The sequence below is a fragment of the Cupriavidus sp. C2SS-8b genome (genome assembly GCF_057073745.1).
This window is the reverse complement of sequence record NZ_CP172717.1, coordinates 2,148,417-2,206,087: the sequence shown is the minus strand read 5'-3', so window position 1 is coordinate 2,206,087 and position 57,671 is coordinate 2,148,417. Positions and strand designations below refer to the sequence as shown.

Genomic DNA, 57,671 nt, shown 5'->3' with positions numbered 1-57,671 from the left:
TCCGCGTCTTCGTCAGCATCTGGCCCCGCCCGTACCGGGAACGTGTGGCGACACTGGCCGATCATCTACTGGAGAGACGATGTGAAAGACTTTCAGACCTTGGACCTGGCACTCCGCGACGGCATAGGACTCATCACGCTGAACGACGTGTCGCGCCGCAACGCACTGTCGCGCCGCATGGTTAGCGAGATGATCGACGCCATTGACCTGAGCCGGACCCTTGGCGCCCGTGCGCTTGTCATCGCCGCGCATGGATCGACCTTCTGTGCCGGTGCCAACATCGACGATCTTCGTGATGGCTGGATGGAGCGTGCTGATCCGAAGAGCGATCCAGCCTTGCTGTTTCGGAAGCTCGTGCAGGATGACCGCATTGTCGTGGCGGCAGTGCAGGGGCCCGCGGTGGGCGGAGGTTTCGAGTTGACCCTCGCCAGCGATCTCGTGGTTGCGGAGGAGAACGCGTGGTTTGCGCTGCCAGAAGTCTCGCGGGGCGTCATTCCCAACACCGGCCTGGCGCTACTTCCCGCGATCGTCGGTACGCGGCAGGCGCTTCACCTCGTGCTGACTGGGAAGCGTTTGCCTGCCGCCGAAGCATTGCAGTGCGGGATCGTCAATGAACTGGCGGGCAGTGGCAGGGCAGCGGATCAGGCGGTCGAGCTTGCAAAACGCATCGTAGCCAATGCCCCGCCGGGAGCACTGCGCGCAGCGAAGCGCCACTTGCATGCGCATTCGGCCTATGACTGGGAGCGTGTCATCAGCTCCGTAACCGATGTGCCGCGGGCCGAATGGCAAGAAGGTTTGGATGCCTTTACGGAGAAGCGCCCGACGGAATTTGGTCGCCTATGGCAGCAAGCCCATCACGGAGATTGAGAATCATGCTGGAATACGTCAATGACTCGCGTGCGCCACTGCCTCGCGGCCACTACTCGCAGGCTGTGAAGGCGAACGGATTCGTGTTCGTCTCGGGCCAGCTACCGGTTCTGCCCGGCGACGACCTGAGGATTCCGCCAGGCCTGGATGCTCAGGTCATGCAGGTGTTCGAGAATCTGAAGAACGTGTTGCTGGCGTCGGGAAGCTCCTTGCAGCAACTGGTCAGCGTGCACATCTTCATTGCCGACATTGGCAACTGGCCGCGCGTAAATGAACTGTATGTCCATATCCTTGGCGACGGGCCAGCCCCGGCCAGAACCGTCGTGCCATGTCAGCAACTTCACTATGGGGCTGATCTGGAAGTGAACGCCGTTGCGCTGGCTAATCGCGTGTGAGCTGAAAATGGTGCTCCGTGACAGGAGCTTTGGCCGTTCTTCGACGGAGGATGGCCGTTTTTTGCGGTCGAACGGTCACGCCTTTGGTTTCTCTTCCAGGCAAGACCTAAGTTTGCCGATGTTCGGCCACTCAGGCCGGGAGGGGCGGATGGCAGTTACTGGCCGACTGCGACCCGACACTGGCCTTCATCGAAGGATTAAGGAGCAACACCCGCAGGCCCGTATGCGCGCCCAAAGATGTGGACGCAGGTCATACCCCCGCGTCGTACTGATGGATCTGCGCCGCCAGTCGTTGCAGCAACCGGTTCGCCGCAGGCGAAAGCTGGCGGCCCACGCGCGTGATCAGTTGGGCCTCCGGACTTTGCAGCAACCGGTTCTCGACCGGGATTGCCATCAGTTGGCCAGCTTCCAGTTCAGGGGCAACCGCGATCCGCGCCAGAAACGTGAAGCCGAGATTATTGGTGATAAACAGCTTGAGCAAGGTGACCGAACTCGTTGTCAACGCTGGCGTCAGCCGGACTCGATCGAGCAGCATCGCCGCCTCCACCAGCCGCCGCGTGCCGTGCTCCGGATGCGTCAATGCCAGCGGATAAGGAAGCAAGTCCTGTAGCGTGACCGATCCGGACTTGCCGGCGAGCGGGAAATCCGGCGCAACGATCGCGTGCATCGGTTGACGCGATTCGGAGCGGCTGACGACCTTGGGGTCGGGCGACGGGTTGAATGCCAGCCCGATGTCGGCCTCGTCCTCGGCCACGCGACGCACCACTTCGTTGGTGCTGCACAGGTCCACTGTGAGCGAAATTTCCGGGTGGCTTTCGCGGAACTGCCGTATCGGACCGCCGACCATCGTCGACGCGAAGCCTTCACCCATGACGACGGTGACCTTGCCGCGGCGCAGCCCGCGCAATTCCTGGATCTTGGAAACGAGGTCGGCCTGGTGGGCGCGCTGTTGTGAGAAGTACTCGAGCAACAGCGCGCCAGCGTCGGTTGGCTTGACTCCTCGCTTGTTGCGCTCGATGAGCGGCGTGGCGAGTTCCTCCTCGAGCAGTGCGATCTGCCGACTCACGGCAGAGGGCGCGATGTCGAGGAAGTCGGCCGCCGCGCGCACTGTGCCGCAGCGCACCGCTTCATACAGGTAAGCAATACGGCTTTCGGTGTAGGGGGCTGTCATGCGGTGGTTTTTCCTCTACCGCTCCGGTTGAAACATCAGCAGGTGCATGCCATCGTCTATCGGCAGCCAGCAGGGCACGACCTTCATGCCGATGCAAACCTCATGCAGCGAACAATGGACCAGGTTGGCAATCACATTGACGCCGACATCGAGGGTCACCGACGCGACCACATAGGGCTCGTGTCCACGAAAAGCCGCGGCGCCGCGCCGCACCACGGTCCATGAAAAAATTTCGCCGCGGCCGGAGACCTCGCGCCATTCGATGTCGGTCTTGCGGCCGGTGAAGATGCTGGTTGGGCGCGGGTAATGCTGATACTTGCCGGTCGCCTGGCAATACTGGATGACCAGCTTCTTCTCGCGTGTCGCCGCCCAGAAGGGTTGCGTGAAGCTGGATGGCTTGATCGCGCGCTTGACAGCAAACGTATCATTGAGAAGTTCGGGAATAGCTGTTTCCATGGTCCGCCTTGTGTAGGGCTCATGCGTTGGGAGCCAGGACCAGGGCGCTGCTCGTGCCCCAGTTGCGCGAGTAATTGATCCAGCCGATGCCACTCACCAGCGCATTGGCGGTATTCCTGACCTGACGCGCGCCGCCTTCGCCCATCAACTGCCTCACTGCCTCGATCAGGTTGTGCGAACAGCATGCCGCTTGCCCCGCCGAGATCTGGCCGCCGCCGGTATTCAAGGGTAGGTCCCCATCGAAGGCAAAGTTCATTTCGCGGATGAACTGCACGCCCTGGCCACGCCCACAAAAGCCGAACGCCTCGAGCTGCAGCATGATCGCGATGATGAAATCGTCGTAGGGATGAAACGATGCAACATCCTTGGGCGCGAGTCCGGCCTGGGCGAGGGCGCGTGTGCCGCAAACTTCGTGGCCACTGCGGGTAACATCGACGAAGCTCTCTCCGCCCTGGAAGTTGGTCCGCTCCCCGTAGCCGATCGGTATGACGAACTTGTCGATGCCCTTTTCCCTGGCGCGTCGCCTGCTGGTCATCAGCAGGCCGGAGGCGGCGTCGCAGCGCATGACGCAATCGAGCAGACGTATCGGGTCGGCAATCATGCGCGAGTTGAGATAGTCATCGATCGTGATCGGCTTGCGCAGCTTCTCGCAGGCGTTCTCGTTCAGCACGGCGTGATTACGCTGCGTGACCGCGAGCTTGCCCAGCATCTCGTAGTCAAGTCCATACTGATGCTCGTAGCGCCGCGTCAGCAAGCCGAAAGCGTCGGGGGGGCCGAAGACACCGTACGGATCGGCCCACTCGCGGCGGAAGCTTCGGTCACCGCGGTTGTTTTCCGCCACGCCCGTATCGGCGAACAGCAGCAAGGCCGTGGTGCACAGGCCGGCATCGATCGCCGCCGCGGCACGTGCGACGGCGCCGGTGGCTGAACAACCGCCGATATGCACCTGGTCGCAGTAGTCGAGCTCCAGGCCGAGCTGGTCGGCCGTGACCTGTGCCCAGAAGCTCTCACCGGCCGCTGTCAGCCCGAAGCCGGCCATGACCAGGCCGTCGATCTCCCCCTTCTCGAAGCCGCTGCGGTCGAGCAAAGCTTCGAGGACCTCGGCATCAAGCTCCCAGACGTCGCGATCGCTTTTTTCCATGACCTTGGTTTCGGCAAAAGCGACGATCGCCGAATCGCGCAGGCCGTTCACAGCGTCCCTCCGCCACCCGGCGCCTTGATGGGCACGGCCTTCTTGTTCAGGAACTCGCTCAGGCGGGCGGTCGTTTCGGGGCTGAGGGTGTATTCACTGACCAGCCGCTCGACGAAGATGCCATCGTCGTAAGACATATCCGCGATGCGCGGCAAGGCATTGGTGATGGCGAAATTGGTCAGCGGCGCGTTGGCGCAGATGCGCCGGGCCAATGCGACTGCCTTCTCCAGCGCCTGTCCCTTGGGCACCACATACTGCACCGCGTTGAAGCGCAGCGCTTCCTCGGCGTTCAGCACGCGTCCCGTCAACATCAAATCCGTCATGAGGGCGGTTCCGATCAGCCGGCTGATCCGCACCGAGCCGGCGCCGCCGACGAAGATGCCACGTTGGCCCTCGGGCAGGGCGAAGAACGCCGTTTCGTCGGCGACCCGAATATGGGTGCTGGCCGCGGCCTCGAAGCCACCACCGATGGTGGCGCCATGCAAGGCAGAGACGAACGGTATCCTGCCCCGGGCGATCAGCTCGGTGTCGTAATTGCGGGGATAGGGCAGTTTGTGATCCTTGCCGCTTTCCCACATCGCCGCGGCGTAGGCGAGATCCAGCCCGCCGCTGAAGCACTCCCCATGACCAAACAGAACGCCACACCTGGCTTCTTCACCCGCGCGCATCACGGCCGTGTGCAACTGCTTATGCAGTTCGTCGTTGAAGGCATTGCGCTTGGCCGGGCGGTTGAGACCGATCAGGGCAACGTCGCCATCGAGTTCATAACTTACTACTTCGTTACTCATCTCTTTCTCCTTCCTTGTTTCGTTGATTTAACGAGGGCAACAGCCCGGTCATGCCTGCGCCACTGCATCGAGGTGGGCAAGCAGATTTCGTTTGAGCAACTTGCCGGTGTCGGTCATCGGCAAGGCGGGCAACACGCGAAACAGTGCCGGTTGCTTGTAGGGGGCCAGTTGCTCGCGCAGGTAGCCGCGCAGGACTTGTTCATCAAAGCCCACGCCGTCGCGGAGCTCGAGGAAAGCGATCACCTTCTCGTTGCCATCAGGCTCTCGCTGCCCGACGACCGCCGAGCGCTGCACGCTGGGATGCTGATTGAGCACAGCTTCTACTTCTGCCGGATACACATTGAAGCCGGAGCGGATGATGAGCTCCTTCAGTCGGCCGGCGATGAACAGCGCGCCGTCCTCGCCTAGCCGCCCAAGGTCACCGGTGGCATACCAGCCGCCGGGACGGAACGCCTGCCGCGTCGCCTCGGGATCGCGAAAGTAACCAGGCGTCAGATACGGCCCGGCGAGCCAGATCTCCCCGGTCTCTCCCGCCGCGACATCGCGATGGTCGGGGTCCACGATGCGTAGGGACATGCCTTCCAGGAGATAGCCCGCGGCGGTGTCCTGGCGCCGAACGTTGCTTACGGTGGCGCAGCCGACGGGGGCTTCCGAACTCGCATAGCCGTGATGCAGCGGCAGGCCGAAACAAGCCTCCACGCGCTCCTTCAGCGCGACATCGAGCGGACTGCTCCCCGTGTAGAGGTAGCGCAGATGCGGCGCTGACGGTCGGGCAATGCCATGGCTCTCGAGGTGGGCAAGGAGGCGTGAATACAGCGCCGGCGGACCTTGCAGTTGGCTGACCCGATGATGGGCGAGTGCGTCGAGCACGTCGGCGGCCGAGAACGTCTGCCGCAAGACCAAGGTTGCGCCCGAATGGAGCGACGAGGCCAGCACGGCGGCGAGGCCGAAGATATGGGTCATCGGCACGAACAGGCACAAGCGATCGTCGCGCCCGAGGCCGCGGGATTGGCAGGAGACGCGCGCGGCATGAAGCACGGCTGCGTGCGTCACCATGACGCCCTTGGGCCTTCCGGTGGTGCCGGAGGTGGAGATGATTGCCGCGACGCGTTCGGCTTCGCTGCCTTGTTCGGCGACCGCCTCAAGGTTCACGTCGCTGTGCATGAGTCCGTCGAGTGTCGATGACCGGGCCTGGTGGCGCCGGGCATGGGTCATTGCCACCGCCGAGACCCCCGTGGTGAAGTAGACCAGCCGCGCATCGACCAATTGCGCAAAGGCGTCGACTTCGCCGGCGGCCATTCGTGCATTGACGCCGCAGGACCAGGCGCCGACGCGACTGCAGGCGAGCAGCAAGGCGATATGCTCGGTGCAGTTTTCCGTCACGATTACCACCCGATCGCCGGGGCGCACGCCCAGGTCGAGCAGTTCCGCCTCCAGGGCGCTGGCCATCGCGCCGACCTCGGCATAGGTCACAGTGCGATCGGGCAGATGGATGAATTCGCGGTCGGGCTCACTCGCGAGCCACGGCTCAAGGAGTTCGTGGATGCGGCTTGGATTCATAGGTTCTCCAGAAAGAAACAGATTCGGGCGCGATGCATTGCCTGGATCGGCAATGCGCCATGGCGGACCAGTGCCATCAGCCGAACACATTCAATGCATGCCGCGCAATGGCGATCTTGAGAACGTCGGTCGGTCCATCGGTGATCAACATGCTGCGCTGGTCACGCCAGAATTTCTCGATCGGCAATTCGGTCGAGAGTCCGATACCGCCGTGGAGTTGCATGCATCGATCGGCGGCTTCAAAGGACTTGCTGTCACCGAAGTTCTTCACCATGTAAGCCTCCGTACGAATGTCCTCGCCGCGATCGTGCTTCCAGGCTGCGTGCCTGACCATCAGTTCGAGCTGATGCCACTCCAGGTAGGAATCGGCAATCGACCATTGCACGCCTTGCCGTTCAGCAAGCGGCTTGCCGAAGGTCACCCGCTCGTTCGCGTAGCCCGCGGCCAGCTCGAGACAGCGCTCCATCACCCCGCAGGCCCTGGCGCCGTGACGCACGCGGAGTACGGTGAGCACTTTCTGTGCGTGCTTGAAGCCTTCGCCTTCGGCGCCGATGCGATTTTCGACCGGCACTCTGACATCGTCGAAGGCGATTTCCCAAGGCGTGTCGTCGACCAGCATCTTCTGTGCGCGCAGCAGTTTGACCCCGGGAGCTTTCATGTCGACGATGAAGGCGGAGATCCCCCCGTGCGAGCCCTTGGTGCGGTCGGTCGCGGCCATCAGCTGCGCATAATCCGCATCAGCCGCGCCGGTGATGAAGCGCTTGAAGCCGTTGATCACGTAATGATCACCGTCGCGCACGGCGGTGGTCTTCATGCCGCCGGGGTCAGAACCCGCATCGGGCTCGGTCTGGGCGAAGCACCATTTCAATTCGCCGCGCAGTGTCGGCAAGAGAAAGCGCTCCTTTTGCGCAGCGTCGAGTTCATAGAGCACGGGGTACACCGTCGCGCCGAACGGATTGATCGCCCGTACCGGCAAGGCCACCGTGCGGGCGAGTTCGGACCACACGACGGTTTTGGCGAGCAGGCCGAAGCCCAGTCCGCCGTATTCGACGGGCACGTCGAACTTGTCAAGCCCCAGCTCTTTCCCGAACGCCTCGACGCGGGCACGCAGTTCGGGAATCAGCTTGTCGTCCTTGCGCGCCGTGAGTTCGGCCGGAATAAGCTCCTGATCCACAAAGCGGCGCAGCGAATCCTTCAGCATGCGCAGTTCTTCCGGTAACGCAAAATTCATCATTTCGTCTCCGTTCATACCTATTTCCTTTTAGCGCCGCTGCGTGCGCGCATGCCGCACGGGCAGCGCTCAGCGCGATGCATTCGACTGGATGTACTGGTTGAAGAAGGTCTCCATCCCCGGCGGCGAGCTTTTCAGTTCCACAATGACGCGCTCTCCGTCGGCACCAAGGACGAAATGTGCCGGCGCCAGCGCCGCCTTTTCGTACTGCGCCATGAATTGCGGATCCTTCGCCATCCTTTCCACGGCGCTGCGCAGTTCAGCGACGGCAGCATCGGGGGCATTGGGCGGCATGAAGATCACCCGCGCCATGCGCGAGATCCTGTTCAGGAACTGCAGCGCTTCCCACTTCGTACCAGCAGGGTTTGCATTGGCGCCGTGGATTTCCCGATAGAGCTCCAGGAAGGTGGGCACATCGGGCAGGTTGGGACTGCGGTTGCCATCGCCGCGCTGGAACTGGAAGAGTGGAATCGCGAGACCCCTGCCCACCAAACTGTTCTTGGCAAAGGAGTTGTAGCCGGGCAAGGAATTACTGACCAACTGGATGTCGCCCTGGAGCATCGCGACTTCAGCCTCGCGCGTCCCCTTGTAGCCGGTGATGGTCCGGTATTTGGCGCCTAGCAGGTCAAGGGCCAGACTCTGGCGCAACGCCGACCAGTCCGAACCATTCGAAAGTACGGCGGCACGAAACGGATTGACGTGGGCAATGTCGGCAGGCTTGGCGATGCCCGGGGCGGTGTCACGCCGAATGTAAAGCAGGTTGGTCTGCTCCATGCCGGCAATGAACTTGAAGTCGTTGAATTGGACCCGCAAGTTCGGATGATGCAGGATCTGCTGCATCGGGTCCCAGGTAAAGAAGCCGATGTTGAGCTTGTTCGTCTCGGAGACCTCGCCGAGTTGGTTGACGCCGATCATGCCGCCGGCGCCCGATACATTGCGAACGACGACAGCGCTGGTGCCTTTCAGAAAGCGCGGCAGATGTTGCGCAAAGACGCGCCCCTCCAGGTCGGTGGGGCCGCCCACCGGGAAATTGACAATCACATTGACCACGCGGCCGGCAAATTCCTGCGCATGGGCGATACCCGTGCCGGAGAGCATCGCCAGGACGCAGGCAACGCTGCGAAGCTTAGACATCAGACGCATTTCTTGAACTCCTGATAGCCGACATGAAGTGAATCGCGACGCCGGTAGCTGCGCTGATCGAGTCTGCGGGCGTCGCGGGCACAACGAATCGCTTGGCGCGATTCGGCTCCTGTCCGTTTCGCGGTCAAGTCACGAACGGCCCACCCGTGTCGTCGGCGTGGCGGCGGTCTGGACCCACACGCTCTTGGTTTGCGTGTATTCGTAAAGCGCCTCGACGCCGCTCGTGCGCCCGTAGCCGCTGTTCTTGTAGCCGCCAAATGGGGAAGCAACATGCACCGAGCGGTACCCGTTGATCCAGAATGTGCCGGCGTCCACCTGGCCCGCCACACGGTGCGCGCGGGCAACGTCGGTGGTCCACACTGCACCGGCCAGGCCGAATTCGCTGTCATTGGCGATCGCGATTGCTTCCTCCTCCGTGTCGAACGGAATCGCGGCGATCACGGGTCCGAAGATCTCGGTGCGGGCGACTTGCATGGAGTTCGAGACGCCGGCGAACAGCGTCGGCTTGACGTAATAGCCGCCCGGCTCGAAATCCGTGGTGCCGGCCGCGAGCTGGGCGCCTTCTGCGACGCCCGCAACGATCATCCGCTTGATGTGCTCGTACTGGCCGCGGTTGCTGATCGGCCCGATCTCCGTCGACGATTCGAGCGGATGCCCGATGCGCAGTTGGCGCGCGCCGTGCGCCACCTTGTCGACCAGTTCGTCGTAGATTCGGCGCTGCACGAGCAAGCGCGATCCGGCGGTGCAACTCTGGCCCGTGCCCGAGTAGACGGCTGCCTGGGCGCCAATTGCGGCCATGTCGAGGTTTGCGTCGTCGAAGACGATATTTGCGGACTTGCCGCCGAGTTCAAGGAGGCACGGTATCAGGTGCCGCGCAGCGGATTCGGCGATCTTTGCGCCCGTTGCGGGCGAGCCGACGAAGACGACCTTGCGCACGATGCTGTTCGCAATGGCTGCCTGCGCCGTCGTGTGGCCGTAGCCGGCCAGCACATTGACCAAGCCGGCGGGCAGGCCGGCCTGTTCAGCCAGCGAGGCAACCGCCAGCGACGTGAACGGCGTCAGCTCCGACGGCTTGAGCAGCACTGCATTGCCTACGGCGATGGTCGGCGCGACTTGCCAGCCGAACGCCAGGATGGGGATATTCCACGGCGTGACATGGAGGATGGTCCCGTAAGGCTCGCGGCGCGTGTAGTTGAGGTGGGTGGTCGGCACGGCGATGACGTCGCCGTGGAACTTGTCAGCCCAGCCCGCGTAGAACTCGAACATCTCTGCCACCATCTCGGCCTCGCGTAGGCTGTCGCGGATCGGCTTGCCGGTCGAGATCGATTCAAGGCGGGCCAGGGCTTCGCCGTGCTCCCGAATTTTCGCGGCCACCGCGAACAGCGTGCGCCCACGTGCGGCGTGAGTCATGCCCCACCAGGTTTTCTGCGCCTCGCGCGCGGCAGCGCAGGCCAGCGCGGCCACGTCGGCACCTGCGTCGCGATAGCTGACGCTCTGCTCTCCGGTCGCGGGGTCGAACAACTGGATCTCGTCGCCGGTACCCGGGATCAGCCTCCCGCCCACATACGAACCGATGTCCGTGGCACCTGGAAAGAATTCGGCAAAGGCCGCCACAAGGAATCCTGCTTTCGATTGCTGCATCGTGAATGCTCCAGTCAGTGGTGTTCGTCCGGGGCAGTATGGTTGGAGGGTGTAGGCCGTTCAATGGCACAGGATCCGCATTTATGTTCTGAAAAAGAGAACACGCACTTGGCAATGAGCACGGTACAGAGCGAGCCGGAAAATCGCTTCCCTGCACATGGCGGCCGCTTTGCATTTCACGACAGGCCCGCGCGGAAGAACCCGTCCTCCTGCAATCAATGTGATGCATGACGGCCTGTCGGCCGACGCATGACCTGAATTTCCGGCCCCTACGCAATTCGCAGGAACTTGCTACATTGCTGACTGCTGGCGAAAACAGCCCCCCGCTGCCGCGCCGCTCACCGCAAACCGCAAACCGACAGGCCAAGGAGACATCGCATGCGCACCGCACTTCAACTTCGTTCGAAAATCAAGAGCAGCGGTGAACTCGAGTTGTCGCTGGACAGCATCGACATGCCGCGTCCCGGTCCGGATGAAGTACTCATCCGCATTGAAGCCTCTCCTCTCAACCCGTCGGACCTCGGCCTGTTGTTCGGCGCGGCGGACATGAGCACGGCCAGGGCCGGCGGCACGGCCGAGCGCCCCGTCATCACCGCGCGCGTTCCGGAAGGCGCGATGCGCAGCATGGCGGGCCGCCTCGATGCGTCCATGCCGGTTGGCAATGAAGGCGCGGGAGTGGTCGTCGAGGCCGGCTCGTCCCCTGGGGCGCAAGCTTTGCTGGGCAAGACCGTGGCTGCCATCGGCGGCGCGATGTACTCGCAGTACCGCTGCATTCCCGCGGATCAGTGCCTGGTCCTGCCTGAAGGCGCCACACCTGCCGACGGCGCGTCGTCATTCGTCAACCCGCTCACGGCACTGGGCATGGTCGAGACCATGCGGCACGAAGGACATAGCGCCCTGGTGCACACCGCAGCGGCCTCCAACCTCGGCCAGATGCTCAATCAGATCTGTATCAAGGATGGCATCAAGCTGGTGAACATCGTGCGCAAGCCAGAGCAGGCGGACCTGCTCAAGGCACAAGGTGCGGTCCACGTCTGCAACACCGCGTCGCCGACGTTCATGCAGGACCTTACCGAGGCATTGGTCGCCACTGGCGCAACGATCGCGTTCGACGCCACGGGCGGCGGCAAACTCGGCGGCCAGATCCTCACGTGCATGGAAGCGGCCCTGAACAAAACGGCCCGCGAATACAGCCGCTATGGCTCGACCACCCACAAGCAGGTCTACCTCTACGGCGGCCTGGACACCAGCCCGACCGAATTCAGCCGCAACTTCGGCATGGCGTGGGGCATGGGCGGCTGGCTGCTGTTTCCGTTCCTGCAGAAGATCGGGCGCGAGCGCGCCAACGCGCTGAAGCAACGCGTCGTGGCGGAACTGAAGACGACCTTTGCCAGCCACTACTCGAAAGAGATCTCGCTGGCCGAGGTACTGGACCTGGACGTGATCGCCGTCTACAACAAGCGTGCGACGGGTGAGAAGTACCTGATCAACCCGAACAAGGGCGTGGCTATCAAGTAAGCCAAGGGAGACTTGCAGCGCATTCAGCAGTCGGATCGCGCTGCCGGAACGGACCCTCGCGCTTCTCAAGTTTCGCGACAACGCTCTGTTGCTTATTATAAAGATGGCAGGCTATTGGACGTGATGGCTCGGCCATGCGAATGGGCGCTCTCAAACGTTCGCGCCTCAAGTATCGGGTAAGGCATGGCGGAGTTGCGTATTCCTTAGCGGCAAGGGGAGGTAAACTGCAATGAGCCACGCTGTCGCTGTTCACACGCCTGACAGCAATGTGCCGATCGTAGCGGTCGGCGCATCGGCGGGCGGCATCGGTGCGCTACAGACCCTGTTTGGCTCCCTTACGGGCACACCGCCTTATGCGCTGGTCGTGTTGCAGCACTTGCCGCCCGCTCATACCAATCGACTGGCGGATGTGCTGCGCAAATGGACACGCATTCCCGTGATCGAAGCGCGGGATGATGCGCGTCCCTTGCCTGGTTACATCTATATCCCGTCACCTGACAGCATCCTGACGCTGGAAGAGGGAGTTTTCCGCACACGGCCGGCACAAGGCGGCGCTCGCCGCCCGGGCATCGATATGATCGACGCATTCCTTGAAAGCGTCGCGGCGCCGGGCAGCCCGCGGGCGGTTGCGGTGATACTTTCTGGCATGGGCATGGATGGTACTGCGGGCGCGGTAAGTCTGCGGCAGGCCGGCGGCATCGTCATCGTCCAGGACCCCTTGACTGCGCAGCATGACGCCATGCCCATGGCAGTGATCCAGCGCGGCATTCACGATCATGTGTTGCCCGTCACTTCGATAGCGGGGCAGTTGCGTGCGTGCTTTGAGGAGGGATACACAAGACCGGCTGCCTCGGAACTCTGGGAATCCACGGTTGCCAGAACGCTCGATCGGATCCTGTCACTGATTCGCCGCGAAGTTGGTTTTGATCTCAGCGGCTATCGGCCGTCGCCATTGCTATGGCGTATCCAGCAACGAATGGACGTGCGGCTCGTCTATTCCTTTGAGGACTACGCCTGGCTCGTCGAGGACGACCCCATCGAGCTTGAGGCATTGGTCCGGGGCTTGCCCATTCATGTCACGGAGTTCTTTCGTGACGCTGAAGCCTGGAGCGCTTTGAAGCATGACATGCTCGAGCCGCTGGTGAAAGAGAACGACGGTACGCCGCTGAGACTCTGGACAACAGCTTGCTCGACTGGCGAAGAGGCTTACTCGTTGGCGATACTGCTGGACGAAATCGTGCAGGAAAGCGGACGCGCTGTCGATTACCAGATCTTCGCGACCGACGCGGCGCCGGAAGCGGTCGCCATGGCTAGCCACGGCCGCTTCAGGGCTGAGTCCTTCGCCAAAATGGACGCCGGTCGGGTCTCTCGCTACTTCTATGCTGCAGATGGTCGCTATCGCATCAAACGTTTCGTGCGCGAACGCATGGTGTTTGCCGTCCAGGATGTGATATCGGACCCGCCTATCGCCGGGGTCGATGTCGTGACCTGCCGCAACCTGTTGATTTATCTGGAACCTGCCACCAGCAAGGACGTGCTGCGCACACTCAACAGCGCTTTACGTATCGGAGGCGGCCTCTTCGTCGGGGCGAGCGAAGCGTATCCGCTGGATAGCGTTGGCTTCGTGCCGGTCTCGAGAAGGTGGAATATCCACAGGAAAGTGGACGACGTTGGAGAGACCAGACGCAGCGTGGCGCCAAGCAACGCCAGCATTGCACGGTCAACGGTTCGTACGGCGGCGGAGTCGTCCCATCTTCCGGCGGTACTGATTGACGAACAATGCAATCTTTTACGTCTGTATGGAGATACGGCGGGCATTTTAAAGTTTCCCGCCGGGGAGCCGACCCTGAATCTTCTGCGGCTTGTCAGCGGTGCCTGCGCAGCGGAGCTCAGAATCGCGGTCCAACGGGCGTTGGCATCCGCAAAACCGCAGGCGTTCCTGGGTATGTTCGAGATGGCAGGCAAGATTGCCTCCGTCAGGGTCAGCGCGACTCCCCTGGAACCCTCAACCGACGGAAAGCCGAACCGATTGCTGGTCTCGTTCAATACCGAAGATGCGGTCGGCAATGATGTGGATGCGCTCGCGGCCAGCAAGGAACCGTGCGATATCGATGGTCAAAGGATGGATTGGGAAGAGGACCTGCGCATTTCCCGCGAAGAGCTGGAGGCCTCGCGTGAAGAACTGCAAGCGCTTAACGAAGAGCTGAAGGCCGCAAACGCGGATCTGAACGCCAGCAACCAGGATCTCAACGACGCGAATTCCGATCTGAAGGAGAGAGTCGCCGAAATCAGGATGCAAAGCGATGTGCTGTCTTCAGGCGCTGTCATGACGGTTTTTCTGGATCGGGACCTGAAGGTGCGCTGGTTCACGCCGGCTATCTCCGAGGCCATACCGCTCATGCCGAACGATATTGGCCGAAGCGTTTCTGACCTGCGCCGGTCGTTTCGCGATGACCGCTTCATTTCCGATATTCGGACCGTTCTGGCAACAGGAATCCAAAGCGATGCCATCGTCGGACGAGGCCAGGATCGCTGGCTTCTGAGGCGCATCTATCCCCATCGCTCATCCGAGGGCGTCACACTCGGCGTAGCTATCACGTTCGCCGATGTAACGGACCGAACCCGCGCCGAACACGGCCTCCAACGCAGCAAGATCTGGCTCTCCGCACAAAAGGAAGCATTCCAGTCAGCCATGAACGGCGACTCGCTGGAATGCTCGCTTGGCATTCTCATCCAGAGTCTGCTGGACCAGGCGGAAGACCATCGACGGTGCGCGTTCTACATCGCCCGGGGTGATACGTTGCACCATGTAGCCGGTATGCCGGCTGACTACGCGAAATGCGTGGACGGATTCCTAATTTCGCCGGAATCGCTGGCATGCGGGCTCGCCGTTGCCACGGGTACCCCCGTCATTACGCGGGATGTCCTTGACGAACCCCGGTGGCAACCATGGACATGGTTGGCAGACCAGTTCCACTACCGCGGTTGCTGGTCCTTCCCCGTGGAGACTTCCGCAGGCAACCTGGTGGGTTCACTGGCGATGTACTTCGAACAGCCACGGGAACCGTCGGAGATCGACATCGAGCTGGCGGCGGCATTCACCCAAACCGCAGGCATTATTATTTCGCGGCATGCGTCAAGTTGAAAAATCATGCTTCCGACCGGATGTGGGATTCCGACCGGAATCGGCTTGAGTTACCACCCGCTCGAGGTACCGTGATCTCGAACTGGACCGGTCGTGGCCTCTTCCGTTGCATGATCATTGCGCGCGTTCCAACGTGGTTGTCTTGGCAGACGTCATGGGTCCTGCTCAGATGAGGAATGTCTCCGTCAGACGACACCAGAACGCCGCCCCCAACGCCAGGTTCCGGTCATCGAAGTCGTAGCGCGGATTATGCAAACCGCGTCCGCCGTCGGATGGGCCGTTGCCGATACGCACCAGCGCGCCCGGGCATTCCTGCAGCATGTAGGCGAAATCTTCACTACCCATCATCTTCGGATAGTCGCGGTCCACATTCTCCTGGCCGGCCAGTTCCACCGCAACGTCCGCCGCCAAGGCAACCGCATCGGCGGCATTGTCGACGACCGGATAGCCCTCCACATAGCGGATCTCCGCCTTCGCGCCATACGACTCGGCGGTCAGGCGGACCAGCGTGGTGATGCGGTCCTTCAGCAGTGCGCGCACCTCCGGACTGAACGAACGCACACTGATGCCGATTTCGGCATCCGCCGGAATGACGTTCAGTGCGTCCCCGGCTCGCAGCCGGCCAACCGTGAGCACTGCCGACTCGCCGGGAGGAACATTGCGCGAGACGACAGTCTGCAGCGCCATCACGATGGCAGCCGCCGCAACAAGCGGATCGACCGCCAGATGGGGGCGCGCGGCATGGCCGCCCAGGCCGACGACCTTGATAAACACCCGGTCGCCTGCGGCGAGAAATGGCCCCTGCCGCATCAGGAACCGGCCTTGGGGTACACCGGGATGGTTGTGCATGGCAAATACCATGTCGCAAGGAAAGCGCTCGAACAAGCCATCCGCCACCATGGCCTTGGCGCCGCTGTCGAACCCACGCTCCTCCGCTGGCTGGAAAATCAGGTTCAGCGTGCCGGAGAAGTTCCGCGTGGCCGCAAGGTGCTTTGCCGCGCCAAGCAGCATGGCCGTGTGGCCGTCGTGCCCGCAGGCATGCATGAGGCCGGGCCGGCTGCTGGCATAGGGAAGCCCGGTGTCTTCCTGGATGGGAAGTGCATCCATGTCGGCACGCAGGCCAAGACGCTTGTCACCGTTTCCGACGCGCAACTGGGCAACCAGACCCGTCTTTCCGATGCCAGGGGTCACCTGGTATCCCCATTCCCGCAGCTTTGCGGCGACCAGTTCGGCAGTGTCGTGCTCCTCAAAAGCCAGTTCCGGATGCCGGTGGATGTGCCGCCGCAGCGCAGTCAGTTCGTCGTGTAGCGGAAGCAGGTCGGAAAGCCCTGTACCAGCCTTGGGTTTGATGGCCATCGTCAGTCCAGCGTAATGCGATTGTCTTTGGCGATGCGCTGGTAGAACTTGATGCGCTGCTCCGTTTCCCTGGTATAGGCTTCCGGCGTAATGTCTTCCGGCACGATCATGCCCTTCGCGATCCAGGTCGGGCGAGTTGAAGGATCCGCGAGAATCTTGCGAACCGCCAGGTAGAGTTGCTGGACAATCGCATGCGGTGTGCCGGCCGGGGCGGCAAGGCCGTTCCATGACGTCTCGTTCAGGTCAGGCAGCTTGAGTTCGGCAAAGGTCGGCACATCCGGCAGTTGCGGCACGCGCGCGGGCGCCGCCACGGCCAACGCACGCAGCTTGCCCTGGAGGATGTGGTCGAGGTTCGAGGACAGGTTATTCCAGGTCAACTGCACCTGTCCGCCCAGCAGGTCCGTCAGCGCCGCGCCGGCGCCGCGATAGGGCACATGCGTCATGGGAATGCCAGCCTGGTTCTTGAGAAGTTCCATGCTGACGTGCGACACCGACCCCGCCCCGGCACTGGCATAGTTCAGCGCGGTGGGATGGGCCCGTGCGTACTTGACCAGGTCGGCAAAGTTGCGGATCGGCAGCGATGCATTGCACAGCAGCACGTTTGACAGCCGGCTGATCAGCGTGATATTCGAGAAGCCCTTCACTGCGTCATAAGGCAGTCTGGGGTTCATCGCGGGATTCACGACATGCGTGCTCTGCGAGGTGACAATGAGCGTGTAGCCGTCCGGCTGTGCTTTCGATACATAGGTCGAGCCGATGGCGCCGCCGGCGCCGGGCCGGTTGTCGACCACGACAGGTTGGCCAAGTGCCTTGCCCAACCTCTCGGCGATCAGGCGACCGGACACGTCGACCGAACCTCCGGGCGTGAATGGCACAACCAGGGAGATCGGGCGGCTAGGATACTTGTCACCAGCGAAGGCGGGCAGCTCCAGGCCGGCCAGGCTACCGAGGGCGGTTGCTTTGAGAAAGGTGCGACGATTGATGGTCATTGCCGGCGTGCGAGTTAGGGTGTGTCACGAAGGTTAAGCAGTCGCCAGCCGGCAGGCAAACGACAAAACGGTCGATAACGATAACAAAATGTAATCAAGGGTATGAAGATTCGCTCTCCCTCGCTGGTGGAACTGCATGCCTTTCTGGCGGTGAGCCGCCTGCGCAGCTTCCGGCTGGCGGCCGAGGAACTGTGCGTGACCCAGGCTGCCGTCAGCAGAGCCGTACAACGCCTGGAGCAGCACCTGGGCGATTGCCAGTTGTTCGAACGGTCGTCGCAGGGCGTGGCACTGACCGAACAAGGCCGCCAGTTGCGCAAATTGACCGAGCGCCATGTCCTGGCACTGGAAGTGGCAGCGACTCGGCTGCAGGGGCCGCGCGCTGACGGGAAACTACGGCTCAGCGTGATTCCTACGCTAGGTACACAATGGCTTCTTCCGCGCCTCGCGCGCTTCAGGGCGGCGCATCCGGACGTGGATGTCGAGATGCGCCAGTTTCGTCATGACGAGGACTTCAGCCGCGACGACGTCGACATCTGGATTGAAGTGAAGCGACCCAAGCGGCGTTGGCCGGCCAGGATGCAAGTGCAATACCTGCTCGGCCGCGAGATCGTTCCCGTGTGCGCGCCATCGCTACTGCCGCGCTTGAAACGACCGGGTGATTTGCTGAAGGAGGTGCTGCTGCACCATACGAACTTTCCGGAGAACTGGGCGTTGTGGGCCAAGGCGGCGGGACTCAGGGCCACGCCCAAGCTGGGCCCTGGCTACGACCTGAGCATCAACCTGATCTTTGCGGCCAAGGCGGGATTGGGAATCGCGCTGACGCAGCCTTGCCTGGTCGAGCGCGAACTGCAAGCCGGCGAGCTGGTGAAGCCTTTCGAGTTGCCCGTGGATACCGGGCGCGGCTATTTCACCTGCGTGGACGCGCAGCGGCCCCGTAGCGCCGCGCAGGACGCGTTTCTGGATTGGGTCCAGGCCGAGGCGCATTGAATCGAGTTGGCTGAGCCGTACCGGCTCAACGGCCCGCGAGCGAATGCGTCGCCATGCACGCATGGCCAGTAAAAGCATTCTGCGATTGACCTCCCGCATCAATCTTTCACAATCGCGAACTTGAGTGTGAACGGCAGGGTTCCCTAGACTGGTCGGGCTCCTGATACATCAGGGGCCGGGTGTGAGAACCCGGTTCACATTACGGCGACTGATGGCGCAAGCGGTCAGTCATCCTCCCGATGCACGCAACTGCTTTACGGCGGGCCGGGCGGGGCCAGCTTCGTGCTGGGCCGGTTTCCGTAATGTCCGGTTTTCTCACCCCCGCCGTCAGGCCTGCCACCTCATATGACAAAGAGTGGTGGTCCTTTGCTCATACCTTACTGAGGTCAGCAATGCCCGATTCCATCCACGACCGGATCGACAGTGCGTATCAATCTGCCATCGATTCCGATTCCTTCATCCCCCCGCCGCTCGACGACCCAATCTCGTACTTCAGTCCCGAAACCCTGCGCGCAGCTCGGACGGATTCATTGTCCATTCCCCGACAACTGTTATTGCTCACCCTGCTGGATCAGGCCCACTCAGTCGCATGTGGCGCAGTGAGTGTCCTGGCTCTGCTTACTCAGAGCGACTGCAATGCCCAGGATGACGGGATCGTGGCGCTGCGTCCAACCACGGCCGATGCACTGAGAGGCCTGTGCCAGGCCGCGCTGGCTCGTAAGCGTCTCGCCGTCCCACCTTGCCGGTTGGGAGCGGTTGTGAGAGAGCAGACGCGCTCAGCGTGCGGGACGCCAGTTGTGGGGAAGCAGCTCGTCGATGCGGCTGTTCAGATGGGTGGGCAGGCGGGTCAGCACATCGGTGATGTAGGCCCATGGATCGTGCCCTTGCAGCCTGGCTGATTGCACCAGGCTCATCACGACCGCGGCGCGCTGACCGGCCAGTTCGCTGCCAGCGAACAACCACGAGCGCCTTCCTAGGGCCCAGGGGCGGATCAGATTTTCTAGGCTGTTGTTGTCCACACTGACCTCTCCATCGAGGAGGTGGTGCGTCAGCGTCGGCCAGTTCTTGAGGCTGTAGTCGAGCGCCTTGGCTGTGATGCTGCCGTCAGGCACACGTGACCGCTCCAGTTGCAGCCAGGCATGCAGTTGCTCCCACAGCGGCTTGGCGTCGCTGTGCCTCCTGGCCTGACGTTGCTCGCTGCTCAGCGTGGCGAGCTCGCGCTCAAGACGGTAGATCTGCGCGATGCGACGCAGCGCCTCTGGGGCGACCGTGCTGTTGCCCTGGTTCCGCAGCAGTTCGTCGTACCGACGTCGGGCATGAGCAAGACATCCCGCCGCTACGCGACCGGGGCTGGCTTGCAACACGCTGTCATAGGCAGCGTATTCGTCGCGCACCAAGGTACCTTGCCAACATCGCTCGTTGCGGTCTTCGCTGGCACCTCCCAGGAAGGCAATCGGGTACTGCGCGCCTCGGCCAATACAGAAGTCGTAGATCACGCCAGGCAGTGGATCGAAGGCGCCGCGCGAGTAGGCCCAGACGTACGCTCGCTTGGTCTTGCCGGCTCCCGGGTCAAGCAATGCCACCGGCGTCTCGTCGGCGTGCAGCACCCTTGCTGCAAGTACGAAGCGCTTGTGCGCTTCATAGAGCGGTTCGAGCGCCGCACCAGCACGTCCGGACCAGGCAGCCAGTGTTGAGCGCGGCGTGTGTACGCCCGAACGGGCGTTGATCGTCTCCTGCCGGTAGTAAGGCAGATGGTCGACGAAGCGGCTGATCAGCGTGTGCGCCACCAGCCCGGCTGCAGGCAGCCCACCGTCGATGATCTGGGGTTCGACGGGTTCCTGTACCAGGCGTTGGCAGCAGCGGCAGGCCCACTTGCCATAGATGTGGCGGTGCACGAAGAACTCCGCCGGCACGATATCCAGCTTCTCGCTGACGTCCTCACCCACGCGTACCATGGTCCGTCCACAGCCCGGTGTTGGGCAGTGAGTATCCTCGGGTTCGTGGTGATGCTCGACTCGGCGCAGGTGGGCCGGCAGTGGCTGGCGACGGGGCTTGCGCGTGGACCTGGTGTTGTCTTCAACAGAGGGCTCGCCCTTGGCCTGCTGTAACTGCGCTTGCAGACTGGCCTCGTCCTCGGCCAAGGACTCCTCGAACAGCCGGCGCTGCTCAGCGCTCATCGCCTCGGTCTTGGCCCCGAACTTCCAGGCCTTGAGTCGCGCCAGCTCGAAGGTGATCTTCTCGATCTTGACGTCCTTGAGCTTGATCTCGCGTTCCTGCTGCTGAATGTGTGCGAGCATCTGCTGCGCCAATGCCAGCACGTCCTCGGGCGCGAGGTCCTGAAGGCCTTGGTCTTGTAGTTGGCGCAGGTTCAGCATGGAACCATCGTGCCAGCCACCGGGCACTACCACCATCCGGATTTATGCTGTCAACGCGCCGTGATCATCCTCATATCCGCGTAATGGCGCGCAGGTCCTCCAGGCGCTGCCAAGGTAGGCCGAGGACCAGGGCGTCGAACTGCGCCTGCGTCAGTTGTGCGCCGGTGGCGCCGGCCTGTACCGCAGGCCAGACAAATCGTCCCTGGTTGAGGCGGCGAGCGGCGCACCACACGCCAAAGCCGTCATGTATCAATAGCTTGACGCGGGTGTGGCGGGCGTTCGCAAACAGGTAGGCGTGATGAGACTGGGCTGCGCCGAAGACCTGTACCACGCGCGCCAGCAGCCGCTCGGTGCCGGCACGCATGTCGATGGGCTCGACGGCCAACCACAGCGCGTCGATGCGGATCATCGCAGCCAGTCCCGAAGCAGTTGGGCACATTGCTGTGCCGCTGACAGAGGCCAGTGCACAACCAGCGTGCCGCCTGGGCGCTGGATCTCGATGCGGATGGCGTCGGGAGCTGCCGGAGCTGGCGTCTCGCATGGGACCGCCTCGGCCGGCTGCATGGTTGGTGTCAAAGGCTGAACATGCAGTGGAATAAACGCACGGCTCTCGCGCTGCGTTGCCCGCATCTGGCGTTCACGTTCCTCTCTGACCCATCTGTGCACCATGTTCGGGTGCAGCCCATGGCTGAGCGCCACGCCGGCCACCGATGCCCCAGGCTGGCGAGCTTGCTCCAGTACCGTCGCCTTGAACTCGGCGCCGTACTCTCTGCGGCGCGGCCGCTCGATAGTTGTCGACACTCGATCCATCGTCCCCACGATCCTCCATCGTGGGGACGATGCAGGATCCCGTGGATCGATTCAAGGCGGAAGAACTGGACGCTTACGCTGGCTCTGCTGGCAGACCGAGTCAGTGAAGTTGGCGATGCGATCGAAGCCGCAGCGGCGGCATAGTCGGATGTGGGGCAGGGGATACTTTATCCCTGCTCCATCAGGAATTTCTTTAACCCCAGATAAATCGCCCGTCGCTCCTCGGGTTCCAACGGACAAATCACATCCGCGGCGAAGGTTTGCCACCGTCTCTGATTGACCCATCTCGGCCGTACGATCAAAGAAAGCCTATGGCTCATTCGGTCGCTAAAGCGGACATCGATTGGAGCGACGGAGCTTTATCGCAGCGCCAATCGCGGTCGAGATCCAGTCTGGCTATCTAACCTCGTTTGTCCCTAAGTAACATCTGCCAGGAGACCCGAAACTATGCGGCCGACGTCACGATGGCTGGCAACCCGCCAATCCATCGCTGTCACTAGCTATCGGATTTTTCGCGCACCGCGTTGCGCAGGTGCAAGCGCATGAAATCCGCCGCCGCTTCCTGTTGGCCGGCCAGCAGCATGTCGATCAGCGTCAGATGCTCGCGACAGCGGCGTTCGGCCTGGTCGCGGTCCACGGCCTTGCGATACTCCATCAGTCGGCGCAAACGGTCCAGCCTGCGCAAGCCTTCGAGAATGAAGGCATTGCCTGAGCAGGCTGCGATCGTCTCATGCAGGCGGCTGTTGGCGTCGAACAATGCTGCTGCCGTTGCTGTGTGGACTCCGCCGTTGGCCAGCGCTTCCTGTTCGGCACGGCAGCGCAATAGCGCGTCCCGGTCGAGCACGAAGGAGGGCTCCAGAATGCCGGCGGCTTCGATGAGCAAGCGGTACCGGTAGCCCTGCTTGTACGTTTCCGCCGAAGTCAGCACCGGCAAAAACATCCATCCGTGGCCGGGCAATCGTTCGACCCAACCCTCCTGCGTCATGCGGCGCAGGATCGCGCCCAACTGAGCGCGGGTGATGCCATACCTGCGCATGAATTCGTTCTCGGTGAAACGGGCGGGCAGTTCGCCATTGAGCCGTTCCTCCGCAATCCTGAAATAAATCGCCTCGCTATCGTCGCCTTGTGCGGCATCAGGCTCATTGCCGTTGGCTGCAACGGCGGGGCCCCCTTCGGCTACGGCATACCCGCCCTCTGGGTGGGCGACGACCACAGACTGTGTCGCGAGACGGCGCAACGCCTCGCGTACCGGCGACCGCGATACCCGGAACTGCTCTGCCAGCGTGCGCTCCGGCAGGCGGGTGCCTGGCGCCATGCCGGCGGCGGAAATGTACTGGTGAATATTTGCCGCGAGGACGGCGGCGAGTTGGCGGGCCATGGGAAACGTTCCAAACCGGTTGGCAAATGCTATCACATCATTGGTAGGTCGTTTGGCGTCCCAAAGTGCCAATGCGCAGCCTTGATCAGGCAACGTCTTTGACACCTCACACTACACGGGCTTCTAAAGCCAGCGTCGGGTAAACCATAATGAAATCCTGCAAAGCCTTGTGCCGCAATGGTTGCCGGGCGCATGGATGCCGTTTGGTTCTTTGTTTGTTCAAAAAACCCTTTACATGGTTCTTTGAAATTATAAAATGCCATCCATTGCGTCACCGAGCGGCGGCGCGGCCGAAAACAACAGGAGACAACAGTGCATCGCAGACAAGTGCTTCAGGCTGGCCTTGCGGCCATTGGCGGACTTACCCTCTTTGAAGCCAAGGCAGCCGATACAACTGGTGTGATCAAACAAGGAATCCCCGTGAACCCGGATCTCGTTCGCCACGTCAGCGTCCCGGCTTTCAAGCCGCCCGCTGGAGGCTGTGATTGCCATGTCCACGTTTTCGATGGCGCGCGCTTTCCGTTCGCCGCCAAGCGTTCGTACACGCCCGGCCCGGCACGCGTGGAGGATTTGATCGCGTTCGAGCAGCACATCGGCATCGATCGCATCGTGCTGGTGCAGCCGAGCGTCTACGGTTTTGACAATGCTGCATTGCTCGATGCACTGGGTCGGCTCGGCGAGCGGGCGCGCGGTGTAGCCGTGATCGATCTGGAGGCGACCACACCCGCAGCGCTGCAGGCCATGCATGCCCGGGGAGTGCGTGGTATCCGCCTGAACCTGGAAGTCAGCGGCCAACGCAACCACGACTTTGCCCTGACTCAACTGAAGCGCGCGGAGCAGTTGGTTGGCCCTTTGGGTTGGGCGGTGCAGGTCTATGCGGATGTCGACGTGATTGCCGAACTGGCGGCGGATATCGCCGCGCTCAAGGTGCCGGTGGTGCTCGACCACTTTGCTGGCATCAAGACCCACAAGAAGGACGAGCAGAAGGCAGCGTTCGCAAATGTGGTCGAACTGGTGAAGCACGGCAATGCCTACGTCAAGCTGTCGGCCCCGTATCGTGCATCGCGTAGCGCGCCAGACTTCGACGATGTCACCGAATTTGCACGGGCCTTGATCGAGGCGCGTTCGGACCGGCTGGTGTGGGCGTCGGACTGGCCGCATACCGGAAGTTCGGGCAACCGTACCGGCAACCTCGACCAGATCGAGCCTTTCCGCAAGGAGGATGCCGGGCGCGCACTGAACCAGCTTGCTGGCTGGGCAAACACACCCGTGCTGCTGCAAAGCATTCTCGTCGACAACCCGGCCCGGCTTTATGGCTTTGGCCATGCAGCGGCCTGACCCCGCATCCACGATTCAGCAATCCTCCCCCGGAGTTTCATCATGACGATCAAGACACCATCGGGCGCCGTGCTGCTCAAGCCCGACCAACTGCCCAACTATGACCGTGGCGGTGGCGCCAGCACGACCCCGTTGGTCGGCAAGTCCATTGGCTCGGACAGCTTCATTACCGGCTACACGTCGTTTGCCGCCGGCGTCGAGATCCCGTTCCACAGCCATAACTGCCAGGAAAGCGTGGTGCTGGTGGAAGGCGAGGCGATGCTCGATATCGACGGGCTCGAATACCGGCTCAAGCCGCTGGACACGACGTTCATTCCACCCAACGTGCCGCACCGCTTCCGCAACTTGTCGAAGACGGCGCCGATGAAGATTTTGTGGATCTACGCCACGATCGACGCCACACGCACATTGGTCGACAGCGGCGAAACGCGCCCCGTATCGGCGGAGCACCAGACCCCCAAGGCTTAACTGAGAGTTTCCATCATGCGTATTCTTGTTCTCCCGGGCGACGGCATTGGCCCCGAAATCGTTGCTGCCTCGATCGACGTCCTGAAGCAGGCCGATCAGGCCTTTGATCTGGGCTTGCAGTTCGACTATGAAGATGTGGGCTTCACCAGCCTCGAAAAGTACGGCACCACACTGCGCCAGGAGGTGCTCGACAAAGCTATCTCGTACGACGGCGTCATCTTGGGCACCCAATCCCACGCGGACTATCCGACACCGGACAAGGGCGGCCGCAACATCTCGGCGGCATTCCGCTGCGACCTGGACCTGTACGCCAACGTGCGTCCGTCGCGTTCGCGCGATTTCCTGGGCAAGGGCGCGAAAGACATGGACCTCGTCATCATGCGTGAGGCGACCGAGGGCTTTTATCCCGACCGCAATATGTATGAAGGCTGGGGCGAGATGATGCCGTCGAAGGACATGGCGATCTCGGTCCGCAAGATCACGGCCCATTGCTCGGAGCGCATCGCACGCCGTTCGTTCGAACTGGCGATGAAGCGCAAGAAGCATGTGACGGCGATCCACAAGGCCAACAGCTTCCACATGACCGACGGCCTCTTTCTGCGGGAAGTCCGCAAGGTGGCCGCGGAATTCCCCGAGGTGAAGTTCGACGACCTGCTGGTCGACGCATCGACGGCCTACCTGGTACGTGACCCGTCGCGCTTCGACGTGATCGTGGCCACGAATTTCTATGGCGATATCCTCTCGGACCTGGCCAGCGAACTGTCGGGCAGCCTTGGCCTCGGCGGCTCCGTCATGGCGGGCGATTCGCTGTGCTGTGCGCAGGCCCAGCATGGTTCTGCGCCGGATATCCAAGGCCAGGACAAGGCCAATCCGACGTCGATGATCCTGTCGGTGGCCATGCTCGTGCAGTGGCTCGGCGAACACCGTGACAAGCCGAATTTCGTGGCCGCTGCGCAAGCGATCGATGCCGCGGTGGACAAGGTGCTGGCGAATCCCGCCACGCGCACGGCGGACCTGGGTGGCACGATGGGCTGCGCCGCGTTCGGCAAGGCCGTTGCCGAAAGCATCGCCAAGGGCTGATTCCAGCCTGGAGAGAGGCGCGGTGCCGCAAGACCGCCGCCGCGCCTGCCTACACCAAGAAGAACATCCGGAGACAGCATGCAAGCATTCAAGTCTTTGCTGGCGGTGACGCTCGCCAGTGTGTCGTTCCTCGGCAGTGCCAGCGCCAACAGCAACTACCCGACGAAGCCGGTCAGCATCATCGTGCCGTTCGCACCGGGGGGCGGCAGCGACAACGTATCGCGCTATATCGCCGCGCGCCTGTCCGAAAAGACGAAGGCGCAGTTCATCATCGACAACCGTCCCGGTGCCGGCACCAATATTGGCAATGAGGCGGCAGCCCGCGCGACGCCGGATGGCCAGACATTGCTCTTCGGCCAGGTGGCGCTGTCGATCAATCCCTTCGTCTACAAGAAGCTGCGCTACGACGCGGAAAAGGACTTCGTGCCAGTGGTGCAAATCGCAACGTCTCCGACGGTGCTGGTCGTGACCAGGGATTTTCCGGAGAAGGACCTCAAGGGTGTGATCCGATACATCAAGGCCAATCCCGGCAAGGTTAATTTTGCATCGGGTGGCAAGGGCACGTCCGTGCATCTGGCCGGTGAGCTGTTCCGCAGCATGATCAACGCCGAGATGATCCACGTGCCCTACAAAGGCAGCGGCCCGGCCGTTACTGACCTGATCGGCGGACAGGTACAGATGATGTTCGATACCGCGGCATCCGCGCTGCCCCAGCTCAAAGGCGGCAAGCTGCGTGCCATTGCCGTCACGGGCGCGCATCGCTTGCCCGAGCTGCCCGAGGTGCCAACTTTTGCCGAGGCCGGCCTGAATGGCTTCGACGCGCCGGCCTGGTACGGCTTGCTTGCGCCGGCCGGTACGCCGAAGCAGGCGATCCAGTTCCTTAATACGCAGGTCAATGAAATCCTCAGGGAGTCCGCGACAAAGCAGCGTCTGGCGCAGCTTGGCGCGGAACCCGCGGGTGGTTCTCCCGATGATCTTGCCCGCTTCATGCGCGCCGAATCGGCCAGATGGTCGGCCGTCGTGAAAACTGCGAACGTCACGGCCGACTAGCCGATTCCTCAACCCTCTGCCGCGCCGGAGCGATTGCCCCGAGGCGCTGCACCATGGCGGACATGCAGGCCGCCAGGGGCAGGTCTTTGTCTTGAACAGAAGGATCGTTATGTATTCCCACCCAATGCCGATCGATGTCGGCGCGTCGCCCGAAGCCGCAAAGCAGGAAGTGCGGCGCAGAGCGATGAACAAGAACGCGTGGCGTTTGCTGCCGCTGCTGACGCTGGCTTTCATCTTCAACTACATCGACCGCACGAGCGTGGGATTTGCGGCGTTGACGATGAACCAGGACATCGGTCTCACGCCGGCGCAGTTCGGGTGGGGCGCCGGCATCTTGTTCGCAAGCTATTGCTTGTGCGAGATTCCTAGCAATCTTGCACTCTACAAGTACGGTGCACGCCGCTGGCTGGCGCGCATCATGATCACGTGGGGCATCGCGGCCACCGCCACGGCGCTGGTGCAGGGCCCCACGAGCTTCTATGTCCTGCGCCTGCTACTGGGCGTGGCGGAAGCGGGATTCTTTCCCGGCGTGACGTTCTTCCTGGCTTGCTGGTTCCCTGCGCAGTACCGCGTACGGGTGCTGGCGTTCTTCATGCTGGGCGTGCCGCTGTCGTCGGTGATTGGCGGTCCCATGTCGGGCCTTCTTCTGCAGCTTGAAGGTCTGCTCGGCATGCACGGCTGGCAGTGGATGTTCATTGTGCAGGGGCTGCCTGCAGTGTTCATCGGCATCGCCGTGCTGATGGTGCTACGTGACCATCCGAAGGATGCACATTGGCTGACCGAGGAAGAGCGCAGCGAACTGCTGCAGATGCTCGATGAAGAGCCGCGTCAGAAGCCCAAGAAGGCGCTGTTCGGCGCCTTGAAGGATGGCCGCGTCCTGCTGCTGGCGGCCATCCAGTTCGGCTTCGTGCTGGGTTCGTATGGCATCGGCATCTGGCTGCCGTTGATCCTGAAAGGCCGTGGCTACAGCACGATGGCCGTGGGATTGCTCTCGACCATCCCGTACATCGCGGCGGTGGTTGGCATGCTGATCTGGGCGCGCATCGTGGACCGCAGCGGCAAGACGATCCTGAATCTGGCCCTGGCTTGCGTGCTCGGCGCCATCGGGCTGGCTTTGTCCACGGTCGTTGAGTCCTTTGCGTGGGAACTGGCCGGGCTCAGCATCGCAGTCGTGGCCGTCAGCTCGGCTCGGGCGATCTTCTGGACGATTCCGACCCGCTTCCTGACCGGCGTGGCAGCGGCCGGCGGCCTGGCGTTCATTAACTCGATCGGCACGCTGGGCGGATTCGCCGGCCCCTATCTGATGGGATACCTGAAGGAGTCGACCGGCCAGTTCTCCCCGGGCATCTGGGCGATGGCGGCCATCCTGATGGTTTCGGCGTCGCTGACCGCATCGCTCACCTTGCTCGTGCGCAAGGACTAGACACCTACCCAATATCGTTCATTGACTGGTCTTCCGAAGGATAGCCATGACCCAAACCATTACGACCTACAACCCCAGCACGGGTGCCGTGCTGAAGACCTACGAAGGCTGGACCGCAGAGCAGATTGAAGCTTCTGTTAGCGCCGGCCATGCCGCCGCGAAGGCATGGGGCAAGCAACCGTTGGCGGATCGTGTTGCGGCGGTGTGCCGCTTGGCGGAAGAACTGCGTCGCCAGGCCAAACCGTTTGCGGAATTGATCGCAGCGGAGATGGGCAAGGTGCTACCCGAGGCGGCCGGCGAAATGGAGAAATCCGCAGTTACCGCCCTCTACTATGCGGACAACGCGGCGCGCATCCTCGCCGATGAGAAGGCCGGCATCGACGGGGTGGACGCGTGGGTCAGCTACGAGCCGATCGGCCTGGTGCTGGCCGTGATGCCGTGGAACTTCCCAGTGTGGCAGGTCATGCGTTTCGCTATTCCGGCGATCACGGCCGGAAACGGGGTACTGCTCAAGCATTCGCCCAACGTCACGGGTTGTGCGTTGGCGCTGGAGAAGCTCTTCCTTGACGCCGGGCTACCGAAGCATCTCGTTACCACGCTGGTCGTCGCCGAACCGAAGGTTCCGCAGGTGATCGATGGCCTGATCCAGGACGACCGCATCGCGGCCGTGACACTGACGGGGTCCAACCGCGCTGGTGCCGCCGTCGGCGCGGCCGCGGGCCGGGCGTCGAAGAAGTCGGTGCTGGAACTGGGCGGTTCCGATGCATTCATCGTGCTGGACGACGCCGACCTCGACAAGGCCGTGGCCGCAGCCGTCAAGGCGCGTTTCCACAACGCCGGACAGAGCTGTGTCTGCGCCAAGCGCTTTATCGTCTCGGAGGGTATTGCCAAGACATTCACCGAGCGATTTGTACAGGCCACGCAGGCACTCGTCGTCGGCGATCCGAACGAGGCCGCTACGCAGATGGGGCCGCTGGCTCGCCCCGATCTGCGCGACGCGCTGGACCAGCAGGTGCGCCGGTCGGTCGAAGCCGGAGCAGTGCTGCTGGCGGGTGGCCAGGCTGTGGCCGGGCCAGGCAACTTCTACGCGCCTACGGTACTTGGCAACGCCCAGCCCGGCATGGCTGCCTTCGACGAAGAGACGTTCGGCCCGTTGGCTGCCATCGCCGTGGCCAGGGACGACGCTGATGCTGTCCGCTTGGCCAATGCCACCTCGTTCGGCCTGTCGGTGAGCGTGTGGGCCGGATCGACCCAGCGCGCGCTGGCCGTCGCCAAGGGCGTCACCAGCGGCGCGGCATTCATCAATGCGATCACGGCTTCCGATGCGCGCGTGCCATTTGGCGGCACGAAGAAGTCGGGCTACGGCCGCGAGCTTGCCGCCGCGGGCATCCGCGAATTCACCAACGCCCGCACTTATTGGGCCGTGGCGTCTGCCTGAGCGTCCCTGACGTGTGCCCTGGCTGGTCCGGGGCTGCGGCCGATCGATTCGAAGCTGGCTCTACAGGGCCACACACATATATGCCAGCGGATCGGTAGGGAGAGCGTTCGTCCGCAGGATTCTCGCGGCGCGCTTCTATATGGCTTGGCTGGATTCGCCGCGCCAGTGCATTTCGAGCCTATAAAAAAACGGAGGAGAAGGTCGAATGAAGGGAAAGGTCTTTCTGGGCATCGCGCTGATGGCATCGGCCACACAGTCCCAGGCGCAGACGGCTTCAAACGTGACGTTGTACGGGGTCATCGACACGACGATTCGCTATTCCAACAATAATGCCGGGGACAAGAATCTGGCTGAGCTGACCGACGGTTACTTCAACGGATCGCGATGGGGCATGCGGGGAGCGGAGGACTTGGGCGGCGGCCTGCAGGCCATCTTTAACCTGGAGAGCGGCTTCGACCCCAGCACTGGTGTCTCGGCCCAGGCAACCGGCACGGCGAACTACGGACAACAGAGTACGAACAACCAGGGCCGTCTGTTTGGCCGTCAAGCCTGGGTTGGACTGAACCACGCCACCATCGGCCGCTTTACCTTCGGGCGCCAGTTCACGACCGGCTACGATGCATCCGGTCGGTTCCAGCCGAATGGCCATCCGAACCTCGACGCTGTCACCATCATCAACAGCTACACGGGGCCGCGTCAGGACAACATGGCCAAGTACTTCGGCCAATGGGGCGCGTTCACTGCAGGCGCCCACTATACCTTCGGTGAGGTCGCGGGGCAGGCCAAGCGCAGTTCAAGCTATGGCCTTTCCCTGGGCTATACGAGGGGACCGATGGATGTCGGGGCGTTCTGGCAACAGGCAAACGCACTCACTATGCCGGAAGCACGGAAGGTGTGGGGACTGGGCGGCGGCTACCAGCTTGGCATTGTCAAGTTGACCTTCGGGTACCTCAACAACCGGTTCGATGTGAGCGCACAGCGCAACGATGTATTTACCGGCGGCTTTGCGGTCCAGGCCTCCTCGGCGCTGACTCTGTCGGTCGCTTCGCACTACGATCATCAGAAGGATCCGGGCGGCAGCCGCATCATGGTCACGGGCGTTGCGGACTACAGCTTGTCCAAGCGGACCGACGTCTATGCCGAAGTGGACTTCAATCGGATTAAAGGCAACTATGCATTGCCGGGTTTCATGGGGGTAAAGGGAAGCAAGGTGGGAGGTGGCGTCGGTCTACGACATCGCTTCTGAGCGGGGCACGCTCGGCAACGACCGCAGACAATGCCAGAGCGGACACTGAATCTTATGAGGTCAGTGTCCGTTACTGGCCGAACCCGGCCTTCCGCAAAATTGCCGTGAACTCGTTTGGGTCGATGCGGCCAGCCTGCCCTGCCAGATCATCCTGACCTGCAATCTTCCCCCCTCTCTCAATGTCCACTTCTCAGTGGCCTCGTTTGATGCCTGATGCGTCGGCGCTCGCCCATCCTTCCGCTATCTGTTTTCAAGATATCAGGTGTTGGATTTCTTGATTTTACGATGGCGTGGGCGCTTTCTACACTGCTCCGAACAAAAGAAGCATACGGAGACAGACAGCGTGAATCCCTCACTTTCGCCACGTTGCGCGAAGCCCTGGCCGTGGCCAGCCTCTACCTTCCCCGCACGCTCGACAACGTCCGCGTCGTCGTGAGCGGCCCTCTGGTGCTGCGACCGCCTTTGCTGCAATAGGCGGCGCCACCGGGTAATTCCAACAAATACCGGGGCCGGCGCGCGACCAGCGTGCCGGCAAGCCGTGCCGCCTACCCGGCAGCACGCTGCCCCGATGCCATCGCGCCCGCATGACCCGCCGCCAACTCCGGCGCGGGCCCGTGCGATCGCCACGGCAGCACATAGAGGAGACACCTGTATGAGCTTGTTTCGAACCAAGAACATTGACGCCATGCTGGCGGACAGCCACGTTGGCGGCCTGAAGAAGGTACTCGGGCCGATCGATCTCGTGATGATGGGCATCGGCGCCATCATCGGCACCGGGATCTTCGTGCTGACCGGCACCGGCGCGCTGACCGCCGGCCCGGCGCTGACGGTGTCTTTCGTCATCGCGGCCATGGCCTGCGGCTTCGCCGCGCTTTGCTATGCCGAGTTTGCTTCCGCCATCCCGGTGTCGGGATCGATCTATACCTACAGCTATGCCACGCTCGGCGAGATCATCGCCTGGATGATCGGCTGGGACCTTCTGCTCGAATACGGCCTGGCCACCTCTGCGGTATCGGTGGGCTGGTCTGGCTATTTTCAGTCGCTCGTCGCCGGCTTCGGCCTGAAGCTGCCGGTGGCACTCACGGCGGCGCCAGGCGCGGTGCCCGGTGTCGAGACCATGGTCAACCTGCCGGCGATGCTGATCATGCTGGCGATCACCTGGGTGGTGTCGTACGGCGTGAAGGAATCGACGCGGCTGAATAACGTGATGGTGGCGATCAAGATCAGCGTGGTGCTGCTGTTCATCGCCGTGGGCGTGTGGCACGTGAAGCCGGTGAACTGGCAGCCATTTGCGCCGTTCGGCATGAGCGGCGTGTTCAATGCGGCAGCGCTGGTGTTCTTTGCCTTCATCGGCTTCGACGCCGTGACCTCGGCCGCCGAGGAAGTCCGCAACCCGCGCCGCGACCTGCCCATCGGCATCATCGGCTCGCTGGCGGTCTGCACCGTGCTGTACGTGGTGGTGGCGGCGATCATGACTGGCATCGTGCCCTTCGCCAAATTCGCGGGCGTGGACCATCCCGTGTCGCTGGCACTGCAATTCGCCGGACAGAACTGGGTGGCCGGCTTTGTCGACCTGGGCGCCATTCTCGGCATGACCACGGTGATCCTGGTCATGACCTTTGGCCAGACTCGCGTCATCTTCGCCATGTCGCGCGACGGCCTGCTGCCCGCGCGGCTGTCGTCGGTGCATCGCGTACATGCCACGCCGTTCTTTGCCACCTGGACCGTCGGCATCGTGTTCGCGTTGATCGCCGCATTCGTGCCGCTCAATGTGCTGGCCGAGCTGATCAATATCGGCACGCTCTCCGCCTTCACGCTGATTTCGATCGCGGTGCTGGTGCTGCGCCGCACGCGTCCCGAACTGCCGCGCGCCTTCCGCTGCCCCGGCGTGCCGGTGGTGCCGCTGCTATCGGTTGGCTTCTGCCTGTTCCTGATGGCCCACCTGCAGGCGCTGACCTGGATCGCCTTCCTCACCTGGCTCGGGATTGGTCTTGCGGTCTATTTCCTGTACGCGCGCCGCAATGCGGTGCTGCACGGCGCCACCCGCTAGCAAGGGCTGCCCGCAAGAAGCGACGCGGACACCACCATTCGCGATGGGGCTACCCGCCCCATCCAAAGCCGCACCGCACTGCAATCCAGGCGGTGTACCAAGGAAGGCAGGGCTACAGCCTTGCATTCCCTACGTCATGGAGAAGAGATTGAACGACCGTACCCACGCGGCCGCCGCCGTGCGCCTGTTCGGCACCGGCGAAGGCCTGTCCCACGAGCGCGTGACGCTCGCGACCGATCCGGAATCCGGCCTGCAGGCCATCATCGCCATCCACAGCACCAGACTGGGCCCCGCCTTCGGCGGCTGCCGGTACTGGACCTATCCCACCGAGGCCGAGGCGCTGTCCGATGCGCTGCGCTTGTCGCAAGGCATGGCCTACAAGAACGCGCTTGCCGGGCTGCCGTTCGGCGGCGGCAAGGCCGTGATCCTACGCTCGCCGGCGCAGACGGATCGCCAGCAGCTTTTCCGCGCTTTCGGGCGCATGGTGGAATCGCTGCGAGGCAGCTATATCTCGGCCGAGGATGTGGGCACGACGGTGGACGACATGCGCGCGGTCCAGGCCGAGACGCGCTACGTCAGCGGCCTGCCGCGCGACGGCGGATTCGGTGGCAACCCCTCGCCGTGGACGGCATACGGCGTGTTTGTGGGCATTCAGGCGGCGGCGCAGTACCGCCTGGACCGCAAGTCGCTCGCCGGATTGTCGGTGGCCGTGCAGGGTCTGGGGTCGGTAGGCTGGGATCTCTGCCGGCGTCTCCATGAAGCGGGCGCGACCCTGACCGTGGCCGATATCGATGCGGGGCGGACCACGCAGGCGCAACAGCAATTCGGCGCACGCGTCGTAGCGCCGGAGGCCATTACGGGCGCGGACGTCGATGTTTTCGCGCCTTGTGCGCTTGGTGCCGTCATCACCCCGGCCGTGGCCGAAAGCTGCCGCTTCCAGGTCATCGCCGGCGGCGCAAACAACCAGCTCGCCTCACTGGCCGAAGGGGATACCCTCCATCAGCGCGGCATTTTCTATGCGCCCGATTTCCTCATCAATGCCGGCGGCATCGTCAGCTGTGCGCGGGAGTACCTCGGCGGTGTCGATGATTCCGTCCTGCGCGACGAAGTGGCCGGCATCCGGGACCGGGTGCTCAAGCTGGCGCAACGCGTCGAGTCGACCGGCCAGGCGCCGGCACGTGAAGCGGTGACGTGGGCCCACGAGGTGTTGTCGCAAGATATCGTGTCGAACTGAACTGCCACCCTGGTCCGGGCGATACCCGGGCCGGTGCGGTAGCTACCGCAGGCGGCGCTCGCGACAGCGTCGCCTGCCCGGCATGCCAGTCAGCGCGCCATCTCCCGGGCATCGCCGACCAGTCGCCGCACTTCCTTCGAGACGATCGTATAAGCCTCGCCGGAAAGCGATTCCAGCCCGTTCCGGTCGATCACGATGATGCGGCCGCGCGTGTGCTCGATCAGCCGCAGATTCTGCAGCTTGCCCATGGCTTCCGTGACGCCTTCGCGGCGCACGCCGAGCATCTCGGCGATGCGCTGCTGCGTGATGCGCAGCTCGTTGCTCTGGAGCCGGTCCAGCGTCTGCAGGATCCAGCGGCACAGCTGTTCCATCAGCGTCCGGTGGCAGATGCATGCCGCGGTCTGGCCGACTTGCGTCAGCAGCAGCTGCATGTACCGCATGACCAGCCGTTGCATCTGCGGGAGCCGCGGATACAGCTCGCGCAGGTCGCCGGCGGCAATGCGCCAGCTTGTGCCCGGGTGGCTGACTTCGCAGCGCTGCGGCATGGATTCCGCGCCGGTCAGCGCGGGCAGGCCGATCAGGCCTTCGTTGCCGACCGCGGCCAGTTCCACGCTGGAGCCGTCCGCATGGAGCGACAGCAGCGAGACCACGCCCTCTTTCGGGAAGTAGACGTGCCGCACGCGCTGTCCGGCATCGCACAGCAATTGCCCGCCACGCAGCGCCACGGCTTCGAGATAAGGCTTGAGTGCCGCCCATTCCGATTCCGGAAGCTGACGCAACAGTAGGTTGTTGCCACCTGTCCTGTTCGAAGTGTCCATCCCGCGCTCCCCGTTTCCATGTTGCAAAGTTCCGATGGGTCCCTGCCGGTCTGGTGCCGGCCCGTGGGCACATTAGGCGCGTTCTGTACGACGACGAACATTGGCTGAAGGGCTTAGACCCCGTTTCACATGGCGTAAAGGTGTCTCCATTCGCCCGATGAAACGGGTCTCGGAGCCCCGCGTGCGGGTTGCGTCGAAAGGTTGAGCCCCAGCCAAAGGGAGGAGGCGGCACGCCGCCGGCCGCTCAGCTGCCGCACGCGTGGATCAGGAACTCCCGCAGCGCATCGGCGGGCTTTTCGAGCTTGCGGCCGGGCTGCCACAGCATGCCGACCTCCATGTCCGGCACCGCGTCGGCGATGGGCCGCGCGGCGATCTGCCGGCCTTCCAGCGACCATGGGCGATACACCATGTCGGACAGCACCGTGACGCCAAAGCCATGCGCGACCAGCCCGCGCAGCCCCTCCATCGAACTGGTGCGGAACGCGATATTGGGCGCCAGCTTGCGGCCGCGCCAGTACCGCAGCGTGGAGGCCTCGGCCTCGTCCACAGTGATGAGGATGTAAGGGTAGGCCGCGATATCGCGCAAGGACGGGCGCTCGATGGCCAGTAGCGGGTGCGTGGCCGACGTCCAGAGCTGGCGCCGCGAACGGATCAGCGTGTGACGGGCAAAGCGCTGCGGCCGCTCCAGGTTGGACAGCAGTCCGATGCCAAGCTCGATATCCCCCGACAGCACGGCCCGCTCGATCTCGGGCCGGTCCATGTCCTGCAGGTCCAGGTCGATGTCGGGGTAGTTCGTGCGAAAGCGCGCCAGCAGGCCCGGCAGGAAGTAGCCCAGCACCGTATAGGACGCCGCCAGCCGCACGCTGCCCTTGAGCCCATACACCTGAAAACGGGGCTCGCGCAGGGCATCCTCGACTGAATCGAGGATCTGCCGCGCATGCTGGTGGAACAGGTGGCCCTCGGCGGTCAGCGCCACGCCGTGCGGCAGGCGGTCGAACAGACGCACCGCCAGCCGCTGCTCCAGCGTCAGCACGGCGTTGGTAATCGCCGATTGCGACACATGCTCGGCGGTCGCGGCCATCGAAAACTGGCCTGTTTCGGCCGCCGCGACAAAGTAGCGGAACTGCCGCAAGGTGATTTCCTTGGCCAGCCGTTCCGGCGTCTCGCGTGCCTTTGCCATGGTCATTGCTCCGGTATTCGTTTGTCGGATATCAGCTCTCGGATTTCATGATTTTACGATAGCGATGGCGCTTCCTACACTGCCACGAATAACTTCGACATCCCCGGAGAGAGACACCCATGAATGCCCCGCTGCCACAAGCCCTGCGTGAGGCCCTGGCCAACGCCAGCCTGGACGACAAATACACCCTGGAAAAAGGCCGCGTCTACCTGAGCGGCACCCAGGCGCTGGTGCGCCTGCCCATGCTGCAGAAGGCGCGCGACCGCGCCGCCGGCCTCAATACGGCGGGCTTCATCTCGGGCTACCGCGGTTCGCCGCTGGGCGCCGTCGACCAGGCGCTGTGGAAGGCCAAGGCGCACCTGGCCGCCAGCGACGTGGTGTTCCAGCCCGGCGTCAACGAAGACCTCGCCGCCACGGCCGTGTGGGGCAGCCAGCAGGTCAACCTGTTCCCCGGCGCCACGCGCGACGGCGTGTTCTCGATGTGGTACGGCAAGGGACCGGGCGTCGACCGTTCCATGGATGTGCTCAAGCACGCCAACTCGGCCGGCTCGTCGCGCCACGGCGGCGTGCTGCTGCTGGCCGGCGACGACCATGCGGCCAAGTCTTCCACGGTGGCCCACCAGTCGGAGCACGTGCTGCTGTCCGCGGGCATTCCGGTGCTGTATCCGTCCAACGTGCAGGAATACCTGGACTACGGGCTGCATGGCTGGGCCATGAGCCGCTACTCGGGCCTGTGGGTGTCGATGAAGTGCGTGACCGACGTGGTGGAAAGCACGGCCTCGGTCGATATCGATCCGGACCGCGTGCAGGTCGTCCTGCCCGATGATGTCACGATGCCGGAGGGCGGCCTCAATATCCGCTGGCCGGATACGCCGTTGCAGCAGGAAGCCCGCCTGCTCGACCACAAGTGGTATGCCGCGCTGGCCTATGTGCGCGCCAACAAGCTTAACCGCGTCGTGCTCGATTCGCCCAACGCGCGCTTCGGCATCATGACCGCGGGCAAGGCTTACCTGGACGTGCGCCAGGCGCTGGTCGACCTTGGGCTGGACGACGACACCTGCCAGCGCATCGGCATCCGCGTCTACAAGGTCGGCTGCGTGTGGCCGCTGGAGGCGCACGGCGCGCGCGAGTTCGCGACCGGGCTGGACGAGATCCTGGTGGTCGAAGAGAAGCGCCAGATCATGGAGTACGCGCTCAAGGAGGAGCTGTACAACTGGCGCGATGACGTGCGGCCCAAGGTCTATGGCAAGTTCGACCAGCGCGGCAATGACGGCGGCGAGTGGTCGGTGCCGCGCGGCAACTGGCTGCTGCCCGCGCACTATGAACTGTCGCCGGCGCTGATCGCCAAGGCCATCGCCCGGCGCCTGGAGCGCTTCGATTTGCCCGAAGAGGTGCGCGCGCGCATTGCGGCGCGCGTGGCGCTGATCGAGGCCAAGGAGCGCGAGGCCGCGCAGCCGCGGCTCGCCGTCGAGCGCAAGCCGTGGTTCTGCTCGGGCTGCCCGCATAACACCTCCACGCGCGTGCCCGAAGGCTCGCGCGCGCTGGCCGGCATCGGCTGCCACTACATGACGCTGTGGATGGACCGCAACACCGACACCTTCAGCCAGATGGGCGGGGAAGGCGTGGCGTGGACGGGACAGATGCACTTCACGAACGACAAGCACGTGTTCGCCAACCTTGGCGACGGCACGTACTTCCACTCGGGCCTGCTTGCCATTCGCGCGTCGATTGCCGCGAGCGCCAATATCACCTACAAGATCCTGTTCAACGACGCGGTGGCGATGACCGGCGGGCAACCGATCGACGGCGTGCTGACGGTGCCGCAGATCGCCCACCAGGTCCTGGCTGAAGGCGCGAAGAAGCTCGTGGTCGTCACCGACGAACCCGAGAAATACGGCAATGGCGGCATGCTGCCGGCCGGCGTGACGGTATTCCACCGCGACCAGCTCGACCAGGTCCAGCTGGACCTGCGCGCTACCGAGGGCGTCACCATCCTGATCTACGACCAGACCTGCGCCACGGAAAAGCGCCGCCGCCGCAAGCGCGGCACCTATCCGGACCCGGCTCGCCGCGCGTTCATCAACGACGCGGTCTGCGAAGGCTGCGGCGATTGCTCGGTCAAGTCGAACTGCCTGTCGGTGGAACCGCTGGAAACCGAGCTGGGCACCAAGCGCAAGATCAACCAGTCGTCCTGCAACAAGGACTTCTCGTGCGTCAACGGCTTCTGCCCGAGCTTTGTCACTGCCGAGGGCGCGCAGGTGCGCAAGCCGGCTGCCGCGGGCGGCAAGGGCACGGGCGCGGATTTCGACGCGCTGCCGCTGCCCGTGCTGCCGGCGCTGGAGCGGCCCTATGGCGTGCTGGTGACCGGCGTGGGCGGCACTGGCGTGGTTACCATCGGCGGGCTGCTCGGCATGGCCGCGCATCTCGAACGCAAGGGCGTGACCGTGCTCGACATGGCGGGCCTGGCGCAGAAGGGCGGCGCGGTGATCAGCCACGTGCAGATCGCCCCGAGCCCGGCCGCGCTGCATGCGACGCGCATTGCCACCGGCGACGCGAGGCTCGTGATCGGCGGCGATGCTATCGTCTCCGCATCGGCGGACGTGCTGTCCAAGGTCCGCCACGGCGTGACTGCGGCCGTCGTCAACAGCGCCAACACGCCGACCGCCGATTTCATCAAGAACCCGAAGTGGAAGTTCCCGGGCGCCAACGCGGAGCAGGACCTGCGCGCCAGCGCCGGCGATGCGTGCGCGTTTGTCGATGCCAGCGCCTGGGCGGTCACGCTGCTGGCGGATGCCATCTACTCCAACCCGCTGCTGCTGGGCTTTGCGTGGCAGAAAGGCTGGGTGCCGCTGCTGCGCGACAGCCTGCTGCGTGCGATCGAACTCAACGGCGTGTCGGTGGAAAAGAACCGCCTCGCGTTCGAATGGGGCCGCTATCTCGCGCATCACGGCGAGGCAGCGGTGCGTGCCATGCTGCCGACCGCGCCGCGCGAGCAGGTGGTTGCCATGCCGCAGACGCTCGACAACCTGATCCGCAAGCGCGAAGCGATGCTGACCGACTACCAGAACGCCGCCTATGCGGGCCGTTACCGCGATGCGGTCGAGCGCATCCGCGCGGCCGAGCAGAAGCTGGGCGCCGGCCGCAAGCTGGCGCTGACCGAGGCCGTGGCGCGCAATCTTGCCAAGCTGATGGCCTACAAGGACGAGTACGAAGTCGCGCGTCTCTACACCGATCCCGCCTTCCTCGACAAGCTGCGCGCGCAGTTCGAAGGCGAGCCCGGCCGCGACTACCAGCTCAACTTCTGGCTCGCGCCGCCCCTGACGTCGAAGACCGACGAAAAGGGCCGCCTGCTCAAGCGTCGCTTTGGCCCGCGCACCATGTCGGTGTTCCGCTTGCTGGCCCGCCTGAAGGGTTTGCGCGGCACCGCGCTCGATGTGTTCGGCAAGACCGCCGAGCGCCGCGCGGAGCGGCAACTGGTTGCCGACTACATGGCGATGGTCGGCGAGTTCGCGCAGTCGTTGAGCCATGACCGGCTCGATACCGCGATTGCCCTGGCAACGTTGCCCGACGACATCCGTGGCTTCGGCCACGTGAAGGAAGGCAATATGCATGCAGCGGCCGCAAAGCGCGAGGCACTGCTTGCGCAGTATCGCGCGGGCGCACGCCTGGCGGCGTGATGCAAAGCGTCCGCCGCCTGTGCGGCGGGCGCTTTGCGCGGTGGCCACGCGGTACTGAGCCGCGCGCAGCGCAGCCGAAGGCGATGATGCGAAATCGCTCGCAGTGTCGGGCCACGGACAGGTTCGGGGCTGGTTCAATCATTGTTGGAGAGCCTGTATACGGACGCGCACCACGCGGCAGGCAGCCGGGCAGACTCTGAAGCGAGTACCCGTACAACACCCTCAGCACACTACGATCAATATTCGCCCGTGAGGGCAAGTAAACGCGTTTTTTGGTTACTTTTTGTCGCTCGGACAAAAAGTGACTCGACGGCTACGCCGGCGAAACAGCGGCGCCTGCCACGCCCAAGAACGTCATCAAATCCCAATCCCCCAATCCCCCGTGAACTAGAATCCAATCCAGTCCCTATTGGCCCACGCCCCCGCCGCCCAAATGGAAGACGACCCGATCCCTTCACTGAGCGCGCTACCGCAGGCAGCCAATATCGACGTCCCCCCCGCCCCTGACGCGTGGCAAAACGGCAACGCCCTGTACGTCAACCGCGAGCTGAGTCAGCTCGAATTCAACCGGCGCGTGCTGATGCAGGCCGCCGACCCCGACACGCCGCTGCTCGAACGCCTGCGCTTCCTGTGCATCTTCAGCAGCAACCTGGACGAGTTCTACGAGATCCGCGTGGCGGGCCTGAAGGAACAATGCCTGGTCCAGTCGCCGGTCAGCGGCCCTGATGGCCTGTCCCCGCAGACGGTCTACGACCTGGTGAACGCCCGGGTGCGCGAACTGGTCGCGCTGCAGTACCAGATGCTCAATGATGTCCTGATTCCCGCGCTCGCGGCGGAGCAGGTCTGCTTCCTGCGGCGGCCGACCTGGAACGCGGCGCAGGCGGAATGGATTCGCGCGTATTTCTTCAATGAACTGATGCCCGTGCTGACGCCGATCGGGCTGGACCCCGCGCATCCGTTTCCGCGCGTGCTGAACAAGAGCCTGAATTTCGCGGTGGAACTCGACGGCAAGGACGCGTTCGGCCGCCGCTCGGGCAACGCCATCGTGCAGGCGCCGCGTGCATTGCCGCGGGTTATAGCGCTGCCGCCTGAAGTGGCCGGATGCCGGCATGGCTTTGTGTTCCTGTCCTCGATCCTGCACGCGCATGTCGGGGAGTTGTTCAGCGGCATGACGGTGCGCGGCTGCTACCAGTTCCGCGTGACGCGCAACAGCGAGCTGTTCGTGGACGAGGAGGAAATCAAGAACCTGCGCGAAGCGCTGCAGGGGGAGCTGCCGCAGCGCCATTTCGGCGATGCCTTGCGGCTGGAAGTCGCGGACAACTGCTCGCCGCCGGTGATCTTGTTCCTGCAGCAGCAGTTCGGCCTGTCGGCCAAGGAGGTGTTCTCGGTCAATGGGCCGGTCAACCTGGTGCGGATGCTGCAGGTGCCCGAAGCGGTCGACCGTCCCGATCTCAAGTACCCCCCTTTTCGTCCGGGCTTGCCAAAGGGACTGCAGCCGCAAGCCGACATGTTCCGCGCCATCCGCGAAGGCGACATCCTGTTGCATCACCCGTTCCAGTCGTTTGCGCCGGTGGTGGATTTTGTCCGGCAGGCCGCGCAGGACCCGGATGTCGTGGCGATCCGCCAGACCGTCTATCGCGCGGGCCAGGATTCGGTGCTGTTGTCCGCGCTGACCGATGCGGCGCGCAAGGGCAAGGAAGTCACCGCAGTCGTGGAGCTGCTGGCGCGCTTTGACGAAGAGGCCAATATCGGCTGGGCCGCGCAGCTCGAAGAAGCAGGCGCGCATGTGGTCTACGGCGTGGTGGGCTACAAGGCGCATGCCAAGATGGTGCTGGTGGTCAGGCGCGAAAGCGGGCGCTTGCGGCACTATGCGCATCTCGGGACGGGCAACTACCACAGCCAGACCACGCGCTTCTACACCGATTTCGGCTTGATGACCTGCCATCCGGAGATTACGCAGGACGTGGCCAATGTCTTTGGCCAGCTGACCGGGCTCGGGCAGATCAGCAAGCCCGCCCATGTCTGGCAGTCGCCGTTCACCCTGCACAAGTCCCTGCTGCAGGCCATCCGGCGCGAGGCCGAACATGCGCGCGCCGGGCGCAAGGGCTGGATCATCGCGAAGATGAATGCGCTGCTGGAGCCGGGGCTGATCCAGGCGCTCTACGATGCCTCGCGCGATGGTGTGCACGTCGACCTGATCGTGCGCGGCGCCTGTGCGTTGCGGCCGGGCGTGCCGGGTCTCTCGGAAAACATCAGCGTGCGCTCCGTGATCGGCCGCTTCCTCGAACACTCCCGGATCTTCTACTTCCACAACGACAAGGCCGAAGACGTCATGCTCTCCAGTGCCGACTGGATGGACAGCAACCTGTTCCGGCGCATCGAAGTCTGCTTTCCGGTGCTGGACGCGCGCCTCAGGAAGCGGGTGATCGCCGAAGGCCTGAAGCCCTATCTGCGCGACAAGCGCGAGGCCTGGGAAATGGAAGCGGACGGGACCTACCGGCGCCGCCGTTCGCGCGAGGGCGAGTCCGCACAGGGATTTCTGCTGGCAAGCCTCACCTGAACGGGTGAGGCGCCGGCTTCCCTTCCGCAATACCTTTCAATCCCCTCCCAACCCCGCACAGATTACTGACACACCGCAAGGCATCCCCAAGCCGCAGTCCTAGAATGGCTGCCGGCTTTTCCCCACTTTACGTCGACGATCCATCACCGGACTGATTCGACGCTCGCTTCCCATTTCTTCGCCGGCATGGTTCGACTGCAACGACAACCTATCGCGAGGCGATCCTGTTTCCATGTCATCGCATCGATGTCGTTGGGCCGCGCAGGTTTTTTCCCCTTTCGCGCGACTGGTAGTCCATGGCGCAGGCCGCACCGATACGCGTCCGGACTGCATCAGAAATGTCTGAAGAATCGAATTCCTTCTATATCCGGTGGCGATGTGCCAAGCCTAGACTTTTCCACGCAATTGCCAGGATCCGCGACAACAGCGATGTCCCATCTCGCACCGGGTAGAAGACGCGCGCGGCGCGCGCGGAATTCGCATCAGCACAAGCCAGCGCGCAAGCCCGCCACGTCCTGATGCCACGCCGCCGGCCGGGACGGGATTGCCCGGCCAAATCGTGACGCTGCCATGCGCGCGGTACGCGCGTACCGCGCCGGCTTGCGTCGCCCGCGAATTCTTGCCACCCGTAAGGAAGTCATGGAAACAGAGGGAAACCGCCTGGGGCTGCATCTCGGTCAAGCGTTGTCGGCCGGCGCGTTGTGCATGTTCCTGCTGGCCGAAGCGGCACAGGTCGTCGACGTGGGAGGCGGCATGGCAGGCCGCGACCTCGCCGCGGAGCGTGCCACATGGCGCCTGCTCCGTGACGCATGGCCGCTGCTGTTGCCCGCGCTTGGGCTCAGCCTGGTCCTGGCGATCGGCTATGTGCGCACGCGCCGGCTGGTCGCGCAGCGCGTGAAGGCGGAAGCCAAGCTCGGCCATGAACTCGCGCTCAAAGAAGCCTTGCTGGCGAGCCTGCCCGAGCCCGTGGCGGCCAAAGGGCCGGACCTGCGCTACATGGAACTCAATCCGGCATTCGAGCGCTTCTTCGGCGTGGTGAAAGCCGATGCCGTGGGCAGGCATGCGCTGGAGGTCGGGCATTTGCGCGACCGGATGAGCGGCGAGCTCCTGGCCCTGCAGGATGAGGCCATGCGGACCATGGCGTCACGCCAGATGCATCTGCACATGCAGAACGCGGCCGGCCAGTTGCGGCGCGTGAACTTCTGGGCCTTGCCGTTCCGCAACCCGGATGGCACGCCGGGCGGCATCGTGACCGTGCATTTCGACGTGACGGACATCGATGAATCGCGCGAGCGCGCGCAAGCGTTCGAGCGCCGCCTGCAGGACGTGGTCGACAGCCTGCCCGTGACCGTGTTCCAGAGCCGCTTGCGAACCGGCGACCTGGACAGCGACTGGGACGTCACGTATGCCGCCGGCGATGGCGCGGGGCTGGGCATCGATACCGCCCGCGCGCTCGGCGCCGGCTCCCCGGCGCAATCGGGGGTCTGCCCGGAGGACCATCCGCGCCTGCGTGCCGCGATCCTGGAAAGTGCCCGCACCGGCCAGCCTCTGGATATTGCGGGACGCCTGAAGCGGGGCACGGAACTGCTGTGGATCCAGGCCCGCGCCACGCCCCGGCGCGAGGGGACCTTCACGGTGTGGAATGGCGTAATCCTCGACGTCACCGAACAGCATCGCCAGGCCGACGCGCTGCATGAGGCCAAGGACGCGGCCGAGTCCGCCCTGCGCGCCAAGGAAGGATTCCTCGCCATGATGAGCCACGAGATCCGCACGCCGATGAACGGCATCCTGGGGCTGGTGGAGTTGCTGCAGAACTCGGGGCTCGCGCCCGAGCAGCAACGCCTGCTCGCCCTGGCACAGGAATCCGGCCAGGCCCTCGCGCAGATCCTCGACGATATCCTGGACTACGCCAAGATCGAAGCCGGCCGCCTGGCGATCGTGCCGGCGCCGCTGGACTTGCGTGACCTTGTGGACAGCGTCGCATCGCTGCTGATGCCGCAGGCGCAGAAGAAGGGCCTGCAGATGCGCCTCTACGTCGGTCCGGAAGTCCCGGCCACGGTACGCGCCGACGGCATCCGGCTGCGCCAGATCCTGTTCAATCTGCTGGGCAACGCCATCAAGTTCACCGATCGCGGCAGCGTCGCGCTGCGCGTCGTGGTCGAGACCTGCGTGGATGACGTCGCTGCTGTGCTGGTCGAGGTGCGCGATACCGGCATCGGCATGGCAAAAGCCGACATGCAGCGGCTTTTCACGCCGTTCGTGCAGGCCGAGCGCAGCTCTACGCGCCGCTTTGGCGGCACCGGGCTCGGGCTGGCCATCTCGCGCAACCTGGCGGCCATGATGGGCGGCAGCCTGGCGCTGGAAAGCGAGGAGGGCGCCGGCACCACGGCGGTACTGCGCGTGCCGTGCACGATCCTGTGCCAGCGCTACGACCTACCATGTCTGCGGGAGCGCAAGGTGGCCGTCCGTGTGCGCGACCCTGACATCGCCCAGGCGCTGTTGGCCCATGTCCGGACCGCGGGCATGGTCCCTCTGGCGGGGCACGTCGACGCAGGGCAGGCCGCGATCGTGCTGGCCGATGCCGACCGCGGCCCGGTGCTGGCGGACAGCGCCGATCCGCGCCTGGTGCTGGTGACGACGAAGTGGAAGCCGCTCGGCTTCCGCGCCGATGAGCAGGACAGTGTGCGGCTGAGCGTGAATCCGCTGCGTTGGGCCGCGTTCCTCGGCGCGGTGGAGCGCGCGCTGGAACGCCAGGCGGCCGCGCCGGCTGTCGCTGGCGATGCCGGCCCCACGCATGGGACAGCCGTATCCGGTACCCGAAAGCGCTGGCGGATCCTCGTGGCCGAGGACCATTGCATCAACCAGGAAGTCATCCGGCAGCAACTCGAGCTGCTCGGCCACCTGCCGACCGTGGTGGATAACGGCGAGGCCGCGCTGCGGGCATTGGAGGCCGGCGCGTTCGACCTGGTGCTGACGGACCTGCACCTGCCGGTGATGGACGGCTTTGCGCTGACGCGGGCCATCCGTAGCAGCCAGGATGCCGCGCTGCGCGGGCTGCCCGTGGTGGGCATTACCGCGACCACGGTGCCGGAGGAGCACCAGCGCGGATTCGACGCGGGCATGAATGCGTGCGTGCTGAAGCCGGTCACGCTGGCCTCGCTGCAGGAAGGCCTGTCGGGCGCGATGAACGCGCGCGGCGGTGCGCGCGCGCCGATCGGCGCCGCTCGGCAGGATGCCGGCGACACGGGCAGCCTGCGCTTCGATGCCACGCTGGTGCGGCGCGAAGACCTGCTGGAGGTGCTGCATCCGGGCGGCGGCGATGCCGGGTTGCAGGCTTGCGTCGCGGCGCTCACGAGCGATCGTGAGACGCTGGCCGATTGCCTGGCCCGGGGAGCGATCAAGGCGTTAAGGCCGTGGTGCCATCGCATGCGGGGCGCGCTGGCGGTGTTCGGCCAGCCGCACCTCGACGAGATCATGGACCGCTTTCGGCGTGCCGTGCAGGCCGGTGACGTCGGCCAGGTGCGGGCCGCCAGCGTGCCGGTGCTGGCGGCCATCGCCCACCTGATCGAAGCGCTGGGCATGGACGACGGCGCCATCGGGCCCGCGCGCGGGCCGGTGCATTGCCGCGATTGCGAGGGTGCGCGCGCTGCCTGTCCCGGCGGCGGCAACCGGGGGGGCGGCGTTGTATCTGGAGATGGGGAATAGCGATGGCGATCAGGGTAATACTGGCGGACGATCATCCGCTGATCATCTTCGGCGTACGGCAGACGCTGGCCGCGGCCACGGGTATCCGGGTCGTGGCGGATGCCTCGAACCCGAGGGCGCTGTTCGATCTGTTGCGTACCGTACCGTGCGATGTGCTGGTGACCGACTTCTCCATGCCTTGCGGAGACTCGCCTGATGGCCTGGCGATGCTGACTACGCTGCGTACGCGCTTTCCGCACGTCCGGGTCGTGGTCCTGACCATGCTGGAGAACCCGGGGCTGATGGTCAGCATGCAGGATGTCGGCGTGCTGGGCATCGTCAACAAGCGAGATGACTTGTCGGAACTACCGGCCGTGATCGTGGCGGCATACAAGCGCCGCAGGCTGCTGAGCACGTCCGTGCGTGAGGATATGGTGTGCTGGGAGAACGAGATGCTGCAGAGACAGTCCAGCCGCTGCCTGAGCCCGCGTGAAATGGAAGTGGTGCGGATGTACGTCAAAGGCATGACGACGACCCAGGTGGCGCGGTACCTTCATCGTAGTGTCAATACGGTTAGTACGCAAAAAACCAATGCTATGCGGAAGTTGGGGCTGCCTAATGATGCGGAGTTGTTTGATTATGCGCAGGAGCATGGGTTGAAGGCTTAGGGTTTGGGGGATGAACGCGTCGGCGTTCTTGACATGCGCTGCTGTTTCGCCGGCGTCGCCGGCACGGGCTCTCTGGCAATGACTGAGTTGTCGTTCTTGGCAGACGCGGCTGTTTCGCAGGCGTAGCCTGCGAGTCACTTTTTGTCCAAGCGACAAGAAGTAACCAAAAAACGCGTTTACTTGCCCTAACGGGCGAATATTGATCGTAGCGTGCTGAGGGTGTTGTACGGGTATGAGCTTCAGAGCGTGCCCGGCTGCCTGCCGCATGGTGCGCGTCCGCATGCAGGCTCTCGGGCAATGATTGAACCAGCCCTGAACCTGTCCGTGGCCCCTGCTTCCACCCTCATCGCATCATCGCCTTCGGCTGCTACGCAACTCACTAGTCGGTTAGTCAGGGGCATCAGCGGCGCTGGCGACGGTGCTTCCGTTACCCGCTTTTTTTGGTTTTTACTGAGCCGCGCAGCAGCCGTAGGCGATGATGCGATATCGCGGGCAGTGTCGGGCCACGGACAGGTTCAGGGCTGGTTCAATCATTGTGGGAGAGCCTACATACGGACGCGCACCATGCGGCAGGCAGCGGGGCAGACTCTGAAGCGAATACCCGTACGAAATTCTTCGCACACTACGATCAATATTCGCCCGTTAGGGCAAGTAAACGCGCTTCTTGCCTACTTCTTGTCGCTTGGACAAGAAGTAGGTCGCCGGCTACGCCGGCGAAACAGCAGTGCTTGCCAAGAGCGACGACCCAGTCATAACCAGCGAACCTTGCCGCCTTCCCTTCAGGAGAAGCACTTCACTAAAAATCGCTTACCAGTGGAATCCCGCTCCAACCGTCGCCCCCACATTCCTCCGCGAGTTGGTCGTCACCCCACCCTTGAATACCCACTTCCCGGAATCCGTCAGCTTAGACACCCCGAGCGCGAGCGCTGACTGGCCGCTGTAGGTGCTGCCCGCCAGGGCAACCATGCCCTTGCCCGGCAACACCGCCTGCGGCAGTCCCGCCAGCGCCATGGCAGACGCGGTGCCGGCGTTGGCATCACGCTGCACGCCATCAACCCGGTTGTTCAGGTTAGTGATGGACTGCGTATTCCCACCAACCTGCTGGTTCAGGTTGGCAATGTCCTGCGTGTTCTCATCCACCTTATGGTTGGTCGCATACAACTGCGAACCGTTGACCGCGTCGGTACTCTCGGCGCTGAGGCGCCCGGCCGCGACATTGCTCACGGTGCGCTCGTTGCCAGCCGATCCCACGCTGACCGTGCTCGTCGCGCTGCCTCCGGCGAACTGGTAAGTGGTGCCACCCACCACGCCGCTGGCCGTAGCCACTGCCGCCGCCGTGACCGATCCCGCGCCGAGTGCCACGCTATTGGCATCCGACGCCACGGCATTGCGCCCAAGCGCGAGCGCGCTGTCGCCGGTTGCCTTCGCGTCATAGCCCACCGCAGTCGACCCCTGTCCCTGGGCATACGCGTCGGCCTGCGTCAGGCCCGTGTCGTTGGTGCGGACGTACCGAATGCCGCGCCCGTTCTGCTCGGTGTACTCGCTCGACTGGTCGCCGGCGAAGTTGTTGATGACCGCATTGGTTTCGTTGAGCTGCGACATGTTCACGACGTCGCTGTCGTTGACGCCGCGCGCCACGTTGGTGATCCTTGTGCCCCCAGTCTTTGTCACCGAGTTGTACGTGTCGCCCCCCATCGTCACGCTGTTGTAGTTCACGGTGCCATCGGCATTGGTGTCGTACTTGACCGCGCCCTGGTCGAGGTTCGAGATGTTCGAAGAGATCTGGTCGATGGCCGCGTTGGTCGCGGCCAGTTGGGAGCCGTTGACGGCATCGGTACTGTCCGCACTGATGCGCCCGGCCGCCACGTTGGTGATGGTGCGTTCCGCGCCGACGTCGCCGACGCTGACCGTGCTCGTCGGCGCGGTGCCCGCGAAGGCGTAGTCCTTGCCGGCGATCGTCACGCCCGTGGTGGCTACCGCGGCAGTGGTGACGGAGCCCGCTCCGAGTGCCACATCGCCCGCATTGGCGGCGACGCTATTGTGGCCGATCGCCACCGCATCCGCCGCGGCCGCATTGCTGTCGCGGCCCATGGCCACGGCGCTGTCGCCGTTCGCCTGCGCGTTGTAGCCAACGGCGGTCGAGGCCTGTCCCCGGGCGTGGGCGTCGGCTTGCGGCAGGCCCGTGTCGTTGGTGCGGACGTAGCGAATGCCGCGGCCATTCTCTTCCGTGTACGTGGTCGACTGGTCGCCGGCGAAGTTCTCGACCGTGTTGGTGATGCTGGTCACGTCAGCCTTGACTTCATTCAGCTGGGACACGTTCACCGCATCGCTGTCCGCCACGCCACGCGCCACGTTGGTGATCTTCGTGCCACCAGTCCTGGTGACCGAGTTGTACGTGCTGCCGCCCATCGTCACGCTGTTGTAGTTCACGGTGCCATCCGCAAACCGGTCGTACTTCACCGCGCCCTGGTCCAGGTCCTCGATGGCCTGGTTGGTGGCGTAGAGCTGCGAGCCGTTGATGGCATCGGTGCTGGTGGCGCTGATGCGGCCGGCGGCCACATTGGTGACGGTGCGCTCGGCGTTGATGTCGCCAACGCTGACGGTGCTGGTCGGGGCAATGCCCGCGAAGGTGTAGTCCTTGCCGGCAATGGTCGTACCTGTCGTCGCAACCGCCGCCTGCGTGACGGCGCCCGCGCCGAGCGCGACGTCGTTGTCGCTGGTCGCCACGGCATTGCGGCCAAGCGCCAGCGCATTGCCGCCCAGCGCCACGGCGTTGTAGCCCAGCGCCGACGAGCCGATGCCCAGGGCATGCGCATCGTCCAGCGGCAGGCCGCTGTCGTTGGTGCGCACATAGCGGATGCCGCGTCCGTTGTGGTCGATGTACGTATCGGACTGGTCGCCGGCAAAGTTGTTGATGATGGCGTTGGTCTCGTTGAGCTGCGACATGTTCACGGCGTCGCTGTCATCCACGCCGCGCGCGACGTTGACGATCTTCGTGCCGCCGGTCTTGGTCACCGAGTTGTAGGTGTCGCCGGCCAGCGTGATGCTGTTGTGCGTGCTGTCGTCATACATGACGGCATCGGCCGTGGCAGCCTGGAGCTGGCTGACATTGACGGCATCGGTGGCTGCCGTGCCGGCGGTGACGCCGGTGATCTTGCCGCTGCCCCCATCGTTGATGGTGACATTGCCGAACTTCGGCGCGTCGGCCATCTGCAGGCTGATCGAGCCCGCCGGGTCGGTGACGGTTTTCAGGTTAGCGCCCGAGTAGCTTCCGGTCGTCGTGGCGGTACCGGTGATAGCCAGCCTATCGCCGAGGTGCCGGTCGACGCTGGCGCCGCTGTTGCCGCTGAAGCTGATGGGCTTGTCCAGTTCCTGTGTCACGGCATACAGTTGGGAGCCGTTGACGGCGTCGGTGCTTGCGGTGCTGACCTGGCCGGCCGCGACGTTCTGGATCTGCCGCGGTGCCGCAGCGGAGCCTACGCTCAGCACATCGCCCGCCGCCGGTGCCGCGCCGGCAAAGGTGTGCGCAACCCCATTCACGGTCATGCCCGCCGTGGGGGTGGCGGCGGACACCGTCGAGTTGTTGCCCAGCACGACGGCGCCGTTCAGGCCGGCCGGTACCGACACGTTGTTGCCGACGACGAAGGCGTTGTCGGCATCGATGGTGTTGTCATTGCCCAGCGCATAGCTGCCGGCGCCGCTGATATTGTTGGGGTCGCCGATCGCGCCGGAGCTGTTGCCGGTCACGACGTTGCCGGTGCCGATGCTGATGGACTGGTTGCCGAGCGCCTGGGCCTGCTTGCCCAGCGCGATGGCGCTTTCCGCGCCCGTACGCGCGCCATTGCCAAGCGCGACCGAAGCGTCGCCGCTTGCGTTGCTGTAGGCGCCCAGCGCAATGCTGCTGGTGCCCGATGCGGTAGCCAAGCCTCCTGCGAATGCGTAATCGCCGGACGCGTTCGCAAATACCCCGACGGCATTCGAGTATGTGCCCGAGGCCGTTGACAAGCCTCCCAGTGCCATCGATGTGTAGCCCGAGGCATATGCGCGGCCGCCGAAGGCGAGGCTCCAGCTGCCCGTTGCCATCGAATCATTGCCGACAGCCGTCGCGACGGTGCCGGCCACTGCATTGGGGCCGAGTGCCACCGCGCCGTTGCCGGTCGCGTGGGCATGGTCGCCAAACAGGGTCACGCCGGAGTGCTCGTTCGCATTGGCGTAGTTGCCGACGATCGTCGCGCCAACGCTGGGGATCGGGTTTCCCGCAGGGTCCGAATCCGGAACGATCCAGAAGTAGGTGGGTTTGGTGATGCCCTTTGCATTGTCGCCAATCACCAGGTCCGAGCTGGCGGCCGATGCGTTGTCGCCGATAGGGGTAAAGGCGTAGGCGCCAGGCATTGCGGCGGTCGCCGTCACGCAGAGCGCCGCGCACGCCAGCACGCGGCGGGTTGACTTCATGCGCCCCTTGGCGGTCTCGGGCGCGGCGACCCATGTACCCGTTGATGCGTTGAAAACGCTGCGATATGTCTTGTTCATGATGAGATTCCTGATTCCTTGAGAAGGCGCGGCATGCATTCGATGCCAGCCGCCTTGTCCGGGACGACTCACGGAACACGGGCGTGAGCGCGCCCCTGCCGCCTGCGCGGCATGTTCGAAAATGGCTTCGTGAAAGGAAGGGTTCAGCCGGTGGTGGTCACGCCGGCCTGCCGTGCTACTTCACGCCGGCGGAGCGGATCTCTACGCGGCGGTCCGGTGCCAGGCATGCAATCAGCTTGCTGCGCGGCATGGCGCCGCAATGGCTGACCGGGTCCGCCTTGCCACGGCCCTGTGCCGTGACCACGCGGCTGTCCACGCCCTGCGCGACCAGCAGGTTTTTCACGGTCTCCGCGCGCCGTTGCGACAGGCGCTGGTTATAGGCGGCCGTGCCGAGGCGATCGGTGTAGGCATACACGTCGACATGGCGGAGCGATTTCATTGTGGCCAGTTCGCGGCCCAGCGCATTGACCAGGCGACGGCCTTCCGGCAGCAGGTCGGCCGGACCCGCGCCGTTGAAGGCGAACAGGGCGTCGGCGCCCAGCGTGGTGGTCCGCCCGGTGACGGCAGGCATCACAACGGTGGTTGCCGGTGCGGGCGCGTCCGGATACTTCAGGAACGCCGCGCACGATTCGGGCGCCCAGTAGTAAGAGCGGGACAGCATGTCCTTGTCGAACAGCACCTTCATCTGGCATTGCGCGACATCGTCCGGTGCCGGCTTGCCGGTGCGGAAATTGAAGAGGTAATCCCACTCCCGCACATCGAGCATGCCCTCGTTGAAGTGCGGACGGCCGATCAGCGCGTAGTGCTGGTCCTTGGTCATGCCGGGCCGCAGCTGGCGCAGGTTGTCGAGGTTCGCGAAGGTGCCTTGCGCGGGCCAGGCGCTGGCCTTGTCGGGGAATACGACCTGGCTCGATGTGCCCTGGTCAGTGGGGTGGCTGGAGGTCGTGGAGCATCCGGCCAGGATGGCGGCGGCCATGGCTGCCGCAGCCAGCGAAGAGGTAGTCAATCTCATAGTGTTGCCTCGGTTTGATCGAAGAACTCCGATCCGCGGCAAGCACCGGCTCTCGGCCAGGCGAACTGTCCGGGAGATTGGCTTCAGTCGGGAAGGTGGCAGGCGGCGATGCCGCCACGCCGGGTCTAATATCGCGCCGCGCCGATGGGATCGGCGCGGCGTCGATGGAGACCGGTTGCTGAATGCTGCGGATCTTCGGGTCGTAGACTAGGTTCCCGAAGCAAAGGAAACTATAGAAGGACTTCGATTCCGCGTGGTTTTCTTGCGGCGGGATGGTGGGATTGACCGTCCGCCTGCTGACCCGCTGCCCATGCAAGCCGGCGCGCGCGACAGCGTAGCGGGCGGCAGCAGCGCCTGCACCGGCCCGGCTGGCGTGGCAACCTTGTATCTGCTGCGCAAGCGGTCGTCGGCGCAGTGTTGATCTCCCGGGGGTGCCAGAAACACCGGGTTTCGGCGCATGGCAGACTTGTACAATCGGCTGAACAAACCAGGCGGAAGAAGCCCATGCGCACCGTTCATTTCTCTGATGCTCAAAATGACCTGAAGGCGGTCATAGAACAAGCCATCGAAAGCGATGACTCTGTGCTGATCCAGTGCAGCGACGCGCGCAACGCCGTCATCATGTCGCAGGCTCAGTACGACAGCTGTATGGAAACGATGCACTTGCTCAGTTCGCCCGCCAATGCTGTGCGCCTTCTGCGCTCGATTGAGCAACACCGCGAATGGGCAAATCGCGCCGACACAGTGCCAGACCCGAATCGCGGGTAGCGGTAGCGCGCTATGCCCTCGGCGCCCCCGTCGACCCCCGCACGATCAGCTCCGGCGTCAGCTCGACCGTGACCGCCTTGGCATCAGGCTGGCTGAGCTTGCCGAGCAGCAGCCTTGCCGCTTGCTCGCCCATTTCATGGACGGCAATGCGCACCGTGGTTAGCGGCGGCGTTAGCGCGTCGACGAACGGCATGTCGTTGTGGCCGATCACCGAGAGGTCGTCGGGGCAGCGCAAGCCGCGGGCGCGCAGGCAGTCGTAGCAGCCCATGGCGATCAGGTCATTGCCGGCGGCAATGGCCGTCATGCCCGGGAATTCGTCCAGCAGCCGTTCGCAGGCTTCGCGGCCCGCTTCGCGCGAGTAGCTCGCGGCTTCGATGACCTGCCATTGGCCGGTTCCCAGGCGGTGGCGGCGCACGGCGCGGACAAAGCCCTCGCGGCGCAGGAAGCCGGTCGACAGCGTCGACGGTCCCGCGATGTGGCCGATGCGGCGGTGCCCGAGCCCGACCAGGTGATCCACCGTCAGGCGCATGGCCAGCAGGCTGTCGCTGACCACGCATGACGCACGGCCGGTGTCCTCGCCGCGGTTCACCATGACTACGGGAATGCGCTGCGCCACGCAGTATTCCAGCACGGGGTCGTCGCGCTCGGCCGTGGCCAGCACCAGCCCTTCGACCTGGCGCCCGAGCAGCTGGTCGATGACGAAGCGCTGGCGCGCCTTGTCGGTGCCGGCGTTGACCACGATCGGCACATAGCCTTGCTGGCACAACACCGCTTCAATGCCCGCCAGGATCGGCGGAAACACCGGGTTGGCGATATCGGGCAGCACCACGCCGACCAGTCCCGAACGCTGCGTGCGCAACCCGGCCGCGATGCGGTTCGGACGGAAGCCGCGCTCGTCGGCCAGCGCCAGCACGCGTGCCGCCACGTCTTCCGCCACGAGATGCCGCGTGGCCGGGTTCATCACGCGCGATACCGTCGAGTAATGCACGTTGATCTCGGCGGCGAGGTCTTTGAGGGTCAGGCGTTTGCGCTCGGACATGTCGGCGGAAAGCGGTGCGGCGGCTTGGGCGCCTGGCGGGTGGGAAGTACGCCATTCTAAGGCACCCGCCCGGGCCGGCGGACACCGCCGCCCGCACTTCTCACTTACTGGCCGCCCTTCACGCCCGACTGCTTCACGACGGGCGCGAGCCTGGCAATTTCCGTCTGGATATACGCGGAGAACTCCTGCGGCGTGGAGGGCCTGGGCTCGGCGCCCTGCACCGCAAGCTTTTCCCTGACATCGGGCGCGGCCAATGCCTTGCCGATCTCGGCATTGAGCGCGTTGACGATCTCCTTTGGCGTGCCGGCGGGAGCCAGGATGCCGAACCACGAATCGAAGGTATATCCCGGCAGGCCGGCTTCCGCCACGGTTGGAATGTCGGGCAGCGAGGCGGCCCGCTTCGCCGTGGTCACGGCCAGGGCCTTGAGCTTGCCCTGGCGCACGAACGGCATGGCCGAGACCGACGGCGCGAACATCATGTCGCCGCGCCCCGCCATCACGTCGGTGAGCGCTTCGCCCGTGCCCTTGTACGGGATGTGGACCACGTCGATGCCGGCCTGCATCTTGAACAGCTCGCCGCTCAGATGCGTGGAGCTGCCCGAGCCGGCTGAATCGAAGTTCATGGCACCGGGCTTGGCCCTGGCCGCGGCAACGACGTCGCGCACGGAGTTGTACTGGCTGGCGGCGTTCACCACCAGCACATTGGGCACGCTCGCCACCAGCGACACCGGCGCGAAGTCCTTGACGGTGTCGTAGGCCAGCTTCGGGTACAGCGTGGCGTTGATGGCGTGCCCGACCGACACCAGGATCAGCGTGTAGCCGTCCGGCGCGGCCTTGGCGACGCCGGTGGCGCCGAGCGTGCCGCCGGCGCCGGGGCGGTTGTCGACGATGATCTGGTAGCTGGAATCCTGTCCCATCCTGGCGCCGATGATGCGGGCCAGGATGTCGGTGGCGCTGCCGGCCGAGAAAGGCACCACGAGACGGATCGGCTTGGACGGGTATTGCGGTTGCGCCATGGCGGGCAGGGCGGCCAGGGCAACCGCGGCGGTCAGGGTGAGCAGGGCTTTGCGACGAAGGGGGCGGTACATCGTAGGTCTCCTTGCAACCGGGGATTCAGAAGAAGTGGCGCATGCCGAGCGCAAAGGTCTGCGGGCTCGCGCCGGCGCTCACGCCGAGTTCATTGATGGCGAAGTCATAGATCGCGTTCTTCTTGTTCTGGATGCGGCTGTAGTAGGCATACAGCGCGGTACGTTTGGACAGCGGATAGTCGTAGCCGACCGTGAACTGCATGGCGCCCGTCTCCGCGCCGCTGCGGAAGAAGCCGACGGTCTCGGTGGCGCTGCCGGCGCCGTTGCTGGCCAGCGCGAAGCCTGCCCTTACGCTGCCCGGGCCCAGCTTCTGCACGAGCGAAGCGTAGTAGCCGTTGCGCGTCAGGTCGCCGGTGGCGGTGCGGTAGTGCAGGCGCTCGTACAGCAGCGCGACCGTGGTGCTGGGGAACCGGTACGACACGCCCGCCTTCATGGCGTCGTCGTTGCGGCCCTGGACCTGGTAGTTCTGGTGGATCTCATAGGCCAGCACCACATTGAGCGGGCCGTTGTCATACGCGGCCGAGAACGAGTACAGGCCGGGATTGCGCGGCACGGTCAGCTTTTCCTCGTTGATGCCCCACGCCGCGGCGCCACTGAAGCCTGCCAGCGATGGCGTCTTGTAGACGATGATGTTCTTCTGCCGGCGATCGAACGAGCTGGTGTCCTGCACGTTGTCGGAGCTCGACGTGGACCCGTTGCCGATCAGCGCCATGTAGCCGGCGGTGGTCGGGTAGTAGGGGTCGTAGCCGGACGTCGCCTCGGTGTACGGCGTCTGCCAGTGGCCCATGAAGAAGGTGCCGGCCTTGCCCTGCAGCCCGATGCGGTCATTGCGCCCGGCAATCTGGCCCTGGCCCGTATCGAGCGAGAAGTTGCTCTCGATCTGCCAGATCGCCTTGAGCGTTCCGCCCAGGTCTTCCTCGCCACGCAGCCCGAATACCGAGCGGTTGTTGGTCAGCCGTCCGGTGCCGCCCAGGTGCGTGCCGTCCGTGGCGGTGGTGGCGTTGGAATACTCCAGCGCGGTGTTGATGCGGCCATAGATCGTGACCGATGACTGCGCCTGGGCCGTGCCGGCCAGGCAGCATGCGGCCACGGCCAGGGCCGCGCTTCGCATGGGAACGCGTTTCATGGGTTTGTCTCCCCTACCTTTGATGTTTGTTATGGAAGAGAGTCCCCGCAATGCGCGGGGACGGCGCCATGCCGTGGCGCCGGGTGTTACGTGCTACGTACTGCTTGCTGCTCGTTTTAGCTGCCGGCTCACGCTTTCGGGTAAGGCATCGCCAGCAGCAGCATCGCCGGGCGGTTACCCGGATTGGATACTTGCCGCGCTTCGCCCGGCGCAAGCCGCACCGAGTCGAACTGCTGCAGCGTGACGGTCTCGTCAGGCGTGCGCACGCAGACCTCGCCTTCGAGCACGACGTAGTGCTTCTCGACGGCGGATGCATCCATGCTGGTGTGCCCGCCCGGCAGCAGCACCGACACGCCGAGCCACAGCGACTCGGACGGCCCTGCTTCATGCCCCTGCAGGCGCAGGCAATGCATGCCGTCGTGGTTCGGCGGAAAGTACGCCGGCGCCTGCGCGAAGCGGGTCGTGTTCATGGCTTGAGCACCACGCGTTCGGTCGCGCCTTGCAGCACGGCGCGATAGGCGTCGGCGGCGTCCGCCAGCGCGTAGGTGTACTCGGGCAGCACCGGGAACGGCTTCAACGCGCCGGAGGTGAACATCGGCGCAAGCTGGTCGAGGATGCCCGCGCACGCACTGCTGTCCAGCGCCAGCGTGTCGACGCCCACATAGGTGTGCTGGCCACGGTAAAACGTGAAGATATCGAACGGCACGGGGCGCTCGATGGTGGAGATGAAGATCTGCGCGGCGCCGATCGCCATGGCCTGGTTGGCCTGCTCGAAGTACGGGCTGCCGACCGTGTTGTAGACAATGTCGGCGCCATGCCCGCCGGTTTCGTCGCGCACCACCGCGGCGATGGATTCGCTGCTTGCGTCGATCATGCGCACCGGGCCGCTGGCGTGGCCGCGATAGCGCTCCGCGGTGCGCTCCACGGCGAACACGCGCGCGCCCAGCGCAGTGGCGATCTGGATGGTCGCCTGGCCAACCTTGCCGTTGCCGCCGCACACCAGCACGGTGCTGCCGGGCTTCGGCATGCCGGCGCGGCGCAGGCCTTCATAGGCGGTGATGAACGGCACGCCGACCGCGCCGGCTTCGAGCAGCGACAGCGTGGCCGGCTTTTCGCGTACCGACTGCGTGGCCACGCTCAGGTATCTGCCATGCGTGCCGTCGCGGCGGATGCCCAGCTCGCCGCCACTGCC

43 protein-coding genes (2 of these 43 cut by a window edge) are annotated in these 57,671 nt (G+C 64.2%); 20 read left to right on the top strand and 23 right to left on the bottom strand.

Features of this window, described 5'->3' with window-relative positions; translation table 11 throughout:
- The 3 genes in view from ACIGJB_RS26965 to ACIGJB_RS26955 are tightly spaced (at most 5 nt apart) and all read left to right on the top strand, a layout consistent with a single transcriptional unit that may run on beyond the window.
- A protein-coding gene (locus ACIGJB_RS26965; RefSeq protein WP_483734672.1) for an acyl-CoA thioesterase crosses the window boundary here: on the top strand, positions 1-85 show its 3' end. It extends 386 nt beyond the left edge of the window; the window shows 85 of its 471 coding nt (coding positions 387-471); its start codon lies beyond the left edge, outside the window; its stop codon occupies positions 83-85.
- Entirely contained in the window at positions 82-867 is a 786-nt protein-coding gene (locus ACIGJB_RS26960) for an enoyl-CoA hydratase/isomerase family protein (RefSeq protein ID WP_483733028.1), read from the top strand. Before ACIGJB_RS26965 ends, ACIGJB_RS26960 begins: the two co-directional genes overlap by 4 nt.
- 5 nt (positions 868-872) lie before the next feature.
- Positions 873-1,262 (top strand): RidA family protein, encoded by a 390-nt coding sequence (locus tag ACIGJB_RS26955; RefSeq protein WP_483733027.1) that lies wholly within the window; start codon positions 873-875, stop codon positions 1,260-1,262.
- 250 nt (positions 1,263-1,512) lie between these two features.
- On the opposite strand, the gene ACIGJB_RS26950 is transcribed toward ACIGJB_RS26955, so the two are convergent.
- The 8 genes from ACIGJB_RS26950 to ACIGJB_RS26915 form a co-directional block, all read right to left on the bottom strand.
- Complete coding sequence (locus ACIGJB_RS26950) at positions 1,513-2,433, bottom strand: LysR family transcriptional regulator (RefSeq protein ID WP_483733026.1); 921 nt, start codon at positions 2,431-2,433, stop codon at positions 1,513-1,515.
- 15 nt (positions 2,434-2,448) lie between these two features.
- The gene (locus ACIGJB_RS26945; RefSeq protein ID WP_483733025.1) at positions 2,449-2,889 is read right to left on the bottom strand and encodes a Zn-ribbon domain-containing OB-fold protein; all 441 of its coding nucleotides are present in this window, start codon (positions 2,887-2,889) and stop codon (positions 2,449-2,451) included.
- Between the two features lie 19 nt (positions 2,890-2,908).
- Positions 2,909-4,081 (bottom strand): thiolase family protein, encoded by a 1,173-nt coding sequence (locus ACIGJB_RS26940; protein ID WP_483733024.1) that lies wholly within the window; start codon positions 4,079-4,081, stop codon positions 2,909-2,911.
- A complete protein-coding gene (locus ACIGJB_RS26935) occupies positions 4,078-4,869 on the bottom strand; it encodes a crotonase/enoyl-CoA hydratase family protein (RefSeq protein ID WP_483733023.1) in 792 nt (263 codons plus the stop codon). The genes ACIGJB_RS26940 and ACIGJB_RS26935 overlap by 4 nt, the downstream gene beginning before the upstream one ends.
- A 48-nt stretch (positions 4,870-4,917) precedes the next feature.
- A complete protein-coding gene (locus ACIGJB_RS26930) occupies positions 4,918-6,429 on the bottom strand; it encodes a class I adenylate-forming enzyme family protein (protein WP_483733022.1) in 1,512 nt (503 codons plus the stop codon).
- Positions 6,430-6,505: 76 nt separating this feature from the next.
- Positions 6,506-7,678, bottom strand: coding sequence for an acyl-CoA dehydrogenase family protein (locus ACIGJB_RS26925; RefSeq protein WP_483733021.1), 1,173 nt, complete (start codon positions 7,676-7,678; stop codon positions 6,506-6,508).
- A gap of 51 nt (positions 7,679-7,729) precedes the next feature.
- Positions 7,730-8,887 (bottom strand): Bug family tripartite tricarboxylate transporter substrate binding protein, encoded by a 1,158-nt coding sequence (locus ACIGJB_RS26920; protein WP_483733020.1) that lies wholly within the window; start codon positions 8,885-8,887, stop codon positions 7,730-7,732.
- 45 nt (positions 8,888-8,932) lie between these two features.
- The gene (locus ACIGJB_RS26915; protein WP_483733019.1) at positions 8,933-10,444 is read right to left on the bottom strand and encodes an aldehyde dehydrogenase family protein; all 1,512 of its coding nucleotides are present in this window, start codon (positions 10,442-10,444) and stop codon (positions 8,933-8,935) included.
- A 378-nt stretch (positions 10,445-10,822) separates the two neighbouring features.
- Between ACIGJB_RS26915 and ACIGJB_RS26910 the strand changes: the two genes are divergently transcribed.
- A complete protein-coding gene (locus tag ACIGJB_RS26910) occupies positions 10,823-11,962 on the top strand; it encodes a zinc-binding dehydrogenase (RefSeq protein WP_483733018.1) in 1,140 nt (379 codons plus the stop codon).
- A gap of 229 nt (positions 11,963-12,191) precedes the next feature.
- On the top strand, positions 12,192-15,107 hold the full coding sequence (locus ACIGJB_RS26905) for a chemotaxis protein CheB (RefSeq protein ID WP_483733017.1): 2,916 nt from the start codon (positions 12,192-12,194) through the stop codon (positions 15,105-15,107).
- Between the two features lie 165 nt (positions 15,108-15,272).
- Here the strand turns inward: ACIGJB_RS26905 and ACIGJB_RS26900 are convergent, their stop codons facing one another.
- Together ACIGJB_RS26900 and ACIGJB_RS26895 are read right to left on the bottom strand one after the other, a co-directional pair.
- Complete coding sequence (locus tag ACIGJB_RS26900) at positions 15,273-16,463, bottom strand: M20 aminoacylase family protein (RefSeq protein ID WP_483733016.1); 1,191 nt, start codon at positions 16,461-16,463, stop codon at positions 15,273-15,275.
- Between the two features lie 2 nt (positions 16,464-16,465).
- On the bottom strand, positions 16,466-17,452 hold the full coding sequence (locus ACIGJB_RS26895; protein ID WP_483733015.1) for a Bug family tripartite tricarboxylate transporter substrate binding protein: 987 nt from the start codon (positions 17,450-17,452) through the stop codon (positions 16,466-16,468).
- 102 nt (positions 17,453-17,554) lie between these two features.
- On the opposite strand from ACIGJB_RS26895, the gene ACIGJB_RS26890 reads away from it, so the two are divergent.
- The gene (locus ACIGJB_RS26890) at positions 17,555-18,439 is read left to right on the top strand and encodes a LysR substrate-binding domain-containing protein (RefSeq protein ID WP_483733014.1); all 885 of its coding nucleotides are present in this window, start codon (positions 17,555-17,557) and stop codon (positions 18,437-18,439) included.
- 776 nt (positions 18,440-19,215) lie between these two features.
- Here ACIGJB_RS26890 and tnpC read toward each other — a convergent pair.
- From tnpC to ACIGJB_RS26870, 4 genes are all read right to left on the bottom strand, one after another.
- Positions 19,216-20,814, bottom strand: coding sequence for an IS66 family transposase (gene tnpC, locus ACIGJB_RS26885; protein WP_483733013.1), 1,599 nt, complete (start codon positions 20,812-20,814; stop codon positions 19,216-19,218).
- A 70-nt stretch (positions 20,815-20,884) separates the two neighbouring features.
- Positions 20,885-21,223: an IS66 family insertion sequence element accessory protein TnpB gene (tnpB, locus tag ACIGJB_RS26880; RefSeq protein WP_058698242.1), complete on the bottom strand. Its 339-nt coding sequence runs from the start codon at positions 21,221-21,223 to the stop codon at positions 20,885-20,887.
- Entirely contained in the window at positions 21,220-21,624 is a 405-nt protein-coding gene (tnpA, locus tag ACIGJB_RS26875) for an IS66-like element accessory protein TnpA (protein ID WP_483733012.1), read from the bottom strand. The genes tnpB and tnpA overlap by 4 nt, the downstream gene beginning before the upstream one ends.
- A gap of 496 nt (positions 21,625-22,120) precedes the next feature.
- The gene (locus tag ACIGJB_RS26870) at positions 22,121-23,002 is read right to left on the bottom strand and encodes a GntR family transcriptional regulator (RefSeq protein ID WP_483733011.1); all 882 of its coding nucleotides are present in this window, start codon (positions 23,000-23,002) and stop codon (positions 22,121-22,123) included.
- Between the two features lie 420 nt (positions 23,003-23,422).
- Here ACIGJB_RS26870 and ACIGJB_RS26865 point away from each other — a divergent pair, with 420 nt between their 5' ends.
- The 9 genes from ACIGJB_RS26865 (at position 23,423) to ACIGJB_RS26825 (ending at position 34,329) form a co-directional block, all read left to right on the top strand.
- On the top strand, positions 23,423-24,340 hold the full coding sequence (locus ACIGJB_RS26865) for an amidohydrolase family protein (RefSeq protein WP_483733010.1): 918 nt from the start codon (positions 23,423-23,425) through the stop codon (positions 24,338-24,340).
- A 42-nt stretch (positions 24,341-24,382) separates the two neighbouring features.
- Complete coding sequence (locus tag ACIGJB_RS26860) at positions 24,383-24,808, top strand: cupin domain-containing protein (protein WP_483733009.1); 426 nt, start codon at positions 24,383-24,385, stop codon at positions 24,806-24,808.
- Between the two features lie 15 nt (positions 24,809-24,823).
- Positions 24,824-25,888, top strand: a complete 1,065-nt coding sequence (locus ACIGJB_RS26855; protein WP_483733008.1) for an isocitrate/isopropylmalate dehydrogenase family protein — start codon at positions 24,824-24,826, stop codon at positions 25,886-25,888.
- A 78-nt stretch (positions 25,889-25,966) separates the two neighbouring features.
- Positions 25,967-26,938, top strand: coding sequence for a Bug family tripartite tricarboxylate transporter substrate binding protein (locus ACIGJB_RS26850; protein WP_483733007.1), 972 nt, complete (start codon positions 25,967-25,969; stop codon positions 26,936-26,938).
- A 109-nt stretch (positions 26,939-27,047) separates the two neighbouring features.
- On the top strand, positions 27,048-28,361 hold the full coding sequence (locus ACIGJB_RS26845; RefSeq protein ID WP_483733006.1) for an MFS transporter: 1,314 nt from the start codon (positions 27,048-27,050) through the stop codon (positions 28,359-28,361).
- Positions 28,362-28,407: 46 nt separating this feature from the next.
- Positions 28,408-29,799, top strand: coding sequence for an aldehyde dehydrogenase family protein (locus ACIGJB_RS26840; RefSeq protein ID WP_483733005.1), 1,392 nt, complete (start codon positions 28,408-28,410; stop codon positions 29,797-29,799).
- 205 nt (positions 29,800-30,004) lie between these two features.
- The gene (locus tag ACIGJB_RS26835; RefSeq protein ID WP_483733004.1) at positions 30,005-31,045 is read left to right on the top strand and encodes a porin; all 1,041 of its coding nucleotides are present in this window, start codon (positions 30,005-30,007) and stop codon (positions 31,043-31,045) included.
- 652 nt (positions 31,046-31,697) lie between these two features.
- The gene (bcaP, locus tag ACIGJB_RS26830) at positions 31,698-33,095 is read left to right on the top strand and encodes a branched-chain amino acid transporter BcaP (protein WP_483733003.1); all 1,398 of its coding nucleotides are present in this window, start codon (positions 31,698-31,700) and stop codon (positions 33,093-33,095) included.
- Positions 33,096-33,231: 136 nt separating this feature from the next.
- Positions 33,232-34,329 (top strand): Leu/Phe/Val dehydrogenase, encoded by a 1,098-nt coding sequence (locus tag ACIGJB_RS26825; protein ID WP_483733002.1) that lies wholly within the window; start codon positions 33,232-33,234, stop codon positions 34,327-34,329.
- Positions 34,330-34,418: 89 nt separating this feature from the next.
- On the opposite strand, the gene ACIGJB_RS26820 is transcribed toward ACIGJB_RS26825, so the two are convergent.
- Both ACIGJB_RS26820 and ACIGJB_RS26815 read right to left on the bottom strand, forming a co-directional pair.
- The gene (locus tag ACIGJB_RS26820; RefSeq protein ID WP_483733001.1) at positions 34,419-35,147 is read right to left on the bottom strand and encodes a Crp/Fnr family transcriptional regulator; all 729 of its coding nucleotides are present in this window, start codon (positions 35,145-35,147) and stop codon (positions 34,419-34,421) included.
- Positions 35,148-35,391: 244 nt separating this feature from the next.
- Positions 35,392-36,327 (bottom strand): LysR substrate-binding domain-containing protein, encoded by a 936-nt coding sequence (locus ACIGJB_RS26815; protein ID WP_483733000.1) that lies wholly within the window; start codon positions 36,325-36,327, stop codon positions 35,392-35,394.
- A gap of 119 nt (positions 36,328-36,446) precedes the next feature.
- Between ACIGJB_RS26815 and ACIGJB_RS26810 the strand changes: the two genes are divergently transcribed.
- From ACIGJB_RS26810 to ACIGJB_RS26795, 4 genes are all read left to right on the top strand, one after another.
- Positions 36,447-40,004 carry an indolepyruvate ferredoxin oxidoreductase family protein gene (locus tag ACIGJB_RS26810; RefSeq protein ID WP_483732999.1) on the top strand — a complete coding sequence of 1,186 codons (3,558 nt, stop codon included), beginning with the start codon at positions 36,447-36,449 and terminating at the stop codon, positions 40,002-40,004.
- Positions 40,005-40,437: 433 nt separating this feature from the next.
- A complete protein-coding gene (gene ppk1 / locus ACIGJB_RS26805; RefSeq protein WP_483732998.1) occupies positions 40,438-42,564 on the top strand; it encodes a polyphosphate kinase 1 in 2,127 nt (708 codons plus the stop codon).
- Between the two features lie 639 nt (positions 42,565-43,203).
- Positions 43,204-46,269 (top strand): ATP-binding protein, encoded by a 3,066-nt coding sequence (locus ACIGJB_RS26800; protein WP_483732997.1) that lies wholly within the window; start codon positions 43,204-43,206, stop codon positions 46,267-46,269.
- Between the two features lie 2 nt (positions 46,270-46,271).
- Positions 46,272-46,916, top strand: coding sequence for a response regulator (locus tag ACIGJB_RS26795; protein WP_483732996.1), 645 nt, complete (start codon positions 46,272-46,274; stop codon positions 46,914-46,916).
- A gap of 807 nt (positions 46,917-47,723) precedes the next feature.
- On the opposite strand, the gene ACIGJB_RS26790 is transcribed toward ACIGJB_RS26795, so the two are convergent.
- Positions 47,724-51,446: a YadA-like family protein gene (locus tag ACIGJB_RS26790; protein WP_483732995.1), complete on the bottom strand. Its 3,723-nt coding sequence runs from the start codon at positions 51,444-51,446 to the stop codon at positions 47,724-47,726.
- A gap of 175 nt (positions 51,447-51,621) precedes the next feature.
- Positions 51,622-52,458 (bottom strand): outer membrane protein assembly factor BamE domain-containing protein, encoded by an 837-nt coding sequence (gene bamE / locus ACIGJB_RS26785; RefSeq protein WP_483732994.1) that lies wholly within the window; start codon positions 52,456-52,458, stop codon positions 51,622-51,624.
- A 504-nt stretch (positions 52,459-52,962) separates the two neighbouring features.
- On the opposite strand from bamE, the gene ACIGJB_RS26780 reads away from it, so the two are divergent.
- Entirely contained in the window at positions 52,963-53,226 is a 264-nt protein-coding gene (locus ACIGJB_RS26780; RefSeq protein WP_483732993.1) for a type II toxin-antitoxin system Phd/YefM family antitoxin, read from the top strand.
- 10 nt (positions 53,227-53,236) lie between these two features.
- On the opposite strand, the gene ACIGJB_RS26775 is transcribed toward ACIGJB_RS26780, so the two are convergent.
- From ACIGJB_RS26775 to ACIGJB_RS26755, 5 genes are all read right to left on the bottom strand, one after another.
- A complete protein-coding gene (locus tag ACIGJB_RS26775) occupies positions 53,237-54,265 on the bottom strand; it encodes a LacI family DNA-binding transcriptional regulator (RefSeq protein ID WP_483732992.1) in 1,029 nt (342 codons plus the stop codon).
- Between the two features lie 104 nt (positions 54,266-54,369).
- A complete protein-coding gene (locus ACIGJB_RS26770) occupies positions 54,370-55,353 on the bottom strand; it encodes a tripartite tricarboxylate transporter substrate binding protein (RefSeq protein WP_483732991.1) in 984 nt (327 codons plus the stop codon).
- Positions 55,354-55,378: 25 nt separating this feature from the next.
- On the bottom strand, positions 55,379-56,479 hold the full coding sequence (locus ACIGJB_RS26765; RefSeq protein ID WP_483732990.1) for a porin: 1,101 nt from the start codon (positions 56,477-56,479) through the stop codon (positions 55,379-55,381).
- A 128-nt stretch (positions 56,480-56,607) separates the two neighbouring features.
- The gene (locus ACIGJB_RS26760; protein WP_483732989.1) at positions 56,608-56,949 is read right to left on the bottom strand and encodes a cupin domain-containing protein; all 342 of its coding nucleotides are present in this window, start codon (positions 56,947-56,949) and stop codon (positions 56,608-56,610) included.
- Positions 56,946-57,671: the 3' portion of a quinone oxidoreductase family protein gene (locus ACIGJB_RS26755; protein WP_483732988.1), read on the bottom strand. The gene runs 252 nt beyond the window's last position; 726 of the gene's 978 nt are visible here — the last part of the coding sequence; the start codon falls outside the window, past its right edge — the gene reads right to left on this strand; its stop codon occupies positions 56,946-56,948. The genes ACIGJB_RS26760 and ACIGJB_RS26755 overlap by 4 nt, the downstream gene beginning before the upstream one ends.

Coding starts and splice junctions, on each gene's coding strand:
- ACIGJB_RS26770 (WP_483732991.1), bottom strand. CDS start 55,353: ATGTACCGCCCCCTTCGTCGCAAAGCCCTGCTCACCCTGACCGCCGCG.
- ACIGJB_RS26775 (WP_483732992.1), bottom strand. CDS start 54,265: ATGTCCGAGCGCAAACGCCTGACCCTCAAAGACCTCGCCGCCGAGATC.
- ACIGJB_RS26765 (WP_483732990.1), bottom strand. CDS start 56,479: ATGAAACGCGTTCCCATGCGAAGCGCGGCCCTGGCCGTGGCCGCATGC.
- tnpA (WP_483733012.1), bottom strand. CDS start 21,624: ATGGATCGAGTGTCGACAACTATCGAGCGGCCGCGCCGCAGAGAGTAC.
- ACIGJB_RS26935 (WP_483733023.1), bottom strand. CDS start 4,869: ATGAGTAACGAAGTAGTAAGTTATGAACTCGATGGCGACGTTGCCCTG.
- ACIGJB_RS26925 (WP_483733021.1), bottom strand. CDS start 7,678: ATGAACGGAGACGAAATGATGAATTTTGCGTTACCGGAAGAACTGCGC.
- tnpC (WP_483733013.1), bottom strand. CDS start 20,814: ATGCTGAACCTGCGCCAACTACAAGACCAAGGCCTTCAGGACCTCGCG.
- ACIGJB_RS26890 (WP_483733014.1), top strand. CDS start 17,555: ATGAAGATTCGCTCTCCCTCGCTGGTGGAACTGCATGCCTTTCTGGCG.
- ACIGJB_RS26845 (WP_483733006.1), top strand. CDS start 27,048: ATGTATTCCCACCCAATGCCGATCGATGTCGGCGCGTCGCCCGAAGCC.
- bamE (WP_483732994.1), bottom strand. CDS start 52,458: ATGAGATTGACTACCTCTTCGCTGGCTGCGGCAGCCATGGCCGCCGCC.
- ACIGJB_RS26950 (WP_483733026.1), bottom strand. CDS start 2,433: ATGACAGCCCCCTACACCGAAAGCCGTATTGCTTACCTGTATGAAGCG.
- ACIGJB_RS26910 (WP_483733018.1), top strand. CDS start 10,823: ATGCGCACCGCACTTCAACTTCGTTCGAAAATCAAGAGCAGCGGTGAA.
- bcaP (WP_483733003.1), top strand. CDS start 31,698: ATGAGCTTGTTTCGAACCAAGAACATTGACGCCATGCTGGCGGACAGC.
- ACIGJB_RS26840 (WP_483733005.1), top strand. CDS start 28,408: ATGACCCAAACCATTACGACCTACAACCCCAGCACGGGTGCCGTGCTG.
- ACIGJB_RS26760 (WP_483732989.1), bottom strand. CDS start 56,949: ATGAACACGACCCGCTTCGCGCAGGCGCCGGCGTACTTTCCGCCGAAC.
- ppk1 (WP_483732998.1), top strand. CDS start 40,438: ATGGAAGACGACCCGATCCCTTCACTGAGCGCGCTACCGCAGGCAGCC.
- ACIGJB_RS26860 (WP_483733009.1), top strand. CDS start 24,383: ATGACGATCAAGACACCATCGGGCGCCGTGCTGCTCAAGCCCGACCAA.
- ACIGJB_RS26800 (WP_483732997.1), top strand. CDS start 43,204: ATGGAAACAGAGGGAAACCGCCTGGGGCTGCATCTCGGTCAAGCGTTG.
- ACIGJB_RS26930 (WP_483733022.1), bottom strand. CDS start 6,429: ATGAATCCAAGCCGCATCCACGAACTCCTTGAGCCGTGGCTCGCGAGT.
- ACIGJB_RS26790 (WP_483732995.1), bottom strand. CDS start 51,446: ATGAACAAGACATATCGCAGCGTTTTCAACGCATCAACGGGTACATGG.
- ACIGJB_RS26855 (WP_483733008.1), top strand. CDS start 24,824: ATGCGTATTCTTGTTCTCCCGGGCGACGGCATTGGCCCCGAAATCGTT.
- ACIGJB_RS26915 (WP_483733019.1), bottom strand. CDS start 10,444: ATGCAGCAATCGAAAGCAGGATTCCTTGTGGCGGCCTTTGCCGAATTC.
- tnpB (WP_058698242.1), bottom strand. CDS start 21,223: ATGATCCGCATCGACGCGCTGTGGTTGGCCGTCGAGCCCATCGACATG.
- ACIGJB_RS26955 (WP_483733027.1), top strand. CDS start 873: ATGCTGGAATACGTCAATGACTCGCGTGCGCCACTGCCTCGCGGCCAC.
- ACIGJB_RS26895 (WP_483733015.1), bottom strand. CDS start 17,452: ATGACCATCAATCGTCGCACCTTTCTCAAAGCAACCGCCCTCGGTAGC.
- ACIGJB_RS26900 (WP_483733016.1), bottom strand. CDS start 16,463: ATGGCCATCAAACCCAAGGCTGGTACAGGGCTTTCCGACCTGCTTCCG.
- ACIGJB_RS26870 (WP_483733011.1), bottom strand. CDS start 23,002: ATGGCCCGCCAACTCGCCGCCGTCCTCGCGGCAAATATTCACCAGTAC.
- ACIGJB_RS26850 (WP_483733007.1), top strand. CDS start 25,967: ATGCAAGCATTCAAGTCTTTGCTGGCGGTGACGCTCGCCAGTGTGTCG.
- ACIGJB_RS26780 (WP_483732993.1), top strand. CDS start 52,963: ATGCGCACCGTTCATTTCTCTGATGCTCAAAATGACCTGAAGGCGGTC.
- ACIGJB_RS26820 (WP_483733001.1), bottom strand. CDS start 35,147: ATGGACACTTCGAACAGGACAGGTGGCAACAACCTACTGTTGCGTCAG.
- ACIGJB_RS26815 (WP_483733000.1), bottom strand. CDS start 36,327: ATGGCAAAGGCACGCGAGACGCCGGAACGGCTGGCCAAGGAAATCACC.
- ACIGJB_RS26905 (WP_483733017.1), top strand. CDS start 12,192: ATGAGCCACGCTGTCGCTGTTCACACGCCTGACAGCAATGTGCCGATC.
- ACIGJB_RS26825 (WP_483733002.1), top strand. CDS start 33,232: ATGGAGAAGAGATTGAACGACCGTACCCACGCGGCCGCCGCCGTGCGC.
- ACIGJB_RS26810 (WP_483732999.1), top strand. CDS start 36,447: ATGAATGCCCCGCTGCCACAAGCCCTGCGTGAGGCCCTGGCCAACGCC.
- ACIGJB_RS26835 (WP_483733004.1), top strand. CDS start 30,005: ATGAAGGGAAAGGTCTTTCTGGGCATCGCGCTGATGGCATCGGCCACA.
- ACIGJB_RS26795 (WP_483732996.1), top strand. CDS start 46,272: ATGGCGATCAGGGTAATACTGGCGGACGATCATCCGCTGATCATCTTC.
- ACIGJB_RS26945 (WP_483733025.1), bottom strand. CDS start 2,889: ATGGAAACAGCTATTCCCGAACTTCTCAATGATACGTTTGCTGTCAAG.